53 protein-coding genes and 2 pseudogenes (1 of these 55 cut by a window edge) are annotated in these 55,669 nt (G+C 67.2%); 29 read left to right on the top strand and 26 right to left on the bottom strand.

Features of this window, described 5'->3' with window-relative positions:
- Positions 1-613, top strand: the end of a protein-coding gene (locus tag EO174_RS15025) for a formylglycine-generating enzyme family protein (protein ID WP_104582240.1). It extends 1,250 nt beyond the left edge of the window; the window shows 613 of its 1,863 coding nt (coding positions 1,251-1,863); its start codon lies beyond the left edge, outside the window; the stop codon is at positions 611-613.
- Positions 614-866: 253 nt separating this feature from the next.
- Positions 867-2,114: a virulence factor gene (locus EO174_RS15020; protein WP_119128860.1), complete on the top strand. Its 1,248-nt coding sequence runs from the start codon at positions 867-869 to the stop codon at positions 2,112-2,114.
- A gap of 234 nt (positions 2,115-2,348) precedes the next feature.
- On the opposite strand, the gene xseA is transcribed toward EO174_RS15020, so the two are convergent.
- Positions 2,349-3,689, bottom strand: a complete 1,341-nt coding sequence (gene xseA / locus EO174_RS15015; protein ID WP_126945463.1) for an exodeoxyribonuclease VII large subunit — start codon at positions 3,687-3,689, stop codon at positions 2,349-2,351.
- A 54-nt stretch (positions 3,690-3,743) separates the two neighbouring features.
- Positions 3,744-4,811, bottom strand: coding sequence for a tRNA epoxyqueuosine(34) reductase QueG (gene queG / locus EO174_RS15010; protein WP_104649052.1), 1,068 nt, complete (start codon positions 4,809-4,811; stop codon positions 3,744-3,746).
- A 24-nt stretch (positions 4,812-4,835) separates the two neighbouring features.
- Here queG and EO174_RS15005 point away from each other — a divergent pair, with 24 nt between their 5' ends.
- The 6 genes from EO174_RS15005 to EO174_RS14980 all read left to right on the top strand — a co-directional run bounded on the left by EO174_RS15005 (position 4,836) and on the right by EO174_RS14980 (position 12,510).
- Complete coding sequence (locus tag EO174_RS15005; protein WP_126945460.1) at positions 4,836-6,323, top strand: NAD(P)H-hydrate dehydratase; 1,488 nt, start codon at positions 4,836-4,838, stop codon at positions 6,321-6,323.
- Positions 6,320-6,820, top strand: coding sequence for a tRNA (adenosine(37)-N6)-threonylcarbamoyltransferase complex ATPase subunit type 1 TsaE (gene tsaE / locus EO174_RS15000; RefSeq protein ID WP_126945457.1), 501 nt, complete (start codon positions 6,320-6,322; stop codon positions 6,818-6,820). Before EO174_RS15005 ends, tsaE begins: the two co-directional genes overlap by 4 nt.
- Before the next feature lie 70 nt (positions 6,821-6,890).
- On the top strand, positions 6,891-8,588 hold the full coding sequence (locus EO174_RS14995; protein ID WP_126945454.1) for an N-acetylmuramoyl-L-alanine amidase: 1,698 nt from the start codon (positions 6,891-6,893) through the stop codon (positions 8,586-8,588).
- 137 nt (positions 8,589-8,725) lie between these two features.
- Positions 8,726-10,591, top strand: a complete 1,866-nt coding sequence (mutL, locus tag EO174_RS14990; protein ID WP_126945451.1) for a DNA mismatch repair endonuclease MutL — start codon at positions 8,726-8,728, stop codon at positions 10,589-10,591.
- Complete coding sequence (locus EO174_RS14985; RefSeq protein ID WP_164740221.1) at positions 10,591-11,529, top strand: DUF1684 domain-containing protein; 939 nt, start codon at positions 10,591-10,593, stop codon at positions 11,527-11,529. The genes mutL and EO174_RS14985 overlap by 1 nt, the downstream gene beginning before the upstream one ends.
- Before the next feature lie 30 nt (positions 11,530-11,559).
- Positions 11,560-12,510, top strand: a complete 951-nt coding sequence (locus EO174_RS14980; protein WP_115676879.1) for a TraB/GumN family protein — start codon at positions 11,560-11,562, stop codon at positions 12,508-12,510.
- Between the two features lie 46 nt (positions 12,511-12,556).
- Here EO174_RS14980 and phaR read toward each other — a convergent pair whose 3' ends face one another.
- From phaR to gluQRS, 3 genes are all read right to left on the bottom strand, one after another.
- Positions 12,557-13,126, bottom strand: a complete 570-nt coding sequence (gene phaR / locus EO174_RS14975) for a polyhydroxyalkanoate synthesis repressor PhaR (protein WP_104582180.1) — start codon at positions 13,124-13,126, stop codon at positions 12,557-12,559.
- A gap of 159 nt (positions 13,127-13,285) precedes the next feature.
- Positions 13,286-14,026 carry a beta-ketoacyl-ACP reductase gene (locus EO174_RS14970; RefSeq protein WP_104649044.1) on the bottom strand — a complete coding sequence of 247 codons (741 nt, stop codon included), beginning with the start codon at positions 14,024-14,026 and terminating at the stop codon, positions 13,286-13,288.
- 85 nt (positions 14,027-14,111) lie between these two features.
- The gene (gene gluQRS / locus EO174_RS14965) at positions 14,112-15,011 is read right to left on the bottom strand and encodes a tRNA glutamyl-Q(34) synthetase GluQRS (protein ID WP_126945448.1); all 900 of its coding nucleotides are present in this window, start codon (positions 15,009-15,011) and stop codon (positions 14,112-14,114) included.
- A 97-nt stretch (positions 15,012-15,108) separates the two neighbouring features.
- Between gluQRS and htpX the strand changes: the two genes are divergently transcribed.
- The gene (gene htpX, locus EO174_RS14960) at positions 15,109-15,987 is read left to right on the top strand and encodes a protease HtpX (RefSeq protein WP_119131434.1); all 879 of its coding nucleotides are present in this window, start codon (positions 15,109-15,111) and stop codon (positions 15,985-15,987) included.
- A 120-nt stretch (positions 15,988-16,107) separates the two neighbouring features.
- On the opposite strand, the gene EO174_RS14955 is transcribed toward htpX, so the two are convergent.
- The 4 genes from EO174_RS14955 to EO174_RS14940 form a co-directional block, all read right to left on the bottom strand.
- Positions 16,108-18,177 (bottom strand): EAL domain-containing protein, encoded by a 2,070-nt coding sequence (locus EO174_RS14955; RefSeq protein ID WP_126945445.1) that lies wholly within the window; start codon positions 18,175-18,177, stop codon positions 16,108-16,110.
- A gap of 117 nt (positions 18,178-18,294) precedes the next feature.
- Entirely contained in the window at positions 18,295-19,476 is a 1,182-nt protein-coding gene (locus tag EO174_RS14950; RefSeq protein ID WP_126945442.1) for an NAD(P)/FAD-dependent oxidoreductase, read from the bottom strand.
- Complete coding sequence (locus EO174_RS14945) at positions 19,473-20,021, bottom strand: YaeQ family protein (protein WP_126945440.1); 549 nt, start codon at positions 20,019-20,021, stop codon at positions 19,473-19,475. The genes EO174_RS14950 and EO174_RS14945 overlap by 4 nt, the downstream gene beginning before the upstream one ends.
- Before the next feature lie 62 nt (positions 20,022-20,083).
- Positions 20,084-20,563: a YaiI/YqxD family protein gene (locus EO174_RS14940; protein WP_126945437.1), complete on the bottom strand. Its 480-nt coding sequence runs from the start codon at positions 20,561-20,563 to the stop codon at positions 20,084-20,086.
- 267 nt (positions 20,564-20,830) lie between these two features.
- Between EO174_RS14940 and EO174_RS14935 the strand changes: the two genes are divergently transcribed.
- Positions 20,831-21,040, top strand: coding sequence for a cold-shock protein (locus tag EO174_RS14935; RefSeq protein ID WP_006451993.1), 210 nt, complete (start codon positions 20,831-20,833; stop codon positions 21,038-21,040).
- Between the two features lie 172 nt (positions 21,041-21,212).
- Positions 21,213-21,911, top strand: a complete 699-nt coding sequence (locus EO174_RS14930) for a glutathione S-transferase (RefSeq protein ID WP_126945434.1) — start codon at positions 21,213-21,215, stop codon at positions 21,909-21,911.
- A gap of 117 nt (positions 21,912-22,028) precedes the next feature.
- Here the strand turns inward: EO174_RS14930 and EO174_RS14925 are convergent, their stop codons facing one another.
- Positions 22,029-22,904, bottom strand: a complete 876-nt coding sequence (locus tag EO174_RS14925) for an alpha/beta hydrolase (protein WP_126945431.1) — start codon at positions 22,902-22,904, stop codon at positions 22,029-22,031.
- Between the two features lie 169 nt (positions 22,905-23,073).
- Between EO174_RS14925 and EO174_RS14920 the strand changes: the two genes are divergently transcribed.
- Both EO174_RS14920 and EO174_RS14915 read left to right on the top strand, forming a co-directional pair.
- Complete coding sequence (locus tag EO174_RS14920) at positions 23,074-24,630, top strand: YdiU family protein (protein ID WP_126945428.1); 1,557 nt, start codon at positions 23,074-23,076, stop codon at positions 24,628-24,630.
- 94 nt (positions 24,631-24,724) lie between these two features.
- Positions 24,725-25,285 carry an adenine phosphoribosyltransferase gene (locus tag EO174_RS14915; protein WP_104582190.1) on the top strand — a complete coding sequence of 187 codons (561 nt, stop codon included), beginning with the start codon at positions 24,725-24,727 and terminating at the stop codon, positions 25,283-25,285.
- A 189-nt stretch (positions 25,286-25,474) separates the two neighbouring features.
- Here EO174_RS14915 and dbpA read toward each other — a convergent pair whose 3' ends face one another.
- Complete coding sequence (gene dbpA, locus EO174_RS14910) at positions 25,475-26,851, bottom strand: ATP-dependent RNA helicase DbpA (RefSeq protein ID WP_104649036.1); 1,377 nt, start codon at positions 26,849-26,851, stop codon at positions 25,475-25,477.
- A 110-nt stretch (positions 26,852-26,961) separates the two neighbouring features.
- On the opposite strand from dbpA, the gene EO174_RS14905 reads away from it, so the two are divergent.
- Complete coding sequence (locus EO174_RS14905; protein ID WP_126945425.1) at positions 26,962-28,854, top strand: ATP-binding cassette domain-containing protein; 1,893 nt, start codon at positions 26,962-26,964, stop codon at positions 28,852-28,854.
- A 204-nt stretch (positions 28,855-29,058) separates the two neighbouring features.
- Here the strand turns inward: EO174_RS14905 and EO174_RS14900 are convergent, their stop codons facing one another.
- Both EO174_RS14900 and EO174_RS14895 read right to left on the bottom strand, forming a co-directional pair.
- Complete coding sequence (locus tag EO174_RS14900; RefSeq protein ID WP_126945422.1) at positions 29,059-29,484, bottom strand: barstar family protein; 426 nt, start codon at positions 29,482-29,484, stop codon at positions 29,059-29,061.
- Entirely contained in the window at positions 29,481-29,930 is a 450-nt protein-coding gene (locus tag EO174_RS14895; protein ID WP_104582194.1) for a ribonuclease, read from the bottom strand. The genes EO174_RS14900 and EO174_RS14895 overlap by 4 nt, the downstream gene beginning before the upstream one ends.
- A gap of 259 nt (positions 29,931-30,189) precedes the next feature.
- Between EO174_RS14895 and EO174_RS14890 the strand changes: the two genes are divergently transcribed.
- Positions 30,190-30,801 carry a superoxide dismutase gene (locus tag EO174_RS14890; RefSeq protein WP_104582195.1) on the top strand — a complete coding sequence of 204 codons (612 nt, stop codon included), beginning with the start codon at positions 30,190-30,192 and terminating at the stop codon, positions 30,799-30,801.
- A 514-nt stretch (positions 30,802-31,315) separates the two neighbouring features.
- Here the strand turns inward: EO174_RS14890 and EO174_RS14885 are convergent.
- On the bottom strand, positions 31,316-32,149 hold the full coding sequence (locus EO174_RS14885; RefSeq protein ID WP_016905058.1) for an inositol monophosphatase family protein: 834 nt from the start codon (positions 32,147-32,149) through the stop codon (positions 31,316-31,318).
- A 116-nt stretch (positions 32,150-32,265) separates the two neighbouring features.
- Between EO174_RS14885 and EO174_RS14880 the strand changes: the two genes are divergently transcribed.
- The 3 genes from EO174_RS14880 to EO174_RS14870 are packed head-to-tail and all read left to right on the top strand — an operon-like array spanning position 32,266 to position 36,134.
- Entirely contained in the window at positions 32,266-33,039 is a 774-nt protein-coding gene (locus tag EO174_RS14880; RefSeq protein ID WP_126945419.1) for an RNA methyltransferase, read from the top strand.
- Between the two features lie 51 nt (positions 33,040-33,090).
- Entirely contained in the window at positions 33,091-34,020 is a 930-nt protein-coding gene (locus EO174_RS14875) for a phosphate/phosphite/phosphonate ABC transporter substrate-binding protein (protein ID WP_164739863.1), read from the top strand.
- Positions 34,017-36,134: an EAL domain-containing protein gene (locus tag EO174_RS14870; RefSeq protein ID WP_115676889.1), complete on the top strand. Its 2,118-nt coding sequence runs from the start codon at positions 34,017-34,019 to the stop codon at positions 36,132-36,134. The genes EO174_RS14875 and EO174_RS14870 overlap by 4 nt, the downstream gene beginning before the upstream one ends.
- A 119-nt stretch (positions 36,135-36,253) precedes the next feature.
- Here the strand turns inward: EO174_RS14870 and epmB are convergent, their stop codons facing one another.
- Complete coding sequence (gene epmB, locus EO174_RS14865) at positions 36,254-37,282, bottom strand: EF-P beta-lysylation protein EpmB (protein ID WP_126945416.1); 1,029 nt, start codon at positions 37,280-37,282, stop codon at positions 36,254-36,256.
- Between the two features lie 103 nt (positions 37,283-37,385).
- On the opposite strand from epmB, the gene efp reads away from it, so the two are divergent.
- The 6 genes from efp (at position 37,386) to EO174_RS14835 (ending at position 42,409) form a co-directional block, all read left to right on the top strand.
- Positions 37,386-37,952: an elongation factor P gene (gene efp, locus EO174_RS14860; protein WP_007962665.1), complete on the top strand. Its 567-nt coding sequence runs from the start codon at positions 37,386-37,388 to the stop codon at positions 37,950-37,952.
- A gap of 4 nt (positions 37,953-37,956) precedes the next feature.
- A complete protein-coding gene (locus EO174_RS14855) occupies positions 37,957-38,805 on the top strand; it encodes a hypothetical protein (protein ID WP_126945413.1) in 849 nt (282 codons plus the stop codon).
- Positions 38,806-38,823: 18 nt separating this feature from the next.
- Positions 38,824-40,161: a TRZ/ATZ family hydrolase gene (locus EO174_RS14850; protein ID WP_164740220.1), complete on the top strand. Its 1,338-nt coding sequence runs from the start codon at positions 38,824-38,826 to the stop codon at positions 40,159-40,161.
- 29 nt (positions 40,162-40,190) lie between these two features.
- Entirely contained in the window at positions 40,191-40,910 is a 720-nt protein-coding gene (gene ubiG / locus EO174_RS14845; protein ID WP_104586175.1) for a bifunctional 2-polyprenyl-6-hydroxyphenol methylase/3-demethylubiquinol 3-O-methyltransferase UbiG, read from the top strand.
- 115 nt (positions 40,911-41,025) lie between these two features.
- The gene (locus EO174_RS14840) at positions 41,026-41,691 is read left to right on the top strand and encodes a phosphoglycolate phosphatase (RefSeq protein ID WP_104586176.1); all 666 of its coding nucleotides are present in this window, start codon (positions 41,026-41,028) and stop codon (positions 41,689-41,691) included.
- Positions 41,692-41,719: 28 nt separating this feature from the next.
- Positions 41,720-42,409, top strand: a complete 690-nt coding sequence (locus tag EO174_RS14835) for a phytoene/squalene synthase family protein (RefSeq protein ID WP_126945407.1) — start codon at positions 41,720-41,722, stop codon at positions 42,407-42,409.
- 176 nt (positions 42,410-42,585) lie between these two features.
- Here EO174_RS14835 and EO174_RS14830 read toward each other — a convergent pair.
- Positions 42,586-42,813, bottom strand: a pseudogene (locus EO174_RS14830) (acyl-CoA thioesterase); the annotation flags it as partial.
- Between the two features lie 23 nt (positions 42,814-42,836).
- Here EO174_RS14830 and EO174_RS14825 point away from each other — a divergent pair.
- A complete protein-coding gene (locus EO174_RS14825) occupies positions 42,837-43,226 on the top strand; it encodes a hypothetical protein (protein WP_206515075.1) in 390 nt (129 codons plus the stop codon).
- 64 nt (positions 43,227-43,290) lie between these two features.
- Here the strand turns inward: EO174_RS14825 and EO174_RS14820 are convergent, their stop codons facing one another.
- Together EO174_RS14820 and EO174_RS14815 are read right to left on the bottom strand one after the other, a co-directional pair.
- Complete coding sequence (locus EO174_RS14820; protein WP_126945401.1) at positions 43,291-43,518, bottom strand: hypothetical protein; 228 nt, start codon at positions 43,516-43,518, stop codon at positions 43,291-43,293.
- Between the two features lie 35 nt (positions 43,519-43,553).
- Positions 43,554-44,519, bottom strand: coding sequence for a tetratricopeptide repeat protein (locus tag EO174_RS14815; protein ID WP_126945398.1), 966 nt, complete (start codon positions 44,517-44,519; stop codon positions 43,554-43,556).
- Between the two features lie 20 nt (positions 44,520-44,539).
- Between EO174_RS14815 and EO174_RS14810 the strand changes: the two are divergent.
- The 3 genes and pseudogenes from EO174_RS14810 to EO174_RS14800 form a co-directional block, all read left to right on the top strand.
- Positions 44,540-44,897: pseudogene (locus EO174_RS14810) on the top strand (transposase); the annotation flags it as partial.
- 271 nt (positions 44,898-45,168) lie between these two features.
- Positions 45,169-45,657 (top strand): pyridoxamine 5'-phosphate oxidase family protein, encoded by a 489-nt coding sequence (locus tag EO174_RS14805; protein ID WP_024940409.1) that lies wholly within the window; start codon positions 45,169-45,171, stop codon positions 45,655-45,657.
- 182 nt (positions 45,658-45,839) lie between these two features.
- Positions 45,840-46,130 (top strand): hypothetical protein, encoded by a 291-nt coding sequence (locus EO174_RS14800; RefSeq protein WP_024940408.1) that lies wholly within the window; start codon positions 45,840-45,842, stop codon positions 46,128-46,130.
- A 5-nt stretch (positions 46,131-46,135) separates the two neighbouring features.
- Here the strand turns inward: EO174_RS14800 and eutC are convergent, their stop codons facing one another.
- The 6 genes from eutC to yidD all read right to left on the bottom strand — a co-directional run bounded on the left by eutC (position 46,136) and on the right by yidD (position 52,440).
- Entirely contained in the window at positions 46,136-46,987 is an 852-nt protein-coding gene (eutC, locus tag EO174_RS14795; RefSeq protein WP_126945395.1) for an ethanolamine ammonia-lyase subunit EutC, read from the bottom strand.
- Positions 46,984-48,393 (bottom strand): ethanolamine ammonia-lyase subunit EutB, encoded by a 1,410-nt coding sequence (locus EO174_RS14790; RefSeq protein ID WP_126945392.1) that lies wholly within the window; start codon positions 48,391-48,393, stop codon positions 46,984-46,986. The genes eutC and EO174_RS14790 overlap by 4 nt, the downstream gene beginning before the upstream one ends.
- Positions 48,390-49,754 (bottom strand): ethanolamine permease, encoded by a 1,365-nt coding sequence (eat, locus tag EO174_RS14785; protein WP_115676897.1) that lies wholly within the window; start codon positions 49,752-49,754, stop codon positions 48,390-48,392. Before eat ends, EO174_RS14790 begins: the two co-directional genes overlap by 4 nt.
- Before the next feature lie 207 nt (positions 49,755-49,961).
- Positions 49,962-50,801: a M23 family metallopeptidase gene (locus tag EO174_RS14780; RefSeq protein WP_164740219.1), complete on the bottom strand. Its 840-nt coding sequence runs from the start codon at positions 50,799-50,801 to the stop codon at positions 49,962-49,964.
- Positions 50,801-52,150, bottom strand: coding sequence for a dihydroorotase (locus EO174_RS14775; protein ID WP_115676899.1), 1,350 nt, complete (start codon positions 52,148-52,150; stop codon positions 50,801-50,803). Before EO174_RS14775 ends, EO174_RS14780 begins: the two co-directional genes overlap by 1 nt.
- Positions 52,147-52,440, bottom strand: coding sequence for a membrane protein insertion efficiency factor YidD (gene yidD / locus EO174_RS14770; protein ID WP_104586168.1), 294 nt, complete (start codon positions 52,438-52,440; stop codon positions 52,147-52,149). Before yidD ends, EO174_RS14775 begins: the two co-directional genes overlap by 4 nt.
- A 90-nt stretch (positions 52,441-52,530) precedes the next feature.
- On the opposite strand from yidD, the gene dksA reads away from it, so the two are divergent.
- Positions 52,531-53,574 carry an RNA polymerase-binding protein DksA gene (gene dksA, locus EO174_RS23415; RefSeq protein ID WP_126945386.1) on the top strand — a complete coding sequence of 348 codons (1,044 nt, stop codon included), beginning with the start codon at positions 52,531-52,533 and terminating at the stop codon, positions 53,572-53,574.
- 249 nt (positions 53,575-53,823) lie between these two features.
- Here dksA and EO174_RS14760 read toward each other — a convergent pair whose 3' ends face one another.
- On the bottom strand, positions 53,824-55,074 hold the full coding sequence (locus tag EO174_RS14760; RefSeq protein WP_104649019.1) for an MFS transporter: 1,251 nt from the start codon (positions 55,072-55,074) through the stop codon (positions 53,824-53,826).
- A complete protein-coding gene (locus EO174_RS14755; protein WP_016903219.1) occupies positions 55,071-55,508 on the bottom strand; it encodes a SufE family protein in 438 nt (145 codons plus the stop codon). The genes EO174_RS14760 and EO174_RS14755 overlap by 4 nt, the downstream gene beginning before the upstream one ends.
- Positions 55,509-55,669: the final 161 nt, after the last annotated feature.

Below are 55,669 nucleotides of genomic sequence, written 5' to 3'. Positions count from 1 at the left end.
CGAGCGCAGCGGCAACTTCATCCGCCGCAGCGGGGTGGATTGGCAGTCCGACTACAACGGCGCGCAGGCCGCCCCCAACAGCCCGGTGATGCACGTCAGCATCCGCGACGCCGAAGCCTATGCGAGCTGGCTGTCGGAACAGACCGGCCGCCACTACCACGTGCCCAGCGAGGCCGAATTCGAATACGCGGTGCGCGCCGGCACCACCGGGCGCTATCCCTGGGGCAATGCCGGCTCGCCGCCGCTGGATGCGGGCAACTTCACCGGCGGCAACGATGTCTCGCGCAGCGGCCGGCACTGGAACAACGGCTTTGTCGGCTACGGCGATGGCTTCTGGGGCCCGGCGCCGGTCGGCAGCTTTCGCGCCAACGCCTGGGGGCTGCACGACATGGGCGGCAACCTGAGCGAGTGGGTGGCCGACTGCTGGCATGCCAGCTACCGCCGCGCGCCGGCCGACGGTGCGGCGTGGTTCAACCCCGGCTGCCGGCAGCGCATGATCCGCGGCGGCAGCTGGGCCAATTCGCCGCAGCAGACGCGTGCGGCCTGGCGGCAGTCGCAGGATTCGGACAGCACCAGCGCGCGGATCGGCTTTCGCCTGGCGCGCGGCATCTAGGGCGCAGTTGCATTGCCGCTGCGCATGCGCGGTCTGCGCCCGCATGGCCAGTGATCGCCGATCGCCATGTTGTGTGCCATACCCGCGTCTCGGGGCACGACATCGACGACGACGTGCACGGTCTTCCGCGTCGCGGCGGCCACACACCGAGGTGAGCGCGCTGGCTTAACCGCAGCGAACACCGACCGTGATCGCGCTGGAACCGGTCACCCTGGCCGCGGTCCAAGCGCCAGCGCTTGCGAGGATTGCGGTGATGGGCTGGGGAATCAAACTGTTTCGTTGGGTCGTCGCACTACTGCTGATCGGCGGCAGCGGCTACGCCGTGGCGCGGCATCTGCAGGACGGAAATACCGCCGGGCATTACCGCTCGGTGGAGGTGCTGCGTCCGGAAGGCACGCCGAAGGCCATGGTGGTGCTGTTGCCCGACAGCGGCCATGCGCAGGACGGCCAGCGGCTTGCCGAGATGCTGAGCAACGATGGCGCGCTGGTCGCGGTGATCGACACCGCCAGCTATCGCGAACGCGTGCGCGCGCATCATGCGGCCTGCAGTTCCCTGGCCGACGATGCCGAACGCTTGGGCAAGAAGTTGCTGCGCGCCGAGCATGTCGACGCATTCCTGCCGCCGGTCCTGGTGGGGCAGGGCGATGGCGCGGTGCTAGCGCGGCAGGCGCTGGCCTCGGCCGCGCCCGACGTGCTGGGTGGCGCGGTTGTCGCCGATGGCGGCGCCAGCACTGGCGGCCTGGCCTGCGCACGCGACATGCCCGATGCCAACCAGGGCTTCCTCGACGATCTGGTCGACGCTGCCAGCCCCACGCAGATCGCTGCCGCCACCCGCGGCCATTTCCTCACGGCCCAGGCGCACGGTGTGGGCGATCTGCCGCTGGTCGAACTGCATGCGCCCGGCAGCGACCGCATGGTGGTGATGCTGTCCGGCGACGGCGGCTGGCGCGAACTGGACAAGGGCATCGCCGCGCAATTGCAGCAGCAGGGGGTGTCGGTGGTGGGCTGGAACAGCCTGCGCTACTTCTGGGCGAGCCGCACGCCGCAGCAGGTCGGGGCGGACCTGGATCGGGTGATCGCAAGCTATCGGCAGCGCTGGCATATCCAGCACGTTGCCTTGGTGGGCTACTCGTTCGGTGCCGATGTGCTGCCGTTTGCCTATCCCGAGCTGTCGCCGCAGCAACGTGCATCGGTGCAGTTTGTCAGCCTGCTGGGCCTGGCCCATCAAGCCGATTTCAAGGTGCGCGTCGGTGGCTGGCTGGGCTGGCACAACGATGCCGAGCGTGATGTGGAGCCGGCGATCCAGTCGCTGGACGCGCATCGCCTGCAATGCATCTACGGCGATCAGGAAAAGGACACGTTGTGCCCGGAGCTGCGCGCGCGTGGCGTGCAGGTGGTGGCGCGTCCGGGCGGGCATCATTTCGACCACGATCCGGTGGTGCTGGCCGGGCTGCTGCTGCAGGGCTGGCGGCAGGCGGCGCAGACGCCCAGTCACGGATAAAAAGCGTGCGAGGCCTGCCGGCGGGCATGCGGAGCGGTCGGTGGCGCGTTGAAGGGCCCGCCCCAGGTGTGGCCCGCCCGGGTAAAGCGGGTGACGCCGCATCGGCGCTCCCTCTGTCCCAATCCACGACGATGCGGGGGCGACCTCGGTAGGCGCATCGTCGCCGCGGCACTGCGATGCGTGTGTCCTTGGCGATTGCCCGCGGCAACCAGGCAGCACGCGTGGTTGCCGCCCTCAGTCCTCGTTGCCTGGCTCGACCCGCACTTCGATGCTGCCATCGGCCAGCTGCGCACGCAGGCGTTCGCCGGCGCTGACTTCGGCGGCGCTGCGCACCACGCTGCCATCGGCGGGGCGGGTCACGATGGCGTAGCCACGCGCGACGGTGGCGAGCGGGCTGACCGCTTCCAGCGAGCGTGCCAGGCTGCGTAGCCGCAGCTGGTCGTGCTGCAGGCGCCGCTGCATCGCTGCCTGCGGATGCAGTGCACGCAGCCGTTGTTGCAGCGTGGCCAGGTCGCGTTGCGGGTTGTGCGCCTGCAGGCGCGCCTGCGACCGTTGCACACGCGCCTGCAGGCGCTCCAGCACCTGGGTCAGGCGCGCGCGCAGCTGGCGTCCGGCATCCTGCTGGCGGCGTTGCAGCAGCTGCAGCCGCGCCTGCGGACTGTGTGCACGCAGGCGCAGGGCGAGCCGGTCGGCGCGCTGCATCGCAGTGGCCAGCGCATGCTGCTGCAGCTGGGCCATGCGCGCATGCGCGCGCCGCACGCGCGCAACCAGCTCGCGCTGATCGGGCACCAGCAGTTCGGCCGCGACCGACGGCGTGGGCGCACGCACATCGGCCACGAAATCGCTGAGGCTGAAGTCGGTCTCGTGCCCGACCGCCGACACCACCGGCGTGCGCGTGGCGGCAATCGTGCGGGCCAGGCGTTCGTCGTTGAAGGCCCACAGGTCTTCCAGCGAGCCGCCACCACGGGTGATCAGAATGACGTCGTAGCGCCCGGACGCATCGGCGCGCTGCAACAGCGAGGTGATCTGCGCAGCGGCGCTGTCGCCCTGCACCAGCGAGGGCAACAGGTCCACTTCCAGCAACGGAAAGCGGCGCGCCAGGACGCTGAGCACGTCGCGTACCGCCGCCCCGCTGGGCGAGGTGATCACCGCCAGCCGCCGCACATGCGCCGGCAACGGCTGCTTGCGCTCGGTATCGAACAGGCCTTCGGCGGCCAGGCGCGCACGCAGTTCGTCGAAGGCGCGCCGCAGGGCGCCTTCGCCGGCCTCTTCCATGTGGTCGAGCACCAACTGGTAGTCGCCGCGCGCTTCGTACAGCGTCAGGCGTCCGCGCGCGAGCACGCGCAGGCCCTCGCGCGGCTGGAACTTCAGCCAGGTGCTCTTGGGCTTGAACATCGCGCAACGGATCTGCGCGCGCGCGTCCTTGAGCGTGAAGTACAGATGGCCCGAGGACGGGCGCGTGACGCTGCTCAGCTCTGCTTCCACCCACACCAGCGGGAAGCTGCCTTCCAGCAGGTCGCGCGCGAGCGTGTTGAGCTGGCTGGGGGTGAGGATCTGTTCGTTGCGGTCGGCCATCGCCGCATTATCCCGCAGCGGCGATGCGCATGCGTGAGCGCATCGGGCGCAAACCTACAAACCGTGTTGCGCCAGCGCCCAGCCCACGTGTTCGCGTACCAGTTCCGAGTCGTCGTGGCGGCGCGCCTCCAGCGCCGCCAGCACCTCCGGCGTGCCGGGCGCATTGCCCAGGCCGACGGCGATGTTGCGCAACCACCGCTGATGGCCGCTGCGGCGGATCGGGCTGCCTTCGGTGCGGCGCAGGAATTCGTCTTCGTCCCAGGCGAACAGTTGCGGCAGCGTTGCCACATCCAGCTCGTTGCGGGCGCGGAAATCGGCTTCGTCGGTGCGCTGGGCGAACTTGTTCCACGGGCAGACCAGCTGGCAGTCGTCGCAGCCGAAGATGCGGTTGCCGATCGGCTTGCGCATCTGCTCGGGAATTGCGCCCTCGTGTTCGATGGTGAGATAGGCGATGCAGCGGCGCGCATCCAGCCGGTACGGGGCGATGATGGCCTGGGTCGGGCAGATGTCGATGCAGCGCGTGCAGGTGCCGCAATGCGCGGTGGCAGGGGTGTCGATGGGCAAGGGCAGATCGAGGTAGATCTCGCCCAGGAAGAACCACGACCCGCCCTTGCGATCGATCAGGCAGGTGTGTTTGCCGATCCAGCCCAGGCCCGCGTTGCGTGCCAGTGCCCGCTCCAGCACCGGCGCCGAATCGACGAACACCCGATAGCCGAATGCGCCGACTTCGCCCTGGATGCGCTCGGCCAGTTTCTGCAGCCGGTTGCGCATCAGCTTGTGATAGTCGCGCCCCAGCGCGTACCGCGCCACGTAGGCGCGGCGGCCGTCGTGCAGGGTGTTCCAGGCTTCGCTGTCGTCCTTGCGGCCGTAATCCATGCCCACCGACAACACGCGCAGGGTGCCGGGCACCAGCTCCTGCGGGCGCGAGCGCTTGTCGCCGTGCTGGGCCATCCAGTGCATGGTCCCGTACAGGCCTTCTTCCAGCCAGCTGCGCAGATGTCCCTCGTCTTCGCCCAGCTCGATGCCGGTAATGCCGCAGCGCTGGAAGCCCGCCTCGCGCGCAAGCGCACGGATGCGCGCGGCAGCGTCGGTGGGGTCGGGACGGGCGAGGACGGCAGACATGGTGACAAGTATAGAATTCCCGGCATGTACGCACCGCTCGATCTTTACGACACCGCCGCCGCGCGCAGGCTGGACACGCAGGCCACCACGCTGCTCGGCGGCGACGGCTATACCTTGATGCAACGCGCCGGGCAGGCCGCCTGGCAGGTCCTGCTGGAACGCTGGCCACGGGCACGCCGCATCGTGGTGGTCTGTGGCACCGGCAACAACGGGGGCGATGGCTATGTGCTGGCACGCCTGGCGCAGCGGGCCGGGCGCCAGGTGCAGGTGGTGCATCTGCCCGGGCACGGCCCGGCCGCGCCGCTGGCGCAGCGCGCCTGCACCGACTATCTGGGCGTGGGCGGTGCGATCGACCTGTTTCCATCTCCGCTGCCGCAGGCCGATGTGATCGTCGATGCGCTGTTCGGCATCGGCCTCAACCGCGCGCCCGACAGCGAGACCGGCGCGTTGATCGATGCCATCAACGCCGCCGGCGTGCCGGTGTTTGCGCTGGATGTGCCCAGCGGCATCGATGCCGATCACGGCGTGGCCTTCGGTGCTGCGGTGCGCGCGGACGCCACCTTGCAGTTCATCGTGCCGCACGTGGGGCTCTACACCGGCGATGCGCTGGAGCATGCCGGCACGCGCGCAGTCGCGTCGCTGGACGTGCCGGATGCGGCATTCGACGGGCTGACGCCGGCCGCGCACAGCTGGGAGATCGACGCCCTGGCCGCGCAGTTGCGCCCGCGCCGACGCAATACGCACAAGGGCGAATCCGGGCGCGTGCTGTGTGTCGGCGGCAACCTCGGCAGCGGCGGCGCGATCATGCTGACCGCCGAAGCTGCCTTGCGCAGCGGCGCCGGGCTGGTGCAGGTCGCCACCCGCGCCGAGCATGTCGCGCCATTGCTGGCGCGCTGCCCGGAAGCGATGGTGCGCGCGCTGCAGGCCGGCGACGACATCGACGCGCTGGCCGATGCGGCCGACGTGGTCGCACTGGGGCCAGGGCTGGGTCAGGACGCCTGGGCGCAGCCGTTGTGGCACGGCGTGTTGGCGTCTGACAGTGCCGTCGTCATCGATGCCGATGGCCTGAACCTGCTGGCCGCCAACCAGGTGCCGACACGCGGCCCGCGCGTGCTGACACCGCATCCGGGCGAAGCCGGCCGTCTGCTGGGGATGTCGACCGGGCAGGTTCAGCACGACCGGCTGGCTGCCGCAGACGCCTTGGCCAAACGTTTCGATGCCGTGGTGGTGCTCAAGGGCGCCGGCAGCGTGATCGCCGCGCCGCACGCAGTGCCGCGCATCATCGACGCCGGTAATCCGGGCATGGCGGTCGGCGGCATGGGCGACCTGCTGACCGGCGTGATCGCAGCCCTGCTGGCGCAGGGTTGGTCGCCGTTCGATGCGGCAAGCCTGGGTGCCTTGCTGCATGCCTGCGCCGGCGATGCGGCTGCGCGCGCGGGCGAGCGCGGCCTGCTGCCGACCGATCTGCTGCCCGAACTGCGCCGCCTCGCCAATGCCGGAGCCATTGCATGAGCCAGCTCAGCGCACACCTGGTCGATGCGCAGGCCACCGAAAGCCTGGGGCAGGCCCTGGCCGCGGTACGGCCCACCCGCGCGATGGTGCAACTGCACGGCGATCTCGGCGCAGGCAAGTCCACACTGGCGCGTGCGCTGCTGCGCGCACTCGGCGTCACCGGCCCGATTCGCAGCCCCACCTACACCCTGGTCGAACGTTATCCGCTCAGCACCGGCGACGAGGCCTGGCACCTGGATCTGTACCGCATCGGGCAGGCCGGAGAACTGGATTTTCTCGGGCTCGACGAGGGCAGCGCGAGCCTGTGGCTGGTCGAATGGCCCGAGCGCGGCGCGGGCGCGCTGCCGCCGGTGGACCTGGACGTGGAACTGGCGATCGATGGCGAGGGACGCAGCGTCACGCTGCTGGGCCGCAGCCAAACCGGGCGCGACTGGCTGACGCAGCTTTCAGGCTTGCCGCAGTTGCAGTCTCTTTTTGCCGGCTCACAACAACAATGAACGCCAGGTTGTGGATTATTAAGGGAAATCACCTTGCAATTCACACGCTCGGGTGTTTGAATCCAGCGCCATGACACCGGGGTTCCGCCAGTTCTGTGTTTCCGCCCTGACCGCCAGCCTCAGCCTGGCGGTTTTTGCTGCGTGGGCCGGCGAAATCAAGGGTGTCGGCATCAGCACCGGTGCCACCGGCACGCGTGCGGAGATCCAGCTGGCAGGCAGCGGCGGATTCAAGACGCTGTCGCTGGCCAATCCCAATCGCCTGGTGGTGGATTTTCCCGATTCCTCCGGTGTGCGTGGCCTCAAATTGCCGCCCGCGGCCGGCCTGGTGACGTCGGTGCGGACCGGCCAACCGGTGCCGGGCACCTTTCGGGTGGTCTTCGAGCTGGCAACGCCGGTCACGCCGTTGAAGCCGCAGATGCAGACGCTGGGCAGTGCGTCGACCCTGGTGATCGAGTGGCCGGGCGATTCGCCGGTCTCCGCCGGCACGGTGGCTGCCAACCCGACAACACCTGCGACGCCGCCGCCGCGCCCGGCCAATGCACAATCCGAGGCGGCCCGCGCGACCGCTGCGTTGGCGGCGTCTGCGCAGCGTGCGTCGGTGGTGCCGCCTGCGCCTGCACCGTATGTCCCTGCCTCGGCCATGCCCAGCGTGACCCCGGCGCCGGTACCGACGACGGTGGCCACCGGCGTGCCGACACCGCGTCCAGGCACGGCCGCGGCTGCGGTAACCACCAGCACGTCCGCGCCAGCCGGCACTGCCGGCAACTCCTCCAATCGCACCGTCGCCACCGCCGGTACGTCGCCAGCACCCGCGATGACAGGCAACCCCGCATCGCCGGCTGCCATCTTGAATGGCGGCAATGCGCCGATGGGCGCCGCGTCGGGTAATGCCGTGACTGCCACACCGAATACCGCCGGCGGCGTTGCCGCGGCGGACAGCGATGAGTTGCCGCCGCGTCCGGTGCTGCCCAGCGAGGCCTCGCGGATCAAGATGGCACCCGGCATGCGGCCGTTGATCGTCGCGATCGATCCGGGACATGGTGGCCAGGATCCGGGCGCCATGGGCCCGACCGGCAAGCGCGAAAAGGATGTCACCCTGGCCGTTGGTCGCGAACTGGCGCGCCAGATCAACGCCACGCCCGGCATGAAGGCCTACCTGACACGCGATACCGACGTGTTCATTCCGCTGCCGATGCGCGCGCAGAAGGCACGCGCCGCCAAGGCCGACATCTTCATCTCCATCCATGCCGACGCTGCCGAGAACCGCAGTGCGACCGGCTCGTCGGTCTATGTGCTGTCGACCAAGGGGGCTTCCTCGCAGCGCGCGCGCTGGCTGGCCGACAAGGAAAATGCCGCCGACCTGGTTGGCGGGGTGCGTCTGCAGCAGACCGAAAGCACGCTGGCCAATGTGCTGCTGGATCTGGCCCAGAGCGGCCACATGAAGGCCTCCGAGGATGCGGCAGGGCACGTGCTCGGCGGCCTCAAGCGGATCGGCAACAACCACAAGCCGCAGCTGGAACGCGCCAACTTCGCGGTGCTGCGCACCTCCGACATGCCGGCGATGCTGGTGGAGACCGCCTTCATTTCCAATCCGGACGAAGAGCGTCGCCTGATCGACCCGGCCTACCAGCGCAAGATCGCCGCGGCCGTGCTGGATGGCATCGATACCTTCTTCACCCGCCAGCCGCCGCCAGGCACCTTGTTTGCAGCGCGCGCGCAGGCCGAAGCCGATGCGGGCGTCGGCACCGTGGCCGGCGGCAGCCGCTGAGCAGCTCGGCTATCATTCCGCACTGATTCCTTGATGACGGCGCCCACGCGCCGCCGGATTGCCGTGCCGACGTCTGCCTTGCCTGTTACACCCTCGATGCGCGTGGACCTTTGCGTCCGGCACGAGCGCCTGCGCTGATGGCGATCCGTCAGCTCCCCGAGATCCTGATCAACCAGATTGCCGCCGGCGAAGTCGTCGAGCGGCCTGCGTCGGTGGTCAAGGAACTGGTCGAAAACGCACTCGATGCCGGCGCCACCCGCGTGGATATCGAGCTGGAAGAGGGCGGCGTGCGGCTGATCCGCATCCGCGACAACGGCGGCGGCATCACTCCCGACGAACTGCCGCTGGCGGTGTCGCGGCATGCCACCAGCAAGATTGCATCGCTGGACGATCTGGAGACCGTGGCCACGCTCGGCTTTCGTGGCGAAGCGTTGCCGTCGATCGCCTCGGTCAGCCGTTTCACCCTGATTTCGCGCCGCCACGATGCCGAACATGGCTCCGCGCTGGAGATCGACGGTGGCCGCCTGGGCGAGGTGATGCCACGTGCACACGCGCCCGGCACCACGGTCGAAGTGCGCGAGCTGTTCTTCAACGTACCGGCGCGGCGCAAGTTCCTGCGTGCCGAGCGCACCGAGCTGGGGCATATCGAAGAGTGGCTACGCTCACTGGCGTTGGCGCGGCCCGATGTGGAGTTGCGGGTTTCGCACAACGGCAAACCCTCGCGTCGCTACAAGCCGGGCGACCTGTATTCGGATGCGCGGTTGGGCGAGACCCTGGGCGAGGATTTCGCGCGGCAGGCCTTGCGCGTCGATCACAGTGGCGCCGGTCTGCGGCTGCACGGCTGGGTCGCCCAACCGCATTACTCGCGCGCCAGTACCGACCAGCAGTATCTCTACGTCAACGGCCGCTCGGTGCGCGATCGCAGCGTCGCGCACGCGGTCAAGATGGCCTATGGCGATGTGCTGTTCCATGGCCGCCAGCCGGCCTACGTGCTGTTCCTGGAGCTGGATCCGGCGCGCGTGGACGTCAACGTGCATCCGGCCAAGCACGAGGTGCGTTTCCGCGAGGCGCGGCTGATCCACGACTTCGTCTACCGCACCTTGCAGGACGCGCTGGCGCAGACGCGCGCCGGCGCGATGCCCAACAGCAGCGCTACGGAAGGCGCCGGCGATGTCGGCGCGGTGCCGGGGAGCATGCCCGATCGTTCAGGCTACGGAAGCGGAAGCAGTAGTGGCGGCGGTGGTGCCGGCTACGGCCAGTGGACGCCATCGCAGACCCCGCTGGGCCTGCGCGTGGATGAGGCGCGTGCGGCCTACAGCGCGCTGTATGCGCCGCCGCCCAGCGGCGCGCAGCAGCAGTCGGCACGCTTGCCCGAGGGCTCGGGAATGGGCCTGCCGGCGACTGCCGCAGACAGCGGCGTGCCGCCGCTGGGCTATGCCGTCGCGCAGTTGCACGGCATCTACATCCTGGCCGAGAACGCCGAAGGCCTGATCGTGGTGGACATGCATGCCGCGCACGAACGCATCGGCTACGAGCGGCTCAAGAACGCGCACGACAGCATCGGCCTGCACGCGCAACCGCTGTTGGTGCCGATGACGCTGGCGGTGGGCGAGCGCGAGGCCGACACCGCCGAGCGCGAAGCCGACACGCTGGCCAGCCTGGGCTTCGAGGTCACCCGCGCCGGCCCGCAATCGCTGCACGTGCGCAGCATTCCCGCATTGCTTGCCAATGCCGACCCCGAGGCGCTGTTGCGCGATGTGCTCGGCGACCTGCGCGAACATGGCCAGAGCCGGCGCATTGCCGGGGCGCGCGACGAGCTGCTCTCCACCATGGCGTGCCACGGCGCGGTGCGCGCGAACCGGCGCCTGACCGTGCCGGAAATGAACGCACTGCTGCGCGATATGGAAATCACCGAGCGCTCGGGCCAATGCAACCACGGTCGGCCGACCTGGGCACGGTTTACGCTGGGCGAAATCGATCGCTGGTTCCTGAGGGGGCGCTGATGGCTGCATTGCACAGGGGGAACCGCTGGCTGCTCGGCACGCTGGTGTGTGCGGCGCTGGCCGGCTGCGGCAAGGACGCACCGCCGCCGGCGGCACCGGCCGCACTCGACAAGGCCTTCCTGGCCGACAACGCGGCCTGGCGCGAAGCGCGCCTGACCGAGCTGCGCGCGCCCGATGGCTGGACCAGCCTGGTCGGCCTGCACTGGCTGTCGCTGAAGGCGCACTACATCGGCAGCAGTGCCGACAGCGGCATCAGGCTGGCGGTCGGGCCGCCCAAGCTGGGCATGGTCTCCACCGAGGCCGACACGGTCTGGTTCGTGCCCGAGCGCGGCGCGGAATTGAGCGTTGATGGCAAGCCGCTGACCGGCCGGATCCGCTTCCAGTCCGATCGCGACCCGCAGCCGACCTTCATCCATTTCGATGGCGGCAAGGGCGTGTTGAGCCTGATCCATCGCGGCGACCGCAACGCGCTGCGGGTCAAGCATGCCGACGCGCCGTCGCGCAGCCACTTCGCCGGGCTGGAGTACTGGCCGGCCGATCCGTCCTGGCGCATCAGCGCACGCTATGTGCCCAACGATGTCGGCAAGACCATTCCGATCGTGGACATCGTCGGCATCAGCAGCGAGCAGCCCAATGCCGGGGCCATCGCCTTCGAGCGCGATGGCAAGGCGTATCGGCTGCAGACCATCGGCGAACCGGGGCGGCCGATGTTCGTGGTGTTCGCCGACCGCACCAGCGGGCACGGCAGCTATCCGGCCGGGCGCTTCCTGGACCTGGACGTGCCCGATGCCTCCGGGCATGTGGTCGTGGATTTCAACCGTGCCTACAACCCGCCGTGCGCGTTCACTCCGTTTGCGACCTGTCCGCTGCCGCCGCCGGAAAACCGCATCGACCTGGCGGTATCGGCAGGCGAGAAAACCTACAAGGTGCCGCACTGACGTGGAGACAGCGACGTGGTAGAGGCAAGCATGCGCACCCGGCTGGCCGCCTGGTGCTGCGGCGCGGTGATCGCGCTGGGGCTGTGGAGCGGGGCAGCCGCACCGACCTGGGCACGTGCCGGCCACGACACGCCTGCCGGGCCGCCGGTGCCGTTGTTGTGGAGGGTCGATGGCAAGGGCGGCACGCTGTATCTGCTGGGCTCGTTCCATGTGCTCAAGCCCAGCGATTACCCCTTGTCGCCGGATGTGATGCAGGCATTCGCCAAGGCTGACAGGTTGGTGTTCGAATTGCCGCCGTCCGACGCGCAATCGCCCGAACTGGCCGGCCGCATGCTGCAGGCGGCGCGGCGCAGCGACGGGCGTCGCCTGCAGGACGTACTCGATCCAAAGACCTGGCAGGCGCTGACCAGCTACGCACGCAAGCGCGGGATGCAGGTGGACAGCTTGCAGCCACTGGAACCCTGGTTCGTGGCGTTGACGATCAGCCTGGCGGAGATGAGCCGGCAAGGCATGGATCCGGCTGCCGGCCTGGACCATTACCTGATGGCGCAGGCGCAAGCCCAGGGTAAACCGGCCGATGGGCTGGAGCGCGCCCAGGAGCAGATTGCCTTGCTCGACGGCATGTCGCCCACCGAGCAGCATCAGCTGCTGGAAGAGGCGCTGGACGACGCCGGCACCACCGATCAGCTGCGTCAGTTGCACGCGGCCTGGCGCAATGGCGATGTGCACACCCTGTCCACGCAGATGGCCGAGCAGATGCGGCAGCACTATCCGGCGCTGTACCAGGACATCAATGTCGAGCGCAATGCGCGCTGGGTGCCGCGGCTGGAACAGCGGCTGGGCAAAGGGAGCGGGACCACGCTGGTGGTGGTCGGTGCGCTGCATCTGCTGGGAAGCGACGGAGTGGTCGAGCGCCTGCGCGCGCGTGGGTACCACGTGGAGCGGATCTGCGCGGCCTGCGCGGAGCAGGCCGGCCGCTGACTGGCGGCGCCGTGGAGCGTCTCACGCTCCAGGCGCAGCGCTTGCGTCATCCGCGGTTGCGGGCCTTGCCGGTGGTGCCGGCGCTACCGGCGGCAGTGCCGTGGGTGCCGGTGCCCATCGGGCCGCTGCCCATGCCGCTCGCCCCCGGCGGCGGCGTACCAGGGCCGCCCGGACGCCCGAAACCGGCGCCGAAGTTGCGCTGGAACTCCTGCCACAACTCCAGGTTGCGCTCGGTCAGCTGGTTCATCATCGCCCACGGGGTCTGCCCGAGCAGGTTGCCCATCTGCTGGCGGAACTGCTGCTGCTGATCCAGGAACACCTGCATGCTGCGCTCCAGGTAGTTGCCCATGAAGCCCTGCAGAGAGTCGCCGTAGAAACGGATGATCTGGCTCAGCAGCTGGGTCGACAGCATCGGCTCGCCGTCCTGTTCACGGTCGGCAATGATCTGCAGCAAGACGGCGCGACTGAGGTCTTCACCGCTCTTGGCGTCGCGTACTTCGAATTCTTCGCCGTCGATGATGAGCTGGCGCACATCTTCGATGGTGATGTAGCTGGAGATTTCCGTGTCGTAGAGACGGCGATTGGGATACTTCTTGATGATGCGAAGTCCGGCCATGGAACGTTCACTCACAACGATAGTGCGCGCAGGATGGCGCACCGCAGCAGCCCTTGCAACCGCCGCAAGGCCTTATTTTCTTAAGAGGACACCAAAAAAATGCTGCGCAGCATGATTTTCAAGGGTTTTTCATGCTGCATCGCGAAGTTGCAGCAAACGTTACCAACCCATGTGGTGGCCGCCGTTGATATCCAGATTGGAGCCCGTGATCCAGGCGGCCTCTTCCGCCACCAGGAAGGCCACCGCATAGGCGATTTCCTCCGGGCGGCCCAGGCGGCCGGTGGGGATGTCGGCGACGATCTTGGCGCGCACCTCTTCCGGGACCGCCATCACCATGTCGGTGGCCACATAGCCCGGCGACACGGTATTGACGGTCACCCCGAACGCGGCATTTTCGCGTGCCAGCGAGATGGTGAAGCCGTGCATGCCGGCCTTGGCGGCCGCGTAGTTGGCCTGCCCGTACTGGCCCTTCAGGCCGTTGATCGAGCTGATCTGGATCACCCGTCCCCAGCCGCGCTGGCGCATGCCTTCGATCACCGGACGGGTGACGTTGAAGACCGAGTTGAGATTGGTGTTGATGACGTCATGCCATTGTTCGGCGGTCATGCGATGGAAGGTGGTGTCGCGGGTGATGCCGGCGTTGTTGACCAGAATTTCGATCGGCCCAAGCGCTGCCTGGACTTCTTCGACCAGGGCGCGCGCATGCTCGGAAGACGCCACGTCGCCGCGGAACAGGGCGATGTCGTAGCCCTGGCCCTGCATGCGCTGCTGCCAGGCCTGAGCTTTTTCGGCATTGCGGAAGTTGCTGGCCACCCGGTGGCCCTGGTCTGCCAGGCGCTTGCAGATGGCGGTGCCGATACCGCCGGTGCCGCCGGTGACCAATACGACGCGAGATGTCATGACGACTCCAATGGACAGAAGAAAGACTGCGGCGGTCAGGGCACAGGCGCGCTGCCTGGCCCGACGCCGGTGCTGGGGCGCAATTCTAGTCACGCCGGGGCGGTGATGCGCGTCCGTTGGCATCCAGATGCAGCTGCCGGGGCAACCGCTGCGGCAAAAAATGCTGCACCGCATGCTGCAGCACGGTGTCGAGCGCGGCACGGCGCGGCAATGCCGCCGGATCCTGTCCCAGGACCGCCCAGGCGGCGTGCAGCGCCGGTTGTGGGTCTGCATCGTCCAGCGCAGGCGCGGCGTGCGACTTGGACAGCTTGCGGCCGGCGTGGTCCAGGATCAGCGGCAGGTGCAGATAGCGTGGCTGCGGCAGGCCCAGCGCGCGCCGCAGCAGCAACTGACGTGGGGTGGAATCGAGCAGGTCGGCGCCGCGCACGACATCGGTGATGGCCTGCGCGGCATCGTCGACCACCACCGCCAGCTGGTACGCCCAGTAGCCGTCGGCGCGGCGCAGCACCACGTCGCCGACATCGGCATGCACGTCCTGCACCACGTGGCCCTGCAGCGCGTCGTCGAAGCCGACCGGTGGCTGTGGCGGCACCCGCAGGCGTACCGCACGGCGGGCGCCCAGCGGCGCCACGCAGGCATGGTGGATGCCGCCCATGCCGGCAAGATCGGCGCGGCTGCAACTGCATTCGAAGGCCAGTCCCGCCTCCAGCAAGCTGGTGACGGCGGCGTCGTAGTGTGCGTGGCGGTCGGATTGGTACAGCACCGGCAGGTCTGAGCGCAGGCCGAAGGCGGCCAGGGTGCGCAGCTGACGTTCGCAGGCGCCGGGCTCGGCGCGCGGTGGATCGATGTCTTCGACGCGCACGCACCACTGGCCACCGGCGTGCCGCGCGAGCAGCCAGCTGCCGAATGCTGCCAGCAGGGAGCCGAAGTGCAGCGGGCCGGTCGGGGAGGGCGCGAAGCGGCCGCGGTAGAGGAGGGCTGGCATGATCGGCTGAATCGTCGGTCAGGTGATCGCTTGATTTCAAGCGCTGACGACCGCAGATCCGCTGCAGGTCATCCTGCTTGCGTGGAGTCATCGCACCATGTTCAACCGCATTTTCCTGTTCCTGCTGACCAATTTTGCGGTGTTGATGCTGGCCGGCATCGTGATGTCGGTGCTGGGCGTCAATCCTGCGCAGATGAGCGGCCTGCTGGTGATGGCGGCCGTGTTCGGGTTCGGCGGCTCGTTCATCTCGTTGCTGCTGTCCAAGTTCATGGCCAAGCGCAGCACTGGCGCGCAGGTGATCACCGAGCCACGCACGCCGACCGAGCGCTGGTTGCTGGAGACGGTGCGCCGTCAGGCCCAGGCGGCCGGCATCGGCATGCCGGAAGTGGCGGTCTACGACGGCCCGGAAATCAATGCCTTCGCCACGGGCGCCAACCGCAACAACGCGCTGGTCGCGGTGTCCACCGGGCTGCTGCAGAACATGAGCCAGGACGAGGCCGAGGCGGTGCTGGGCCATGAAATCGCACATGTCGCCAATGGCGACATGGTCACCATGGCCTTGCTGCAAGGCGTGCTCAATACCTTCGTGATCGTGCTGGCACGCGTGGTCGGCGGCATCATCGACAGCGCCATGTCGGGCAACCGCGATGGTGGCCGCGGCTTTGCCTACTACATCATCGTGTTCGTGCTAGAGATGGTGTTCGGCCTGTTCGCGACGATGATCGCGATGTGGTTCTCGCGTCGCCGCGAATTCCGCGCCGATGCCGGTGGTGCGCAGCTGGCGGGTCGCGGCAAGATGATTGCCGCATTGGAGCGCCTGTCGCTGAACCACGGCCAGAGCACCTTGCCCTCGCAGGTGCAGGCCTTCGGCATCTCCGGCGGTGTGGGCGATGGGCTGCGCCGGCTGTTCCTGAGCCACCCGCCGCTGGCCGAGCGCATCGCCGCGTTGCGTGCCGCCAACGGTGCGGCGATGTAAGACGGCCTTGCCAGATGCCCGCGTGGCGCATTGGTTCACGCCAGCCAACAAAAAACCCGCAGCACGCGGGTTTTTTGTTGGCTGGCGCGAGGTGCCAGCGATGCGATGCGGCTGCAGGCCTCAGCCGAACTCGTAGTTCATCAACGGCCCGGTCGGTGCGACGAAATCGCCTTGCACATAGTCCACCCCCGCGCTGAAGAAGCTGCTCATCGACTGCGCGTCGGCCACGAACTCGGCCACGGTGAGGATGCCGGCCGGCTGCGCGCGCGAGGTGATCTCGCGGATCTTTTCCTGGCTTTCGCGGGCCGAGGCCACTTCGCCGGTGATGCCGCGATCGAGCTTGAGGAAGGCCGGCTGGAAATGCGCCAGCAGCTGGAACGAATCCAGGCCCGAGCCGAACTGTTCCAGCCCGACCTTGCAGCCCATGGCCGATACCGCCGCCAGGAACTGCTGGGCGTTGCGCAGGTGCGTGAACACCTTCGATTCCGGCGTCTGCAACCACAGCCGTTCGCCCGGCACGCCATACACGGCCAGCTGCTCGCGGATGATGTCGACCATCTGCGGATCGGAAAACGAGTTGGGCCCGATGCGTACCAGCAGGTGCGTGGCGTGTCCCGCACGCTGCCGCTCGCCAAGCTGGCGGATCGCGCGCGCCACCACCCAGCGGTCGATCTCGGTGATCAGATCGTGTTCTTCGGCGATCGCCATGAAGGCGTTCGGCGACATCATCTCGCCGTTGCGCTCCAGCCGCAGGAAGACCTGATACAGCTCCAGCGGCTCGCCCTGCAGGTTGAGCACCGGCTGGTAATGCAGCAGGAAGCCGTCGCCGGCCAGTGCCTCGCGCAGCTGTTGCACCCAGCGTTCGATGCGTTCTTCTTCGGCCCGGTCGGCCGCTGCCGGGTCGTAGATGCTGACTGCATTGCCGCCCAGCTCGGCGGTGGTGCGTACCGCCTCGGTACCGCGGTTGAGCACCTGCCCGATGCTGGCGATCTTCTCGCCGATCTGCACGCCGCCGATGCTCACCGTCACCGTGGCCGAGCGCGCGCCAATGCTGAAGACGTGCTGCGCGAACGCGTCGCGCACCAGTTCCGCCAATGCGTGCGTGCGCGCGTAATTGCCGTCCATCAGCAACGCGAAGCTGTGCTCGCCGAAACGCGCGGCGACCACGCTGTCATCGGTCACGCTGGCCACATGCGCGGCCAGGGCGGCGATCAGCGCGTCGGCCGAATCCAGGCCGATCTCGGGCAGCAGGCGCGCGTAATGGTCTGGCTCGATCAGCAGGAAGCCGGACTGGCCTTCGCTGCGGCCGGCGCGCGCCACCGCCTGTTCCAGCGCCACCATGAAGGCGGGGCGGTTGAGCAGGCCAGTGACCTGGTCGCGCTGACGCAGGTCCTCGACCTCGCGCGCCAGCTCCGGGTCGAATTCCTCGCGGCGGCGGAACACCACCTGGATGCACGGCTCGCCTTCATACGTGGCGGTGGCGAACTCCATCGTCGCCGGGAAGGTGTCGCCTTCCAGCCGGCGCGCGTCAACCTTGTACTGCGCCGGCGGCGGCTCGCCCTTGGACATCGCCTTGAGCAACTGCTTGAAATCGTCGACGTACTGCGCGGCGATCATGTCCAGCAGCGACACGCCCTCGACATCGTCGAACGACTCGAAGCCGAACATGTCCAGGTACGCCTCGTTGGCACGGATATGCATGCCTTCGTGCACATAGGCAATCGGGTCGCGCGAGGAGGCGATCAAGGCATCGCAGCGCCGTTCGGTTTCGCGCATCTGCGCCTCGATGCGGCGCAGCCCGCGGCGTGCCTGCAGGTCGGCCCATTCCGAGCGCACCAGCGCCAGCAGGTGTTCGGGGCGATGCCGCAGCACGATGGCGCGGATGCCATGCGCGGCGGCCTCGACCAGCGCGTCTTCCTCGATCCGCTCGGCCAGCAGGATGATCGGGATGTCCTTGCCGCTGCCGGCGATCTGCTGCTGCAACACAGTCATCGGGATCTGCAGCGCCTGCCCGTACAGTGCCAGGTCGATCTGCCCCGACAGCATGCTGGCGAGCTCTTCCGGGGTCTGCGGTCGCGATGGGCGCACCGCGATGCCGCCGTTGCGCAACGCGGTCACGATCGCCTCTGCGCCTTCGACGCTGTCGTCGACCATCATCAAGCGGAGGGTGAGATCTTTACCTTTTTGCATGCGCGTTTCCCTGGCGACGGGCTTTAATATACGAAGGAACTCGACTGCGTCCATGTCTGTGGACAAGGCCGCATCCGGGGTGAGACTCAGGCCACGTTTGCGCCTGTGGACGTCGCATCAGGCTACGCTCCCGGCGGCGTGACCGGACGCCCATGCCCATTGAAAGTTGTAGCCGCCCAGCCATCCGGTCACATCCAGCACCTCGCCGACGAAGTACAGGCCGGCCACCAGGCGCGACTCCATGCTCGCACTGGAGACCTGGTGGGTATCGACACCGCCCAGCGTTACTTCAGCGGTGCGATAGCCTTCGGTTCCACTGGCGATCAGCGGAAAGGCGGCCAGCAGGTCGGCGGCGGCCTGCAACTGCGGTGGGTCGAGCTGGCGGACCGGCTTGTCCGGCAACCACACCTCGCACAGGCGCTGGGCAAACCGCCGTGGCAGCACGTCGGCCAGCACGTTGCGCAGCTCGGTGGCGCCCCGCTGGCGTTTTTGTTCGCGCAGCCATGCCGCGGCGTCCTGGCCCGGCAGCAGGTCCAGGCGCAGCTCGTCGCCGGGTTGCCAGTACGAGGAGATCTGCAGGATGGCCGGGCCGCTGACGCCGCGATGGGTGATCAGCATGAAGTTGCGGAAGCTGGCGCCGTTGCACTGCGCCTGGACCGGTACCGCCAGCCCGGACAGATCCTGCAGCCGCTCCTGGTGCTTGCCGCTCAAGGTCAGCGGCACCAGCCCGGCGCGCGTCGGCAACAGCGTGTGGCCGAACTGCTGGGCCAGCGCGTAGCCCAAGCCGCTGGCGCCCATGCTCGGGATCGACAGCCCGCCGGTGGCCACGATCAGCGACTGCGCCTGCACGCGTCCCTGGCTGGTCTCCACGGTGAAGCCATCGCTGTCACGCTGCACCGAATGCACCTTGCAGTCGGTACGCACCTGCACGCCGGCCGCGTCGCATTCGTCCAGCAGCATGCGCACGATCTGCTTGGACGAGATGTCGCAGAACAGCTGGCCCAGCTCTTTCTCGTGATAGGCGATGCCGTGGCGCTCGACCATCTCCACGAAATCAAGCGGGCTGTAGCGGGCGAGGGCGGACTTGCAGAAGTGGCGGTTGGCCGAGAGGAAGTTGCCCGGGGTGGTGCCGGTATTGGTGAAGTTGCAGCGCCCGCCACCGGACATCAGGATCTTCTTGCCGACCTTGTTGGCATGGTCGATCACCAGCACCTGGCGGCCGCGTCGGCCGGCGGTGAAGGCGCTCATCAGTCCGGCCGCGCCGGCACCGACGACCAGCACGTCGCAACGCGTGCTCATTCGGCCGGAGCTTGCCGCACCATCGGGGTCAGGGTGACGCTGCCGTGGTCGGCCAGCATCTGCACCTCGCCGTCCTGGATGATCACATCGAAGCGCATGCCGCGCTGGATCAGCGCGCCCAGCGCCTCGGTGGCCTGCGACTCCAGTTCGAGCACCCGCAGGTTGCGGTGCCGGCCCAGCGCGTTGGCGTGCTTCGTCCACCAGGTTTCGGTGGCCTGGCCGCCGTAGCCGATCACCACCACCTCGCGCGAGCGGTTGCAGGCCTTGCGCACGCGGCTCTCGTCCGGCTGGCCGAGGTCGATCCACAGGTCCGGGTCGCCGGTGTAGTCGCGCCGCCACAGGTCGGGTTCGTCCTCGTTGCTGAGGCCGCGGCCGAATTCCAGGCGGTCGTCGGCAAACAGCGCGAACGCCAGCAGCCGCACCATCAGGCGTTCGTCGGTTTCGGAGGGGTGCTGGGCCAGGGTCAACGAATGGTTGGCGTAGTAGCCACGGTCCATGTCGCTGATCTGGAGTTCCGCCCTGCGGACGGTGGCGGTAAGGGCCATCAGGATGCCGGTTGCAAAGGGCGCCCATGATACGCCCCCGCTGCAACCCCGGCGTGCGGCGCTCAGCTGCGCGCCACCTCGGCCAGCCAGCGGTCCAGCTGGGCGGCAAATGCCTGACGGTCGCGCGGATGCAGGGCCGCAGGCCCGCCAGTGACGACGCCGGCGCCGCGCAGTTCTTCCAGAAAGCCGCGTACTGACAGGCGCTCGTTGATGCTGTCGCTGGTAAACGGCTCGCCACGCGGGCTGATGGCGGCCGCGCCGGCCTGCAGTACGCGGGCAGCCAGCGGGATGTCCTGGGTGACGACCAGGTCGCCCGCAGCCACGCGTTTGGCAATGAGGTCGTCGGCCGCGTCCGGCCCTCCGGGGACCTGCAGCGCACGCACATGCGCCAGGCGAGGGGTCTGCAGGAAATGATTGGCGACCAGTGTCACGGCCGCGCCGGTCCGTGCGGCAGCGCGGAAAAGAATGTCGCGAATGACTGCCGGGCAGGCGTCGGCATCGACCCAGATCTGCGGGCGGGACGGCAGGGGAGGCGTATTCATGTGCTGAAATCGGGAGGGAAAGGGCCTGACAGGTGGTCGGATCCGGCCTGACAGTAAAAAATTTGACGCAGGGTGTCGCTTTTTGCTGGGAACACGAGTACTGTGCACGCACTGTGTTTGCAAGGGTCACCGTGAATCGTGGCCTGATGCAGCCGGATCGTTACAGATCTCGCTTCATCGTTCCGCTTTACCAACGCCTGCAACTCAGTCTCAGCTCCGGCTTTTCGGACGCTGCGATTTATCCATCTATAGTTCAGGAGTTTGTAAATGTCAGATCGTCAGAGCGGTACCGTGAAGTGGTTCAACGATGCCAAGGGCTTCGGCTTCATCACCCCGGAAAGCGGCCCGGACCTGTTCGTGCACTTCCGTGCCATCCAGGGCACCGGCTTCAAGTCGCTGCAGGAAGGCCAGAAAGTGACCTTCGTCGCCGTGCAGGGCCAGAAGGGCATGCAGGCTGACCAGGTGCAGGCGGTCTAATCCGTCTGCAACCGTAAGGTTGCCAAAAACGCCGGTCGCGCAAGCGACCGGCGTTTTTTATTGGGCGCAATCTGATCGATGCGCCAGAGCCGGGCAGATCGACCCGCGCAGGTGAGCGCAGCGACGACACGCGGCTCGGTAGCATAGGTGCTTTCCGCGCGCAGTCCCTGCCATGATCACTGTCCACCATCTCAACAATTCCCGTTCCCAGCGCGTGCTGTGGCTGCTGGAAGAACTGGCGCTGCCGTACCAGATCGTCCGGCATGAGCGCGATCCCAAGACCATGCTGGCACCGGCGGCCTTGCGTGCCATTCATCCGCTCGGCAAGTCGCCCATCGTCGTGGACGGCGATCTGACCGTGGCCGAGTCCGGCGCGATCCTGGAGTACCTGACCGAACGCTACGACACCGAGTGCGCCTTGTCGCCGTCGCCGCGCCCGCCGGAGTCGCCGGAGCGCCTGCAATTCCGCTACTGGATGCATTACGCCGAAGGCTCGGCGATGCCGCCGTTGCTGATGACCCTGATCTTCGGGCGCATTCGCAGTGCGCCGATGCCGTTCTTCGCCAAGCCGATCGCACGCGCCATCGTGGACAAGGCGATGGCGGGCTTTGTCGGTCCGCAGCTCAAGTTGCACCTGGACTGGATGGAGCAGTCGCTACAGGCACGCGAGTGGTTTGCCGGCGAGCGTTTCACTGCGGCCGACATCCAGATGAGTTTCCCGGTGCAGGCGGCTGCTGCACGCGGCGGCGGGCTGGAGAGCTATCCACGCCTGCGTGCCTTTCTCGCGCGCATCGAAGCGCGCCCGGCATATCAGGCCGCGCTGAAGAAGGGCGGCCCGTTCGCGTTGATGGGGCGCAAGCCGGCCGGGTGACATTGCGGTCGCCGTGTCGACGGTGCGCCCACAGAAGCTGCAGGTCACCGTGCCTTGACGGTGTCCTGCCAGGGTTGGCGACTCCCGACCCCGGTTCCCCAATCCGTTACCGCCCCATCACGGCGCCCGACACTGCCGCAGGAACTGCAGCGTGTCGCGCAGCACCGGCGAGCGCTCGGGTGATTTGCGCAGTGCCAGCACCAGGCCGAGATGGCCCATGCCCGGGTAGATCTTCAACTCGGCCGTGCCCCCCGTGCGTTGCAGGGCCTGCTGCAGCGAGGTGCTGTTCTGCAGCTCGACCACGTGGTCGGCATCGCCGTGCAGCAACAGCATCGGCGGTTCGTCGCCGCCAACGAAGTGCACCGGCTGCGACTGCTGTTGCGTCTGCGGCGCCTTGCCGAAGATCTCCACCAGTTCCGGGTCGCTGGTGGGCAGGAAATCGTACGGCCCGGCCAGCCCCACCACCCCGCACAGCTGGCGGGGCTGCAGGCCCTGCGTCTGCAGCCAGCGCGCATCGGTACCCAGGAGCGCGGCCATATGCGCACCGGCGGAGTGGCCCATCACCGCCAGCCGCGTCGGGTCGCCGCCATAGGCGTGGGCATGCCGATAGCCCCAGCCGGTGGCAGCGGCGGCATCGGACATGAAGCCTTGCGGCCCCACCTGCGGATACTTGCGATAGTCGGCCACCATCGCCACCACGCCCTGGCGCGCGAGTGCACGCCCGACCCAGCGATAGTTGGCGCGCGTTCCGCGCTTCCAGGTGCCGCCATAGAAGAACACCACCACCGGTGCATCCACCGCGCCACGCGGCTGGTAGACGTCCAGTGCCAGATCATGCGCCGCATCGAACACCTGGTCGCGATGCTCGACGATGCCGTCTCGGCTGGATGCGGCGTTGATGCCACCGAAGAACACGCTGCTGCAGGCGGTCAGCGTCAGCGAACCGAGCAACAGGAGGGCGGGGCGAAACCAGCGATAAGCGCGCGAAGGCATGGGCGATGTCTGTCGAAGGGCAGGGAGGAATAACGCTGTGGTTGTCGCCAGCATGTGCAGGACGAGTCCGCTTGCTGGCGGCCAGCTGATCGAAGATACGGTACGTGCGCAAAGCCGGATGCGTGGTTGCCCATGCGAAGTTCATTGTCGTTGGCCTACGCTGGCAGCCATGACGACCCTGCAATTTGACAACCGCCTGCGCCAGCAGCTGCCTGGTGATCCGGAACAAGGTCCACGCCGCCGCGAAGTGCGCGCCGCATGGTCGGCGGTGGCACCGACACCGGTCGCCGCGCCGCGCCTGTTGGCGTATTCGGCAGATGTCGCGCAACGGTTGGGGCTGGACGCCGCGGAGATCGGCAGCGCGCGCTTTGCCGAGGTGTTTGCCGGCAATGCGGTGTATCCGGGCATGCAGCCATGGGCGGTCAATTATGGCGGCCACCAGTTCGGGCATTGGGCTGGCCAGCTGGGCGATGGCCGGGCGATTTCGCTGGGCGAGGCGATCGGGGTCGATGGCGGCCGCTACGAGCTGCAGCTCAAGGGCGCCGGCCCGACGCCCTACTCGCGCGGGGCCGATGGCCGGGCGGTGCTGCGCTCGTCGATTCGCGAATTCCTGTGCAGCGAAGCGATGCATCATCTGGGTGTGCCGACCACACGCGCGCTGAGTCTGGTCGCCACCGGCGATGCGGTGGTGCGCGACATGTTCTACGACGGCCGGCCGCAGCGCGAACCGGGCGCGATCGTGTGCCGGGTGGCGCCCTCGTTCATCCGCTTCGGCAATTTCGAGTTGCCCGGTGCGCGCGGCGATCTTGCGCTGCTGCGGCACTGGGTGGATTTCACCATCGCACGCGATTTCCCGCAGCTGGAAGGTGCCGGTGAGGCGTTGTACGCGGCATGGTTCGCGCAGGTCTGCGAGCGCACCGCGGTGATGGTGGCGCACTGGATGCGGGTGGGCTTCGTGCACGGGGTGATGAATACCGACAACATGTCGATCCTGGGATTGACCATCGATTACGGCCCCTATGGCTGGGTCGACGACTACGACCCGGACTGGACGCCAAACACCACCGACGCGCAGGGGCGTCGCTATCGCTTCGGCACCCAGCCTCAGGTCGCCTATTGGAACCTGGGGCGCCTGGCGCAGGCGCTGGCGCCGCTGTTTGCCGACCAGGCGCGGTTGCAGCAGGGCCTGGACCGCTTCCGCGATACCTACCTGGCCTGCGACCGCCACGACACCGCTGCCAAACTGGGCCTGGCCGACTGCCGCGACGAGGATCTGCAGTTGATCAATGCGCTGCGCGCGCTGATGCTCGAAGCCGAGATGGACATGACGCTGACATTCCGCGGCCTGATCGCGTTCGCGCAGGAAAATCTTGATCCGGATCTATTGCACGAGGCGTTCTACGACCAGGACAAGCGCCTCGCGCATGCCGTGCCATTGCAGGCATGGCTGCAGCGCTACGCGGCGCGGCTGCGCCAGGACACGCTGTCGCCGGAGCAGCGACGCGAACGCATGCGCCTGGCCAACCCGCGTTATGTGCTGCGCAACTACCTGGCGCAGCAGGCGATCGATCTGGCCGAGCAGGGCGATGCCTCGGGCGTGCAGGAATTGCTGGAGGTCATGCGCCGGCCCTACGACGACCAGCCGGGCCGCGACGCGTTTGCCGCGCGGCGGCCGGACTGGGCGCGCGACCGCGCCGGTTGCTCGATGCTGTCGTGCAGTTCCTGACGCGCTCAGATGCAGGTATGTCGTAAACCCAGCGTCGTCAGGCCGCGCAGCCTAGAATAGGGGCGTCCCCACCGGCCCTGATGCCACTGCCACCATGACTGACTGCACCCGCTGCGCCGGCACCCATTCTTCCGGACCCAATCAATGGTCCGAGCGAATCCGCGACATCGCCGATTTTCCCAAGCCGGGCATCGTCTTCAAGGACATCACGCCGCTGCTGTCCGACGGCCCGGATTTCGCTTCCGCGCTGGACGAAATGGCGCAGCCCTGGCGCACCACGCCGCTGGATGCGGTGCTGGGCATCGAAGCGCGCGGTTTCATCCTAGGGGCAGCCCTGGCGCGCGAACTGCGCACCGGCTTCGTGCCGGTGCGCAAGCCCGGCAAACTGCCCGGGCGGACGCTGATCCAGGAATATGCGCTGGAATACGGTACCGATCGCATCGAGATGCACGAGGACGCGTTGCCGCGCGGTGCCCGTGTCTTGATCGTCGACGACGTGCTGGCCACCGGCGGTACGCTGCGCGCAGCCTTGGGTCTGGCCGCACAGCTGGAACTGGAAGTGGTCGGCGCGGCGGTGCTGGTCGAGCTGCTGGCGCTGCAGGGCCGTGAGAAGTGGGCCAATGACGTGCCGCTGCTGGCAACGCTGAGCTATTGATCCAGGCCTCTTCCCGACTGCGCGTCTCGCTGCTCTGACGGCCTGCAAACCGGCGCAACGGTCCTGCCGCCGTGTGCAGATCGCCCATCTGCGCCAGCGTGCGCATCCCTGTGGATCCCGCGGCGGGTGCTGTCGCCGCTGCGCGATCGATTGGTCGGCAGGAGTTCTGCCGCACCTTGCTACAGCTTGCTACAGCTTGCTGACCCGGAACCGGCGGCCCTTGATCTTGCCCGCATGCAGATGCGCCAGCGCCTTGGCGACGTGCGCGCGGGCGATGGCGACATAGGAGCGCGTGGGGTAGATGGCGATCTTGCCGATCGCCGCGCCCGAGAGCCCGGCTTCGCCGGTCAGTGCGCCGAGGATGTCGCCGGCACGCAGCTTGTCGGTCTTGCCGCCATCGATGCGCAGCGTGGTCATGGCCGCCTGCGGCAACTGCGCGGGGCGGGCGGTGGCCAGCGGTGCGCGCGACCAGGTCAGCGGCTGGCCTTGTTCGGCTTCCAGCGCCTGCGCGCGGCCGGTCTCGCGCGAGGCCACCAGGCTGAGCGCCAACCCGCGCTTGCCGGCGCGTGCGGTACGGCCGATGCGGTGGCGGTAGGTCTCGGTATCGGTGGGCAGCTCGTAGTTGACCACGGCCGACAGGTCTTCCACGTCCAGCCCGCGTGCGGCCACGTCGCTGGCCACCAGCACGTTGCAGCTGCGGTTGACGAAGCGCACCAGCACTTCGTCACGGTCGCGCTGTTCCATGTCGCCATGCAGCGCGAGCGCGGAAAAGCCGAACTCCTGCAGCGAGCCGGCCACTTCGTCCACTTCCTTGCGGGTATTGCAGAACACCACGCTGGATTCGGGATTGAAGCGCAGCAGCAGGCCGGCGACGGCCTTCTGCCGGTAGGTCGGGTCGACCTCGAAGAACTGCTGGTCGATTTCCGGCGCGTTGTCGGCGCCTTCGACGGTGATTTCGATCGGGTCCTTCAGGATCTCGCGCGCCAGCGTGCGGATGATGTCCGGGAAGGTGGCCGAGAACAGCAGGCTCTGGCGGTGCTTGTCGCAGCGGCTGGCGATCTCGCGGATGGGTTCCTCGAAGCCCATGTCGAGCATGCGGTCGGCCTCGTCCAGCACCAGCGTGCGCACGCCGCCCAGATGCAGGGCGCGCTTGCGGGCCAGTTCCTGGATGCGGCCGGGCGTGCCGACCACCACTTGCGGGTCATGCGCTTCCAGCGAGGCCAGTTGCGGGCCCAGCGGCATGCCGCCGGTGAGCACCACCAGCTTCATGTTGGGGATGCCGGTGGCCAGCTTGCGCAGCTGCTTGCCGACCTGGTCGGCCAGTTCGCGGGTGGGACAGAGCACCAGCGCCTGCGCACGGGTCACTGCCGGATCGAGCTTTTGCAGCAGGCCCAGCCCGAAGGCGGCGGTCTTGCCGCTGCCGGTCGGCGCCTGGGCGATGACGTCCAGCCCCTGCAGGATCGGCGGCAGGCTCTGCGCCTGGATGGGAGTGAGGACGGTGTAGCCAAGGGCGTCGATGCCGGGGGCCAGGGCCGGCGACAGCGGCAGCGCGGAGAATTCGTTCATGGCGCATTTTAGCCCGGGATTGGGCATTGGGGATTCGGGATTCGTCACCGCGACAGCCCGCGCTCCTGCCAATCCCGAATCCCCAATCACCAATCCCGTACAATCAGCGCATGCCCTTAATCACTCTGCAAAGCGTCGACTACAGCGTCGGCGGCCCCTTGTTGCTGGAAAAAACCGACCTCACGATCGAGCCGGGCGAGCGTATCGCCCTGATCGGCCGTAACGGCGCCGGCAAATCGACCTTGATGAAACTGATTGCCGGCGAGCTCAAGCCCGACGACGGCGAAGTGCGCGTGCAACAGGGCGTGCGCATCGCGCGGCTGGAGCAGGAAGTGCCGCAGGGCACCGGCGGCAGCGTGTTCGACGTGGTGGCCGACGGCCTGGGCGAGCTGGGTCATTGGCTGGCCGAGTTCCATCAGCTCAGCCATGCCGAGGTGTTCGATGCCGATGCGTTCGGCAAGGTGCAGGCCAAGATCGATGCAGCCGAAGGCTGGGCGCTGGATCAGCGCGTCAGCGAAACGCTGACCAAGCTGGAACTGGACGGCGATGCGGAGTTTGCGCGGCTGTCCGGCGGCATGAAGCGGCGCGTGCTGCTGGCGCGCTCGCTGGTGTCCTCGCCGGATGTGCTGCTGCTGGACGAGCCGACCAACCATCTGGACATCGAAGCCATCGACTGGCTGGAGTCGTTCCTGAAGAACTGGAACGGCAGCGTGCTGTTCGTCACCCATGACCGGCGCTTCCTGCGTGCGCTGGCCACCCGCATCGTCGAGATCGATCGCGGTCAGGTCACCAGCTGGCCGGGCGACTGGGCCAATTACGAGCGCCGCCGCGAAGAGCGGCTCAATGCGCAGGCGCAGGAAAACGCGCGCTTCGACAAGATGCTGGCGCAGGAAGAGATCTGGATCCGCCAGGGCATCAAGGCGCGGCGTACCCGCGACGAAGGCCGCGTGCGGCGTCTGGAATCGATGCGCAACGAGCGTGTGCAACGTCGCGACCTGACCGGCAACGTGCGCATGGAAGTCTCGCAGGGCGAGTCCTCCGGCAAGAAGGTGATCGAGGCCAAGGAGGTCGGCTTCGCATTCGGTGCGCGCACGATGGTCAAGGATTTTTCGACCATCATCCAGCGTGGCGACCGTATCGGTCTGATCGGCCCCAACGGCAGCGGCAAGACCACCTTGCTCAAGCTGTTGCTGGGCGATCTGCAGGCGCAACAGGGCGAGATCCGCATCGGCACCAATCTGCAGATCGCCTACTTCGACCAATACCGTTCCACGCTGCGCGAGGACTGGAGCGCGATCGAGAACGTGGCCGAAGGCCGCGATTTCATCGAGATCAACGGCAAGCGCAAGCATGTACATGCGTATCTGCAGGACTTTTTGTTCACGCCCGAGCGCGCCCGTGCGCCGATCACCCGGCTGTCCGGTGGCGAGCGCAATCGGCTGCTGCTGGCACGCCTGTTCGCGCAGCCGTCCAACCTGCTGGTGATGGACGAACCGACCAACGATCTGGACGTGGAAACGCTGGAACTGCTGGAAGAGCTGCTCGGCGAGTACACCGGCACCTTGTTGCTGGTCAGCCATGACCGCGACTTCCTCGACAACGTGGTGACCTCCACCTTGGTGATGGAAGGCGAGGGCCTGATCGGCGATTACGTTGGCGGGTACAGCGATTCGTTGCGTCAGCGTCGCACCCCGGCACCCAACGCGATGGCGGTTGCCAAGGCATCGGCAACGGCGGTGGCGACCACGCCGGTGGCGGCTGTGGTGCCGGCCGATGCCGCGCCCAAGCGCAAGCTCAGCTACAAGGACGCGCGTGAGCTGGAGCAGTTGCCGGCGTTGATCGAAACCCTGGAGCAGCAGGTCACGGCACTGACCGAGGCCATGAACGACCCGGCCTTCTATCAGCGCGACAGTGCGGCGATGGCCGCACACACCGCCGCATTGGGCGCCGCGCAGGCGCAGCTGGATGCGGCGTTCGCGCGCTGGAGCGAACTGGATGGTTGATGATCGGGCCGGCGCGCGACTGCATGCCGGCCCTGTAGAGGTGCGGTGTCGATAGCTGGCACCACAGATCCATGACGCGGTGGCAGCCGTTGGGGCCGCGCGTCAGGTAAGCGCGGGATAGATACGCGCCGGCACTCACGGATAGCCCGCGCAGTGCCGGTCCTGGTCTGTTCCGTGATCGCAGGCTGGTCTTGCAGGCCGCGCCTAGTCGCAGGCATTGGCAGGTGCCACGAACGCCGCGAACGTGTGCCCGCGCGTGGCCCAGGCGGTAGCGGCCTGGTCGAGAATATCCAGCAAGGTGTCGCGGTCGTTCGGCGCAGTGCGCGCGAGTGCGTCGGCGCCGTCGATCAGCAGCGCATAGCCCTCCGCTGCCGGCAGCCACGCCAGGTCGCGCAAGGCATCGGAGAGCGCGTCCCAGTTGCGGCCGAAGCTGGCCGGGAAGTCCAGTTGGGTGGCCAGGCGCATCAGCAACCTGTGCTTGTCGCTGCAACCGGCCAGGTCCACGCGCAGGATGTGCAGGCCGGCATCGCGGGCGAGCGCGGCCATGGTGTCCAGATCGTCGGTGTCGGCTTGGTAGACGCCCGATTGCTGCGGGTCGGACAGATCCAGCGCGAAGTCGCCTGCGCTCATGGCGTGCGCTCCGGGGCCGGGCCCTGGAACGATTTGAAACTCTGGTAATGATCGTCGCTGTAATACCACGCCTGCGGCGGCGTGCCGCCGGTGACGATGCGCCGCGCGCCGCGATCGGGGCTGCCTGGCGTTTCCACGGTGTATTCGTGGTAGTAGCCGCGTGGGCGCGCGGGCAGGTGCTGCTCATGATTGCCGAAGACGCTGCCGTCTTGCGGATGCGGGAACGGGCCGCCGCGCTGGATCAGCACGATCGTGGCCATCGCTTCGGTCGGCAGGAACCCCGGCAACTCGTGCTGCCGGGATGGCCGTTCGGCCGGTACCGCCGCGGCGATCGGCGCGCTCAGCTGCGGCGCGAAGTGCGGCTTGGGCGTCTGCAGCGCACGCATGCCCCATAACCCGGCCACGAGCAGCACGATGGCGACGATCAGCAAAGCAGGCTTGCGCATGAAGACGTTCCGGAGGCGACGGTATGGACGGCAGGGCAAGTATGCCGTTGCCCGACTGTGTCGACTTTGAATGCATAGCTGCGCCGGTCCGGTTCACGCCCAAGTAACCGGGGCATGGTGCAAGGTGTGCAGCGAACACGACGCGGCATGCGATGGGATGAAGTTTCCCTGCCACCACCCTTGGTAAGCGCCGCCGCCGTCCTTACCATCTACCCCGCAACGCCCGGTCTTCGCCGGGCGGCACGTCCAGGAGACACCCATGGCTTACACCCTTCCGCAGTTGCCCTACGCCTACGACGCGCTGGAACCCAACATCGATGCGCAGACGATGGAAATCCATCACACCAAGCATCATCAGACCTATATCAACAACGTCAACGCGGCGCTGGAAGGGACTGAGTACGCCGATCTGCCGGTGGAAGAGCTGGTGTCCAAGCTGAAGAGCCTGCCGGAAAACCTGCAGGGCCCGGTGCGCAACAACGGTGGCGGCCACGCCAACCATTCGCTGTTCTGGACCGTGCTGTCGCCCAATGGCGGCGGTGAGCCCAAGGGCGAGGTCGCCAAGGCGATCGACAAGGACCTCGGTGGTTTCGAGAAGTTCAAGGAAGCCTTCACCAAGGCCGCCGTCAGCCGTTTCGGCTCGGGCTGGGCCTGGTTGAGCGTGACCCCGGACAAGAAGCTGGTGGTGGAGAGCACCGCCAACCAGGACAGCCCGCTGTTCGAAGGCAACACCCCGATCCTGGGTCTGGACGTGTGGGAACACGCGTACTACCTGAAGTACCAGAACCGCCGCCCGGAATACATCGGCGCGTTCTACAACGCGGTGAACTGGGAAGAAGTCGAGCGCCGCTACCACGCTGCGATCGCCTGACGTCCTGCTTGAGCGCTGAATCCTGTGTAGCGCTCTACCAGTGACATCCAACGCACAAGGCCGGGAGCGATCCCGGCCTTGTGCATTCTGCTGCACGCTGTTGTAGGAGCGACCCTGGTCGCGAGAGGCTTTACCGGGAAAGCCCGTCGCGCTCGGGCGCGCTCCTACGTCGTGCGGCGCCATTGGTTGGCGTGGAGCTGGAACGCACAAGGCCGGGAGCGATCCCGGCCTTGTGCATTCTGCTGCACGCTGTGATGTAGGAGCGACCCTGGTCGCGAGAGGCTTTACAGGGAAAAGCCCGTCGCGCTCGGGCGCGCTCCTACATCGTGCGGCGCCATTGGTTGGCGTGGAGCTGGAACGTACAAGGCCGGGAGCGATCCCGGCCTTATGCACTTTGCTCCAAGCTGTTGTAGGAGCGACCCTGGTCGCGAGAGGCTTTACCGGGAAAGCCCGTCGCGCTCGGGCGCGCTCCTACGTTGTCGGCGGCGATTGGAGCTCGGCTCTCCGGCGGCGATCAGAACTTGGCGTCGAACTCGCGGGCGTAGCCGGTGTTGACGATGACCTTCTGCAGGGCGTCGCTGATCTTGATGTTGCCGGCCACGATCTGCTGCGTTTCCGGACCCATGTTGTCCATCCGCGGCGGGGTGGCGCCCTTGTAGTCGCAGACGCGGCCACCGGCTTCGCGCACCAGCAGCACGCCGGCCGCGATGTCCCAGGCTTTGACGCCGGCTTCGAAATACGCATCGGCGCGGCCACAGGCCACATAGGCCAGGTCCAGTGCGGCAGAACCGGTACGACGCACGTCTTCGGCCTGCACCAGCAGCGCGTCGACGCACTTCAGCTGCGCACTGATGCGTGCGCGCTCGCGCGGCGGAAAGCCGGTGTGGACCATCGCGCCTTCCAGGTCCTTGCGTTCGGCAATGCGGATGCGACGGTCGTTGAGCACTGCGCCGGCGCCGCGGCTGGCGGTGAACAGCTCGTTGCGCAACGGGTCGAAGATCACCGCATCGGTCGGCTCGCCGTTTTCCACCAGCGCGATGGACACGCAGTAATGCGGGAAGCCGCGCAGGTAGTTGCTGGTGCCATCCAGCGGGTCGATGACCCATGTGTAGCGGCCACTCTTGCCGCCTTGCACGCCGCCTTCTTCGCCGAACACGGCGTACTCGGGGTAGCCGCGCTTGAGTTCCTTGATGATGACCTTCTCGGCATCGGCATCGACTTCGCTGGCGTAATCCATGCGGCCTTTCTGCACCACATTGAGCGCATCGAGCTTGTTGATGCCGCGCAACAGCACATTGCCGGCGAGGCGGGCGGCTTTGACCATGACGGTGACGGCGGGTTTCTGCATGGTTAAAGCTCCCGTGAAGGCAGAATCGAAAATGGCGAAGGTAAAAGAGCGGTCCGGCACCAAAGCCGGCCGCGCAGTTTACCATCTACGGCCGAATCGCTCCCCAATCTCCGTTCATGTCCGTCAGCCAGCGCATCCGTTTTGTTCTTGTCGGCACCCAGCACCCAGGCAACGTCGGCGCCGCCGCGCGTGCGATGAAGACGATGGGCGTGTCGCGCCTGGTGCTGGTGGCGCCGGAGCGTGCGCTCGACGAAGACGCGTATCGGCGTTCGGCCGGCGCCGAGGACGTGCTCGGCGAGGCGCCGATCTTCGCCACCCTGGCCGAGGCGGTGGCCGATTGCACCCTGGTGATCGGCTGCACCGCGCGTGCGCGCCGGGTCGCGCTGGAAGAGCTGCCACCAGACGCGGGCGCGCGCCGCGCCTGGTCCAAGGCCAGCGAACCGGCCGAGGTGGCGATCGTGTTCGGCCGCGAGCGTACCGGCCTGACCAACGACGAGCTGCAGCTCTGCCACGCGGCGCTGCATATCCCCTCCGACCCGGCGTTCAGCTCGCTCAACCTGGCGGCGGCGGTACAGGTGGTGGCGTACGAAGTCCGGCTGGCGCAGCTGGCGGCGGGCGAGGCAGAGCCGGCCCCGGCAGCGGCTGCAACGGGCGGCGCGCTGCGCGACGGCCCGGCCAGCCATGCGCAACTGGAGGGCATGTTCGGCCAGTTGGGCGACACCCTGGACGAGATCGACTTCCACAAGGGGCGCGCGCCGGAGTCGGCGATGCGCAAGCTGCGGCGGCTGCTGCTGCGCGCGGACATGAGCGAGCAGGAGGTGCGGTTGCTGCGCGGCATTCTGTCCGATGCGCAGCGCATGGCCATGCTGGCAAAGCGCGCCGGAAGCTGACGTCTGTCACATCTCGAAAGATTCGGCTAGGCTGTCGGCGGCTCTAGGGGAGTGTCCGTTTTGCGCGGTCTACGATGGTGTCTGATTGCCTGCGGGCTGTTGGCGGGGGCAGGCCTGGCCGCGACGGCGACGGCGGCGCCTTCCCCGGTCTTGGTGCTTGGACGGATCAGCGACGATCCCGCCACGCATTACGCGCAACTCAAGCCCTTGCTGGATTACGTGGTGCCGCGCATGCGCGAGGTGGGTATCCGCCGTGGCGAAATCCTGATGGCGCCGGATGCGCGGCAGATGTCCAGTTACCTGCGGCGTGGCCGGGTCGACTGGGTCAGCGAGACCACCGGCGCGGCGATGCTGCTGGAACAGCGCGGCAGTGCGCATCCGCTGGTGATGACCGAGCGCGATGGCCTGCGCGAGTTCCACACGGTGTTCTTCGTCCGGCGCGACAGCCCGATCCAGTCGCTCAAGCAATTGCGCGGCCACACCCTGGCATTGCAGAACGCCTCCTCCACCAGCGGCTATCTGCTGCCGATGCTGGAGCTGGTGCGCAACGGCATCGCCTGCGACGTGCTGCTGTCGCCGGACGACAGCCGGGTGCCGGGCTCGGTGGGTTACCTGATGGTCGGGTCGAAATTGAATATCGCCGCGTTCGTGCATCAGCACCTGATCGATGCGGGTGCTTTCAGCAATGCCGACTGGGACGACGAGCGCCACCTGCCACCGGTATTCAAGCGCGACTTCCGCATCGTGCATCGCAGTGCGCCGGTACCGCGCGCGGTGGAGATGGTGCGCACCGGCATGGACCCGGCGGTGGAGCGGCGGCTGCGCGTGGTGCTGCTGCAGGCGGCGTCCGATCCGAAGGCCGGGCCGGCCTTGAAGCGCTTTTTCGGCACCACCGCCTTCCACCCGCTGGATGAGGCCAGCCGCCGGCGCCTGGATGCGCTGAGCGCCGGGTTGCGACGTGTCAGGGATCACGTGGAATGACTCAGATGCGCTTCGGGCTGCAGGCACGCTTTCTCTTGGTGATGGCACTGACGCTGTTGCTGGTCGGTGCCATCCTGGCGTCGCTGCTGCAGCGCCAGAGCGCGATGCAGCGCGAGGTGCGCGGGCTCAGTGCGCAGATCCTGCACGAGCTGTTCGATCGCAGCCTGCGCACGCGCGGCGAGACCCTGGCCACCGAACTGGCGAACGGTCTGGCCAATCCGCTGTACTACTCGGACCTGGGCGCAGTGGGGGCCCTGGTGCGCAATGCCGCGCGGCAGCAGGTGGTGAGCTACGTGCTGGTGTTCGACCGACGCGGCCGGCTGGTGCACGACGGCTCGCCCAACCTGCAGCATTACGGTCAGGCCATGACCGACCCGCTCGCCTTCAAGGCGGTGACGGCGCGCGCCATGGTGTTGCAGTCCTCGCCGGAGGTGCTGGACGTGACCGTGCCGATCAAGATCGGCGACCAGCGTATCGGCGGCGTCCGGGTGGGCATGTCGCTCGAGCGGGTGCGCAGGATCGAATCGGGCGCCAACCTGACCCTGGTGCAGAACCTCAACGCGATCGGCAAGCGCGATCTGGGCTGGCTGCTGGTGCTGCTGGCCGCGTTGGTCGCGCTGGGTGTGCTGTTGGCCATCTATGTGCAGCGCACCCTGGTGGCGCCGGTGCGGTTGCTGGCCGCGGCCGCGCGCCAGATCGAGCGTGGCGACTATGCGGTGCAGTTGCCGCCGCATCCGCGCAACGACGAGATCGGCGAGCTGATCTCCGCCTTCGGCCGCATGAGCGAGAGCATCGCCCGGCACGATCGCGAGGTGCGCCACATGGCTTACACCGATGCGCTGACCGGCCTGACCAACCGGCTGGGATTTCGCGAAGGCCTGGATCATCTGCTCAACACCGCCCGCAGTACCGACAGCAAGCTGGCGCTGCTGTTTGCCGATATCGACGACTTCAAGCGCGTCAACGACACGCTGGGCCACGAGGCCGGCGACGAGGCCTTGCTGCAGTTCGCCAGCCGCATCAGCCGCGCGGTCGGCGCATTGGGCGGCGACGATGCGATCCTGGCGCGCTTCGGTGGCGATGAGTTCGTGATCCTGCTGCAGAACGGCGATGTCAGCCTGCTCGCCGCCCAGCTCGCCGACCGGCTGGTGCACGAGTTGAGCCGCCCCTTGAACGTGCAGGGCCGGGAGGTGTTCCTGGGTACCTCGATCGGCATCACGCTGTTCCCGGACGATGCCAGCAATGCCACTGCGTTGTTGAAGAACGGCGACATCGCGATGTATCAGGCCAAGGTCGCCGGCAAGAACTGCCATCGTTTCTACAGCCGCGCCGCCGACCATGCGGTGGAGCGGCGTGTGCACATGGAGCACGAGCTGCGCGGGGCCTGGGATCGCGATGAGTTGCGGCTGGTCTATCAGCCGATCTACCGCACCAGCGACCGTGTGCTGGTGGGGGTGGAAGTGCTGTTGCGCTGGCAGCACCCGGCGCTGGGCACGATTGCGCCGTCCACCTTCATCGATATCGCCGAGCAGAGCGGCCTGATCGAGGTGATCGGCCCCAAGGTGCTGCGCGCGGCCTGCCTGGAAGCGGCGCAATGGCCGGTGGTGGGCGATGGCCTGTTCATCTCGGTCAATGTCTCGCCGCGTCAGCTGCGCAGTGGCGACCTGATCGACACGGTGGCCGAGTGCCTGGCCGAGTCCGGCCTGCCGGCTGCGCGGCTGCATCTGGAGCTGACCGAAACGGCGGTGATCGGCGACGAAATGATGGCCGCCAGCCTGCTCGATCAGCTGCACCGCACCGGCGTGAAGGTCTGGCTGGACGACTTCGGTACCGGTTTCTCCGGCCTGAGCCACCTGCGCCAGGTGCCGGTGGACGGGGTCAAGATCGACAAGAGCTTCATCGCCGACCTGCAGCGCGACCCGGACGATCTGGCGCTGACCACGGCCATCATCGGCATGGCCCATTCGCTGGGCATCACGGTGGTGGCCGAGGGCATCGAGCAGGAAGCGCAGTTCAACCTGCTGCGCGAGCGCGGCTGCGACCTGGGCCAGGGCTACTGGTTCAGCCGCCCGCTGAGCCCGGCCGATATGGTCAAGCTGATCGCGGCCGGCTGATCGGCGTAGGAGCGCACCCGGGCGCGACGGCGGGGCTTTACCGGGCAGCCGAGGCTTTATCAGGAAGGCTTCGTCGCGCCCGGGTGCGCTCCTACGGGTCCCGTGTGTGGCGGCCTTGGTTACAGCGGCCGCTTGCCGGTATCGCCGGGGATTTCGCGCACCAGGCGCGGCACCAGATAGCCGGACAGGCGCGCGGCCAGCTCGGTGTGCAAGGCGCGCGCGCGGGCATCGTCCACTTCGAAATGCGCCACGCCAGCGACCCGGTCGAGCTGGTGCAGGTAATACGGCAGCACGCCGGCGGCAAAGCTGCGTTCGCTCAGTGCCGCCAACGCGTCCACGCTGTCGTTCACGCCGCGCAGCAGCACGGCCTGATTGAGCAGCTGCGCACCGGCCTCGCGCAGGGCGCGCATGGCGGCGTCCACCGCGCCGTCGAATTCGTTGGCATGGTTGGCATGGACCACGAAGGCCACCGGCCATGGCAGGCTGCGCAGCCAGGCCAGCAGCGGCGCATCGACGCGCTCGGGCAGCACGATCGGCAGCCGGCTGTGGATGCGCAGGCGTTTGACATGCCCGATGGCGGCCAGCGCGTCGGTGAGTTCGGCCAGCTTGCCGGTGGCCAGCGACAGCGGGTCGCCGCCGGACAGCAGCACTTCGTCGATGCCGGGGTCGGCCGCGATCGCGGCGACCGCGTCGCGCCATCCGTCGCGCGCGGCGGTTTCCTCGGCATACGGGAAGTGGCGGCGGAAGCAGTAGCGGCAGTGCACCGCGCAGCTGCCGGTGGCGATCAGCAGGGCGCGTCCGCGGTATTTCTGGATCACGCCGTCCGCGATCTTGGCGGCACCATCGCCGACCGCATCCAGGTCAAAGCCCGGCACCAGCCGCATTTCATCGTCCAGCGGCAGCACCTGGCGCAGCAGCGGGTCGTGCAGGTCGCCACGGCGCATGCGCGCCACGAATGCCTGCGGCACCCGCAGCGGGAACTGGGCGGCGGCTGCGTCGCTGATCCCGGCCGCCTGCGCGTCCAGGCCCAGCAGCGCCAGCAGCGCGCGCGGGTCGCGCACGGCGTCGCGCCACTGCTGCTGCCAGCGTGGCGGCTGCAGGGTGGGAGGCGGAGATGGCTGCAAGGCGAGGGGGGCTGCGGGTATCATATGCGGTCACAAAACCAATGCCCGCCGGTTGCGGCGGGCGCCCCATTCTAATCCGACCTGCCACGGCCTGTGGCAGGTCGTGGTCTTATCGAGGAGCTGCACCATGGCCACTGTTGGCATGAACGACGTCAAGAACGGCATGAAGATCCTGGTCAACAACGAGCCGGCGGTCATCACCGAAACCGAATACGTCAAGCCGGGCAAGGGCCAGGCCTTCACCCGCATGAAGTACCGCTTCATCAAGTCCGGGCGCGTGGTCGAAATGACCATGAAGGCGACCGACGACGTGGAAGTGGCCGACGTGGTCGATACCGACATGCGTTACCTGTACAGCGATGGCGAGTACTGGCACTTCATGGACCCGGAAACCTTCGAGCAGGTGCAGACCGACAAGGCCGGCATGGGCGGCGCCGACAAGTGGCTCAAGGGCGAGGAAGACTGCATCGTGACCTTGTGGAACGGCACCCCGATCTGGGTGCAGCCGCCGAACTTCGTCGAGCTCAAGATCACCGAGACCGACCCGGGCGTGCGCGGCGACACCTCCGGCGGCGGCGGCAAGCCGGCCACGCTGGAAACCGGCGCAGTGGTACGCGTGCCGTTGTTCGTCAACCAGGACGAGATCATCAAGGTCGACACTCGTTCGGGCGAATATTCGGCGCGCGTCAAGTAAGACGATGCGTCCGGGACACTGGCCTGAGCTAGCGGTACGCGGTGCCAGTGTCGGGTTGGGGCTGTGGGCTGCGCTGCTTGGGTGCCCGGCGTTGGCGCAATCGGCGGCCGCAACGTGCGACGCCGGTGACGTGGCTGCCGTTGCGGCCATTGCAACGTCCGGCGTCGTCGGCGGCGCTGCCGCCACGCTGCCGGTCGACCGTCTGGTGGCCCAGGCCTGCAAGCCGTGGCCGAACGACCCGGCGATCCGGCTGGCGGCACTCGCATTTGCTGGCGACGCGGAGGCCGTGCCTGGCGAGCGCGACCTTGAGTTGCGCGTGGCCATGCTCGATGCCGCCAGCGGCAAGGTGCTGGCGTTCTACGCGCAGGCAATGGGCGAGGACGCCGCCTTCGAACTCGCTGCCGACAGCCTGCGGCTGGATACCGCGCGTTACGACCTGGCCAAGGGCGTGCGCGCGATCGGCGTGGTGGTGCGGAGTGCTGCGCGCGGGCCCAGCTGCCCGGATTTTTACAGCAATCAGGCGTTGACCCTGCTGGTGCGCGAGGGGCGCAGCCTGCGCCCGGTGCTGCAGCGCGATCTCTATGCATGGCGACGTGTGAGAGGCGAGCCGTGCAGTCTGGGGAAGGGCGATGTGATCACCGACGTCGCCAATCTGAGCGTGAGCATGGCGCCGCAGGGACATGCCGGCTATGCGGACATCGTGCTGACAGCCAATGTGTCTACCGTGGAGAGCGCCGCTGGCAGCGACACCGATACCGAACGCACCCGTCGCGTGCGCCAGGTGCTGCACTACAACGGCCAGCGCTATGTGCCGGTGGCCAATGACGATTCCCGCTGGCCGTTCGATAACTAACCTTTTATGGATCCGCTCATGACCAATGCCCCTCCCGAAGTGTGCGACCTGTTGATCGAAGCCGGTTACGTGGTGCCGATCGAGCCGCATGCGGTGGTGCTCGACGATCACGCGGTGGCGGTGCACAACGGCGTCATCGTGGCGATCCTGCCGACCGCCGAGGCGCGCCTGCGATTTGCGCCGACCCGGACCGTCTCGCGTCCGGAGGCAGCCTTGATCCCGGGCCTGGTCAACGCGCATACCCACAACCCGATGACGCTGCTGCGCGGCGTGGCCGACGATCTGCCGCTGATGGTGTGGCTGCAGCAGCACATCTGGCCGGTGGAGGCGGCGGTGATCGGGCCGGAATTCGTGGCTGACGGCACCACGCTGGCGATCGCCGAAATGCTGCGTGGCGGGACCACCTGCGTCAACGAGAACTACTTCTTCGCCGATGTGCAGGCGGCCGTCTACAAGCAGCACGGCTTCCGCGCGCTGGTCGGCGCGGTGATCATCGATTTCCCCACCGCCTGGGCATCGTCGGACGACGAATACTTCGCACGGGCCGGCGAGCTGCACGACCAGTGGCGCGACGATCCGCTGATCAGCACCGCGTTCGCGCCGCATGCGCCGTACACGGTCAACGACGCCAACTTCGAACGCGTGCGCATGCTGGCCGACCAGCTGGATCTGCCGGTGCATCTGCATACGCACGAAACCGCGCAGGAAGTGGCCGATTCGATTGCGCAGTACGGGCAGCGGCCGCTGGCACGCCTGGACCGCCTGGGGCTGGTCAACGACCGCCTGATCGCTGTCCACATGACCCAGCTCACCGACGCGGAAATCCATCTGTGCGCCGAGCGCGGTGTCAGCGTGGTGCACTGTCCGGAGTCCAACCTCAAGCTTGCCTCGGGCTTTTGCCCGGCCTGCGCGCTGCAACGTGCCGGCGTGAATCTGGCCATCGGCACCGACGGCTGCGCCAGCAACAACGACCTGGACATGTTCAGCGAGAACCGTACCGCAGCGATCCTGGCCAAGGCAGTGGCCAACGATGCGACCGCATTGGATGCTGCCACCACGCTGCGCGCGGCCACGCTGGGCGGCGCGCGTGCATTGGGCTTCGGCGACAGGATCGGCTCGATCGAAATCGGCAAGCAGGCCGATCTGGTCTGCGTCGACTTGTCTGCACTGGAGACCCAGCCGCTGCATCATGTGCTGTCGCAACTGATCTACGCCGCCGGCCGTCACCAGGTCACCGATGTGTGGATCGCCGGCAAGCCCAAGCTGGTGCAGCGCGAGCTCATCGACATGGATGCCGCTGCCCTGGTCGCCAATGCGCGGCAGTGGCGCGAGCGCATCCGCACCGTCCGCGCCTGAGCGCGCGTCATCCCATCACGGAGCTCCGCATGAATCCGAATACCCAATCCACGTCCAGCAACTTCCATCAGAGCGAGCTGGACAAGTTCGCGGCATTGGCCAACCGCTGGTGGGATGCCGACGGCCCGCAGAAGCCGCTGCATGCGCTCAATCCGGTGCGCCTGGACTATGTGTCCGCACGGCTGGGCCTGGCCGGTGCGCGCGTGCTCGATGTCGGCTGCGGCGGCGGCCTGCTCAGCGAGTCGATGGCGCGCTTGGGCGCGCAGGTCACGGCGATCGATCTGGCGCCGGAGCTGGTCAAGGTGGCGCGCCTGCATAGCCTGGAATCGGGCGTGCAGGTGGATTACCGCGTGCAGTCGGTGGAAGACCTGGCCGCCGAACAGCCGGGCAGTTTCGATGCGGTGACCTGCATGGAGATGCTCGAGCACGTGCCGGACCCGACCGCGATCATCCGCGCCTGCGCCAGCCTGCTCAAGCCCGGCGGCAAGCTGTTCCTGTCCACGCTCAATCGCACCCCGGCCGCGTTCGCGCTGGCGGTGGTCGGCGCCGAGTACATCGCGCGGCTGCTGCCCAGGGGCACGCATCACTACAAGGATTTCATAAAGCCGGCAGAACTTGCGGCCTGGTTGCGCAGCGCCGAGCTGCAGCTGGCAGACGTCAGCGGCATGCTGTACGAGCCGTGGCGCAATCGCGCGCGCCTGTCGTCGCGCACCGAGGTCAATTACCTGGCCTATGCGGTGAAGCCGTGACGAGCGGGGATTGGGCAGTGGAGATTCGGGATTCGCAACGGCACGTGCGTGTTTGATGTCGGCCGAATCGCAAGCTACCGATGACGGCAGGCAAGCGCAGAGCGGCGGGGCGGCGATGAGGTTTCCGCGTGCGGTGTTGTTCGATCTGGATGGCACCTTGCTGGATAGTGCGCCGGACATGCTGGCGACCGTCAATGCGATGCTGGAGGAACGTGGGCGCGCGCCGATGGCGTTGGCGCAGTTGCGTCCGGTGGTGTCCAAGGGCGCGCGCGCGATGCTGGCAGCGGCGTTTCCCGAACGCGATGCGGTCGAGCGCGATGCGCTGGTACCGGAATTCCTGCGTCGTTACGAAGGCTTGATCGGCACGCAGTCGCAGCTGTTCGACGGTGTCGACGAACTGCTGCTGCGGCTGGAGCGCGCCGGTTGCATCTGGGGCGTGGTCACCAACAAGCCCGAATATCTGGCCCGGCTGATCCTGCCGCAGCTGGGGTGGGAGCGGCGCTGCGCGGTGCTGATCGGCGGCGATACGCTGGCCGAGCGCAAGCCGCACCCGTTGCCCTTGCTGGCAGCGGCCGAGCGCATCGGCGTTGCGCCGGCGCAGTGCGTCTACGTCGGCGACGACGAGCGCGACATTCTGGCCGCGCGCGCGGCGGCGATGCCGTCGGTGGCGGTGTTGTGGGGCTATCGGCTGCACGACGACGAGCCATCGCGCTGGCAGGCCGACGTGCTCGTGGCGCAGCCGCAGGCACTGTGGGACGCCGTGGCGTGGCCGCAGATCTGATCCTCTTTCGTTTTCTTCTGGACCCGCCATGAGCCAATCCAGCGCTCTCGACAGTTTTCTCGACAAGTGGCGCACCCGCTGGCCGGAGTGGTCGGTTGCCGAGCCATTCATTCCCGAGCCGCAGCGACGCCTCACGGCGGCCTGGTTTGCGCTGCTGCAGGAATGGGAAGACATCATGAACATCGCCGGCGACCCGTTGCCGGCCGACGCCAAGCTGGCATGGTGGCAGCAGGAGTTGCGCGATTGGTCGCAGCAGCGCTCGCGCCATCCGCTGGGGCGTGTGCTGGAGCCGGTGCCTGCGCCATGGGCGCAACTGGCCGATGCCTTGCCGGCCATGCAGGACGCGCGGGCGCAGCCGCAATCGCTGCAGCAGGCGTTGGCGAGATTGCGGGCCTTCGCCGAGGCCGTGGTCGCCGTGGAAGCCGCGCTATTTGCGCGCACCCATCCTGGCGATGCCGCTGCGGTGGCGCTGCAATGGCTGGACGCCCGCCAGCGGGTGGCCGGCGACAGCGCCGCGCCCGGTGACATGACGCTCGCCGCATGGCGCACGCAGTTGCTGCGCGCCTGGCCGCGCAAAGCGGCGTTGGCGCGCCCGCATCGGGTATGGTCGCGGCTGGCCCGCTTGCGCCTGCAGCGCGAGCTTGCCGGCAAGGCAGCGTATCCACCGCCGGTGCAGCAGCTGTGGCATAGCTGGCGTGCTGCCAGCGGCGCGGACTGAGCGCGCGGATCGGCGGTTCCGTCAGTGCACGATCAACGACGTGGCGAAGGTTCCGCAATCGCAGGAAAGACAACGCCTGTCGGCGTACCGCATCACACGGCTTGCCGACAGGCGAGGGTGGCAACGTCTACGCGCTGCGATCCGGCGACGCGGATGACCTGGTGTGGCAGCCGTCGGTCCGCGCTGCCGGCACCGCTATTGCCGTATCCGTAGCAACGGTTGGCTGAATTGACACGGGTGCTGCTGCAGTATGGGCGGCTGACGGTGGATGCATTGCATGGTGCGGTCTTGCGGATGTGGCTGCCCAGGCTGGAATTGCGCACCGTGACCTGGCCATTGGGCGAGCTACCGTTGACGTAGGCGGACAGGCTGCTGCCGACGCCCTCGTCCCAGGCGCGCCCTAGGTCGGTGCGATACATTTATTTATATGAAGGTGAAAATGCATTTTTTAACTGAAACACCATTTATCGTCGGCATTTTAATGACTGCCATTGGTTTGTTCGTGATGTTTTCAATCTTCAAGCCTGATAAAAACGAGTTGGTGGATATAAGAAACTGGAAGACCAAGGGGGAATGGCATGGTGAAATAATGACTACCGAGCCTAAAAGCTGGTCGCCAACAGACACCAAGCATGGTGATGAATTCTTCTATGATTTCAAGGTATCACTTAATATTGCTGGAAAACGGAATCTACATACTGCGAAAGGGTTGGTAAGGCCAAATGACATTCATAAATTAAAGAAAGGCATTAAAGTCATTGTTAAATATAGTGAGGATAAGCCGCCAAAAGTCGCTGTAATTGATATCTTGTATTAGTCCTTGCGGCAAGGAAAGGACATAAAAAAGGTCCTTGAGGCGCTATCCGCCGATCTGCGCTGTCCTACATCAGGCCGGCGGCGCGGACGCAGCCGCCCACATGCACGGCCAACTTCGGCGCCAGCTTGGTGCGCTGGGTGGCGATGCTGGCGTACGGGATACGGTGGCGCATCGCGTACTTCGCCGGATGTGTCGACAGATCGTGGGCCAGCGGGGCAATCCCGCTAATCTGCAGATCGGGCGGCAGGCCCAGATCACCCTGTATGGCTGCATTACCCAGCGCCTCTCTCAAGAGCCGTTGAGGATTCTCCGCAAGGTCATCGCGATTCAGATCAGCAAACGATCGATCAACGCCTGCTCGTAATCGTTGAGAGGCTGATTTTCGTAGAGCTTGTCGGAGGCGTCGACTAGCGCCCGGCCCTCGACTTCACGCCCACTTTCGCCATACACGTGGCCAAGGTTCTCCAGCGACTGCAGGTTGCCGTGCTTGGAGAAGGAAATCAGATACCAGCGCTCGGCCGCCTCGAGTTCGCCCAGGCGGTGGTAGGCCACCGCCAGATTGTGCTGGGCGTAGACGTGATCGGATTCCAGCGCCTGCAACAATGCCTGCCTGGCCTGCTGGTAGTCCTCGAGCTGCAGGTACAGCAGGCCGAGATTGTTGTAGCCGTCGACATTCCCCAGCTCGGCAGCGCGCCGATAGGCCTGCTCGGCCTGCGGGTAGCGCTTGGCGTGCAGATGGACGTCGCCAAGCAGGTTCAGCGCCTCCGCATGATCGTGGCGCACGGCGTTGTCGAGGTGCTCGACGGCGGCGTCGTGATCGCCGTCCTGATAGGCCATGCTGCCGAGGTAGAAGTGGCTGCGGGGGCAATCGTACGCGGCGGCTTTCCGGAAGTATTGGCGGGCGGCGTCGTGATCACCCTCCTGGAAGGCCATGCTGCCGAGGTTGTAGTGGCTGCCCGGATAATCGTGCTCGGCGGCCCTTTGGAAGTGGTGGCGGGCGGCGTCGTGATCACCGTCCTGATAGGCCAAGATGCCGAGGTTGTAGTGGCCGCCGGGATAATCGTGCTCGGCGGCCATCTGGAAGTGTCGATGAGCGTCGGCGTGATCTTCACGCGCCAGGCTCACCGCGCCAACGCCGTTCATCCAGCGCGGGTCGGCGGGGCACGCCTTGGCAAGGGTCTGGAAGGACTCCAGCGCGGTGTCCAGATCCTGCTCGCGAAACGCCGCCCACGCCTGCTCACTGAGCGCGGTCGCCTGCTCGTCACTGAGGTTTTTTTTATTCATGAACCACATGATGTTTCCTGCCTTGCGAGCAGGTCAAGGATGTGTGCCGTGAGCCGGGTATTTCCGATGCGACGTACTACGTCTGGAAGTCCAGGTACGGCGGCACGGAAGCCTCCGACGTGCAGCGGCTGCGTGATGTTGAAGCCGAGCACGCCAAGCGCAAGCGGATGTATGCCGAGTTGGGCAATGGAAAACCATGCGTTGAAGGATCTGATCGCAAAAAAGCTGTAGACCCGGCGCATAAGCGCCCGCTTCTTGCCTGGCTCATTGAGCAGCATGGCTGCAGCGAGCGCCGGGATGAAGCTCAATCAGCGTCGTGGCAGCAGGCGTCGGGTCCCTACGCGCTATCCCCAACCGTTGGCGTGCGGAGCAAGCCCCAATGCCGGGCGGCCTTGCAGGCGAGCTTACTGACATGGTTGCTACAGCTGCCCGGCGTCGAGGCGCAATGTTCGAGGGCTTTGCTGGCATCACGCTCTGCAAGGTGACAGCGTCGCAAACACGCAGCATGGGCGGTCGCCATTTATGCAGGTGCACCATTGCAGAGGGGCCGATCGCGTTGCCGCCGTGTGCAGGCGGGAGTGCGCATCGTCACATGCCGTGGGCAGGGAGACTTCCAGACTGAACCACCCGCGTAGATACGCGCATGTGAGACACCGAGATGGCAGATCCCAAAGAGCTGCAGGAAAAATTCTGGAAAGCCCTGAAGTCCGATCGCACCGTGATGCTGGGCCTGGATGGCGTGGAAGATGGGCATGCACGCCCGATGACGGCGCAGATCGAAGGCGATAGCGGTGGCCCGATCTGGTTCTTCACCTCCAAGGACAATGCGCTGATTGCCATGCTGGGGCAGGGCCGCCGCGTCATCGGTGCCTTCAGCAGCAAGGGGCACGACCTGTTCGCCAGCATCAGCGGCTCGTTGCGCGAGGATACCGACCCGGCCGTGGTCGAACGTCTGTGGAACCCGCATGTCGCGGCCTGGTATGAAGGCGGCAAGGACGATCCCAAGCTGGCGCTGCTGCGCCTGGATACCGATCACGCGCAGATCTGGCTCAACGGTTCCAGTCTGCTGGCCGGCATCAAGGTGCTGTTCGGCGTCGACCCGAAGAAGGATTACCAGGACAAGGTGGCGGACGTTCCGCTGCGCTAAGGCCTGAACGATGCAGGCGCGATCTTCGCGATGGCGCCTGCATCGTCTTCATTCACGTGCTGTCGCTTGCGCAGGTTCCGGCCCGGTTGTGAGGCTTGATCGGCACCAGCGGCTGACTGCATGCAGGAACGCCAAAGGCGCCACGCGTCCATGTGCCGTGCGCCTTCCACAGGAGAAGCGAGATGCAACAGATCGAAATCGGCCAGATGGTGTTTTTGCGCGACGGCGAAGTCGGCGTCGGTGCAATTCGCGAGATTCGCAAGGATGGCGCCGAGCTCGTCGTCAATATCGAAAACGGTGGCGACTTCGTGCTGCCGGCGACGGTGGTGCGCGATGTGCATTCCGGCAAGGTGATGCTGGATGTCGAGCAACTGCCGGAAGAGGTACGCAATGCCTTGCGTCACCCACACGACAATGAATTGCCGACCAGCACCTACGCGGCCAGCGATCCGCAGGATGGCGCACTCAAGTAGATCGGCTAACGTCGACTACGTTCGACATCCTGCGGCAAACCATCGGGAAGTAGAAACGTCCGTGGTGCGGCGTCGGGCAGGCCGGCCGACGGCAGCGCCGGTTGCTCGGCCTCGTCCTTGAGTTGCACGCCGGACAGCTTGCGTCGGAACGATTCGCGCAGCAGATACCCGAGCTTGTGGGTGGCATCGGCGTAGCTCAGCCCTTCGGTGCGGATGTTGGAGATGCAGTTGCGCGCCGCGTCGGTCAGGCCCACCCGCGGGGTGTAGGTCAGATACAGGCCCAGGCTGTCGGGCGAGCTCAGGCCTGGTCGTTCGCCGATCAACACGATCACCAGGCGGGCCTTGAGCAGTTCGCCGACCTCGTCGCCGATGGCGACGCGGCCTTGCGCGACCAACACCACCGGCGCCAGCGACCAGCCTTCGTGCGCGGCCAGGGCGTCGATATGCTCCACCATCTGCGCTGCATGCCGATGCACGGCCAGTGCAGAGAGTCCATCGGCGACCACGACAGCCACATCGTGTCCGCCGCCATGTACGGCGGTCAGGCCACGCAGATGCGCGGCCGCCTCCTCGCCCAGGCGCCGGCCCAGATCCGGACGTTGCAGGTAGGCATGCCGATCCACCGCCGCGCTGTGCAGCAGAATGCTGTCGCGCCCACGCTGTTTCAGCGCTGTCTGCAGTGGCTGTGGATCGAACGCCAGATGCACCGCATCGCGTGCCTGCGCATGCGCCAGCTGGAAATCCAGGTGCGCGGCGGTCGGCAGGCTGGTGCCGACGCGTCCCAGCGCGATGCGCGCCGGTGTGAGCCGGCGCAGGTGTGCCCAGGCATCGCGTGGTGGGGGGGGCGGGGCGCTCATTGCGCGCCGCCGGTGTGCAACTGCTCCAGCGCACGCCGGAACGGTGCGGGAAGTTCGCTGCCGAGTTCGAAGCGGCCATCGCGCAGCCGCAGGATGCCTTGCTGTTCCAGCCAGTGTTCGAACTCGGGCGCGGCGCGCAGGCCGAGCGTCTGGCGCGCATACAGCGCATCGTGGAACGAGGTGGTCTGGTAGTTGAGCATCACATCGTCCGAGCCGGGAATGCCCATGATGAAGTTGATGCCGGCGGTGCCGAGCAGGGTCAGCAGCACGTCCATGTCGTCCTGATCGGCTTCGGCATGATTGGTGTAGCAGATGTCGCAGCCCATCGGCACGCCGAGCAGCTTGCCGCAGAAGTGATCCTCCAGCCCGGCACGGATGATCTGCTTGCCGTCGTAGAGATACTCCGGGCCGATGAAGCCGACCACGGTGTTCACCAGCAGCGGCTTGAACTGCCGTGCCACCGCATAGGCGCGCACCTCGCAGGTCTGCTGATCGACGCCATGATGCGCGTTGGCCGACAACGCGCTGCCCTGGCCGGTCTCGAAATACATCACGTTGTCGCCGACGCTGCCGCGCCGCAACGCCACCCCGGCGTCATGGCCTTCCTGCAACAGCGCCAGATTGATGCCGAAGCTGGCATTGGCCGCCTCGGTGCCGGCGATGGACTGGAACACCAGGTCCACCGGCACGCCGCGGTTGATCGCCTCGATGGTGGTGGTGATATGCGCCAGCACGCAGGACTGGGTCGGGATCTGGTAACCGCTGATCACCGCATCGAGCATGCGCAGCAACGCGGTGGTGGCGGCCAGGCTGTCGCTGGCAGGATTGATGCCGATCACCGCATCGCCGTTGCCGTACAACAGGCCGTCGAGCACGCTGGCGGCGATGCCGGTGGCATCGTCGGTGGGGTGGTTGGGCTGCAGGCGCGTGGACAGCCGCCCGCGCAAGCCCAGCGTGTTGCGAAAGCGCGTGACCACGCGGGTCTTCTGGGCGACCAGGACCAGGTCCTGCACGCGCATCAACTTCGAGACCGCTGCCACCATCTCCGGCGTCAGCCCGGGTGCCAGTGCGGTCAGCGCCGCTTCGTCGACCTGCGCACTCAGCAGCCAATCGCGAAAGCCGCCGACGGTGAGGTGCGCCACCGCGGCAAACGCGGCCGCATCGTGCTGGTCGACGATCAGGCGGGTGACCTCGTCCGCTTCATACGGCACCACCGCTTCCTCGAGGAAATGCCGCAGCGGCAGGTCCGCCAGCGCCATCTGCGCCGCCACCCGCTGCAGCCCGGAGTCAGCGGCGAGCCCGGCCAGTTGGTCGCCCGAGCGCGGCGGCGTGGCCTTGGCCAGCAGGGTCTTGAGATCGGCAAACCGGAAGCGCTCGCCGCCTGCGCTGAACGCGAACCCGCTCATCTGGCACTGGCCGCCGGCGTGGCCTGGCCGCGCAGGCTCAGCACGCAGCACAGCCCGCCGAACAGCAGCAGGCCCACGAAGATCAGCGCCACGATCGGGTTGAACCAGACCATCGCCACCAGGCACACCAGCGCCAGCAGCAGCGCGATGGCCGGCACCACCGGATAGCCCGGCGCGCGAAAGCTGCGCTCCAGCCCGGGTTCGGCTCGGCGCAGCTTGAACAGGCTGAGCATGCTCATCACATACATCACGATCGCGCCGAACACCGACATGGTGATCATCGCCGCGGTCAGCGACATGCCCTGGATCTTGACCACGCTGTCGCTGCAGATCGCCGCGATGCCGATCGCGCCGCCGGCCAGGATCGCCCGATGCGGCGTGCGAAAGCGCGACAGCCTGGCCAGGCCGTGCGGCAGGAAACCGGCACGCGCCAACGCGAAGAACTGGCGCGAATAGCCCAGGATGATGCCGTGGAAGCTGGCCACCAGGCCGAACAGGCCGATCCACACCAGCATATGCAGCCAGGTCGAACTGTTGCCGACCACCGCCTTCATCGCCTGCGGCAACGGGTCATTGATGTTGGAGAGCTGACGCCAGTCGCCGACCCCGCCCGCGAACACCATCACGCCCAATGCCAGCACCACCAGGGTGAGGATGCCGGCGATGTAGGCACGCGGAATCGTACGCTTCGGCTCCTTCGCTTCTTCGGCCGCCATCGCCGCACCCTCGATCGCCAGAAAGAACCAGATCGCGAACGGGATCGCGGCGAAGATGCCGGAGATCGCCGCCGGGCCGAACGTGTTGCTGCCGGCCCAGCCGTTGGCGGCAAAGCGCGCAACGCTGAACCCCGGCGCCACCACGCCCATGAACACCAGCAGCTCGATCACCGCCAGCAAGGTCACGATCAGTTCGAAGGTGGCGGCGATCGCCACACCGACGATGTTCAAGCCCATGAAGATCGCATACGCACCGATCGCGGCGATGCGCGGGTCCAGGGTCGGGAATTGCACATTGAGATAGGCGCCGATGGCCATCGCAATGGCCGGCGGCGCGAACACGAACTCGATCAGCGTGGCCAGGCCCGCCAGCATGCCGCCATAGGTGCCGAACGCGCGCAGGCTGTAGGCGAACGGCCCGCCCGCATTGGGAATGGCGGTGGTCAGCTCGGTGAAGCTGAAGATGAAGCAGGTATACATCACCGCGACCAGCAGCGTGGTCACCAGAAAGCCCAGCGTGCCGGCAGTGCCCCAACCATAGCTCCAGCCGAAATATTCGCCGGAAATCACCAGGCCCACGGCGATCCCCCACAGTTGCCAGGTGCCCAGGGTGGGTTTGAGCTGCTCGTTGCGCATGTCGCACATCTCCTGCGGTCGGGGGAGGGGAGATGAAGCGGTCCGGCGCCTAAACGCGGGACCGACCGCCAGCGACCGCCCGCCCGCTGCTGCGGGACGACGATCCACGGTCGTTCCGGTTATACCCCAAAGGCCCGCGGCGAACACGAGCACGGCGGGTGGGGCGCAGCGACCATGCCGCCACGCGCCAGCCTTGTTCGGATCCCGACGCTCCGACTATTGATTGCGTTCCAGCACCAGCAACGGATCGATCCGCACGTCGAACCAGTTCATTCCCCAATGCAGGTGTGGCCCGGTGGCGCGCCCGGTGGCACCGACCGCGGCAATCACCTGGCCTTGCTCCACCCGGTCGCCCACCTTCACGTCGATGCGCGACAGGTGCAGGAAATTGGAGCTCACCCCGAAGCCATGGTCCAGCAGCACGGTGCCGCCGGTCAGGTACAGGTCCGGCGCGGCGAAGGTCACCACGCCGGCGGCCGGCGCCTTGACCGGCGTGCCAGTGGGCACGGCGATATCCATGCCCGAATGGCCGGCACCGGGCTGGCCGTTGTAGACGCGTGCATTGCCGAAGCGCCCGCTGATGCGGCCCTGCACCGGCCAGATGAAGGCTTGCGCGAAATCGGGGCGGGCATCGTCGCGATCGCGCGCGGCGGTGACCTGCGCCTGCTCGCGCTTGATCCGCTCGGCGATCGCCGCAGGCGGATTGACGGTCTTGGGCGGCACGCCGTTGACGCGTTCCACCGGCCAGTCGCGCGGCGTCACTGTAATGCTGGCGGTCTGCGTGCTGCCATCGGGCCGGGTGATCTGCACCTGCAACGGGCCGGTGGCATCGCGGCCGATGCCGAACACCACGCTGCCGTAGCCGCTGACGCGCAGCGTGCGGCCGGCGTACTGCACCTGGCTACCCGCCGGCACCTTGCCGATCACCAGCGCGCCCTGCGACGCGCTTTGCGGAAACACCACGTCCGCCGCCGCCGCGGACTGCGCAGCGGCGCTGCCGACGGCGAGCGACAGCGGCGCCAGCGCAAGCCAGGCGCCAAGCAGGGCTGCGCGCATCAGCGGTCGAAGGTCAGGCGCTGGCCGGCGGCACTGCCGAGCAACTGTTCGCCATCCCACACCTGCTGGCCGTTGACCCAGGTCGCGGCGATGCGCGAGCGGAACGTGGTGCCTTCGAACGGCGACCAACCGCACTTGGACAGCACCTGCTCGCGCTTCACGGTGAACGGGGTGTTGTCGATCATCACCAGGTCGGCGAAATAGCCTTCGCGCAGGAAGCCGCGTTCTTCCACATCGAACAACTGCGCCGGGGCATGCGCGAACTTCTGCACGATGCGGGTGATCGGCAGCTTGCCCTCGTGCACCAGTTCCAGCGCGGCGACCAGCGCGTACTGCACCAGCGGCAGGCCGGAGGGCGCCTGCGCGTAAGGCTTCTGCTTCTCTTCCCAGGTGTGCGGCGCATGGTCGGTGGCGAGCACGTCGATGACGTCCTCGGCCAGCGCCTCGATCAGCGCCACGCGGTCCTCGGCGTCCTTGATCGCGGGGTTGCACTTGATCAGGTTGCCCAGCCGCGCGTAATCGCTGCGGTCAAAGCGCAAGAAGTGGATGCAGGTCTCGGCGGTGATGCGCTTGCGCAGCTTGCCGTCGGCATCGACCAGCGGGCCGGCCTCGAACAGCGCCAGCTCGTCGGCAGTGGAGATATGCAGCACGTGCAGGCGGGTGTTGTGCCTGCGCGCCAGCGCCACCGCCAGCTGCGACGACTTCAGGCAGGCCTGCCGCGAACGGATGTCCGGATGCATCTCCGGGGTCAGCGCGTCGCCGTATTTCTCCTTGTACTGGGCCAGCGTCGCATCGATGGTCGGGGTGTCTTCGCAGTGGGTGATGATCGGCGTCGGTGCGTCGCGGAAGATCGCGTCCAGCGTCTCGGGGTTGTCGACCAGCATGTTGCCAGTGGAGGCGCCCATGAACACCTTGATGCCCGGCGCGGTCTTCGGGTCCAGGGTCTGGATCGCAGCCAGGTTGTCGTTGCTGGCGCCCATGTAGAAGCCGTAGTTGGCCCAGGCGCGCCCGGCTGCAGCGTCGTACTTGGCCTGCAGTGCGGCCGCGTCCAGGGTCGGCGGATTGGTGTTGGGCATGTCCATGAAGCTGGTCAGGCCACCGGCCACCGCGGCGCCGGATTCGGTCGCGATGTCGCCCTTGTGGGTCAGGCCCGGCTCGCGGAAGTGCACCTGGTCGTCGATCATGCCCGGCAGCACCCAACGTCCGGCGGCGTCCACCACGGTGTCGCCGGCGGCCGGGGGGATCTTGCTGGCAATCTTCGCGATGCGGCCGGCGTCGATCAGCAGATCGGCGTCGAATTCCTTGCCTTCATTGACCAGGCGGGCGTTGACGATGAGGGTTCGGCTCATGGATGAGGTCCTTTGCAACTGCAGGAAGGGGAGACGGGCGAGGCTGCAGACGCAGGCGCGTCGGGCACGGGATCGAACCCGCCCGGATGGAATGGATGGCAGCGGCCGAGCCGGCGCGTGGCCAGCCAGCAACCGCGCAGTGGGCCGAAGCGGCCGATCGCGGTCATCGCATACTCCGAGCAACTGGGCGCAAAACGGCAGCGCGGCCCCAGCAAGGGGCTGATGAACCGCTTGTAGAAGCGCAGCAGCGCGATGAGCAGGCGTGAGATCACTTGCCAATGATATGCCACTTGGATTAATACGTGGTTGCCGGGGGTCCGTGGGGTAAGCTATAAAGGCCCGCTTTCCCGGGCCCCGGGGGAACCAAGGATGAGCGTTTCGTGGCTGCTAAAAAACCTGCAAAAAAGGCCGTAGAGGCCGCCAAGAAGTCCGCCAGACCCGTTGCGAAGAAGGCAGCGGCGCCCGCCGCTGCAAAACCGGCCGCCAAGCAGGCGACACCGCCCGCCAAGCCGCCTGTCGCCAAGAAGGCAGCTGCGACGAAGACCACGGCCAAGCCGGCGCCGGTCTCCAAGAGCGCAGCGTCCAAACCCGCGGCCTCCAAACCTGTAAAATCTCCTGTCGCCAAGAGTGCTGCCAAGCCGGCGGCGAACAAGGCAGCTCCGGCTGCCGCCAAACCGGCCGCCAAGCCGGTGGCGCCCAAGTCCGCACCGAAGCCGGCTACCAAGTCGGCTCCGGCCAAGTCAGTCCCGGTCAAGGCTGAAAAGCCCGCGCCCGCACCGGCCTCCAAGGCCGTCCCTGCGAAGCCGGCAAAGCCTGCGACCCCGTCACCTAAGAATCCCGTGCCCGTTTCGAAATCTTCAGCAAAAACGCCAACCAAAACCGAAGCCCCCGCCAAGCCCGCCGCGACCCGTCCGGTCGGCAAGGTGGCCGTGGCCGTGACCTCCAAGCCGTCCAGCCCGACCCCCAAGACCAAGTACAAGGTGGTCGAGTACAAGACCGATGAAGCCACCGGTCGTCCGATCCTGCCGCAGGGCTACAAGCCTGCAGCCGATGAGGAGTACATGAGCAAGCTGCAGCAGGAGTACTTCCGTCAGCGGCTGCAGAGCTGGCGCAACGACCTGGTCGAAGAGTCCAAGCAGACCATCGAAAACCTGCGCGAAGAAGTGCGCGACATCGGCGACGAAGCCGAGCGTGCCACGCGCGAGACCGAGAACTCGCTGGAGCTGCGCACCCGCGACCGTCACCGCAAGCTGATCGGCAAGATCGACAGCACGCTCAAGCGCCTGGAAGACGGCGATTACGGCTATTGCGTGGACACCGGCGAAGAGATCGGCATCGACCGCCTGGAAGCGCGTCTGACCGCCGAGCGCACCATCGACGCCCAGGAGCGTTGGGAGCACCTGCAGAAGCAGCAGGGCGACTGATCGTTCGACAAGGTCCAGGCCTTGTCCGTCGACTGAAAAACCCCGCCATGTGCGGGGTTTTTTGTGCGCATCGCGCACACGCAATGGCGTTCGATGCATCGACATGCCCGACGCAGGGCAGGCGGCTTGGTGGGCGTCGCTTGCCTGATGTGGGCCCGATGTACGCGCGTGCCGTGCCCGGCCCGGCCCGGCATACGCAGCGAAACAGTGCCGGCTGCATTGGCAACCGGCACCGCATCGTTGCAGGGCTCACTGCAGGTCGCGCAGATCCAGCTTGCGCAGCTTGGGCGCCTTCCACGCGGTGGTGGCGACCACGCCCAGGGTCACGCAGCCGCCGATCACCACCGCCGGCACCAGGCCGACCAGGCGCGCCATCACCCCGTCGTAGAACGCGCCCAGCTCGTTGGACGAGCCGATGAAGATGCCGTTGATCGACGACACCCGGCCGCGCATCGCATCGGGCGTGGCCAGCTGCAGGATGGTCTGGCGCACCACCACCGACACGCCGTCGCACATGCCGTACACCAGCAGGATCGCCGCCGACAGCCAGAAGTGCCGCGACAGGCCGAATGCGATCGTGCACAGCCCGAAGCCGGCCACCGACAGCATCAGGATGCGCCCGGCATTGCGTTGCAGCGGGTGCCGGGCCAGCCACACCCCGACCACGATCGACCCCAGCGCCGGGGCACCGCGCAGGATGCCCAGGCCTTCCGGGCCGTAATGCAGGATGTCGTGGATGAAGGCCGGCAGCATCGACACCGCGCCGCCCAGCAGCACCGAGAACATGTCCAGCGCCATCGCGCCCAGCATGATCTGGTTGGACAGCACGAACTGCGCCCCTTCGGCGATGCTGCGGAAGATCGGCGCGCGCGGGCCTGTGTTGACCGGCTCGCTGACCCGCAACAGCGCCAGTGCCAGGATCGCCACCAACGCCACGCTGGCGGCCACGCCATAGGCCAGCCCCTTGCCGCCCCAGCCGACCAGCACGCCGCCCAGCGCCGGGCCGATCACCATGCCGGCCTGGAAGGTGACGCTGCCGATGCTGGCGCCACGGGCGAAGGCCTCGCGCGGCAGCGCACGTGCGAACAGCGCGTTATAGACCGGCGACAAGAACGAGCGTGCCGCACCGGTCAGCGCGATGGCTGCATAGATCGGCCACACGCCTTGCACCGGCAGCCAGCCATGGGTGATGGCCAGCAACAGCAGCGCGGTGGCGACCAGGCCCAGCACCGCGATCGTGCCCAGGCGGCGGCGCGGCAGGTGATCGACCAGATAGCCGGCAAACGGCGCGATGCAGAAGAACGGCAGGATCTCCGCCAGGCCGATCAAGCCGAGCGAGAGCGGATTGCGGGTGATCTCGTAGATATGCCAGCCGACCGTGACCGCGACGATCTGGTACGACAGCATCGCCGCCACGCGATACAGCAGCACCAGGCCGAAGCCGGGGTGGGCGAGCAGCGTACGCAGCGAGGCGGCGGGCGAGGGCGTCGGCGTACTCACTGCTGCGCGCGGGCGGTGTCGCGGATGAAGGCCAGCATGGCCGCCACGCCGTTACTGCGGGTCGGCGACAGATGCTTGGCCAGCCCGATTCCGGCGATGTAGTCCGGCTCTGTGGCCAGGATCTCCTGCGCGCTACGCCCGGAGTACACGCGCAAGGCCAGATAGATCAGCCCGGACACGATCGCCGAGTCGCTGACGGCGTGGAAGTCCAGCCGCTCGGCATTGCCCTCCGGCACGATCCACACCATCGACTGGCAGCCATGCAGGCGGTGTTCTTCGGTCTTCCACTGTTCGGGGAAGCTGGGCAGCTTGCGGCCCAGGTCGATCAGGTACTGGTAGCGCTCGGACCAGTCGCCGAAGAAGGAGAACTCCTCGGCGATGGCGGCCTGTGCGTCGACGGCGGTGGGTTCGAGCGGGAAGGGGGTGGTGGTCATCAAAAATCCAGAGTCGGTCGGTGATCGCGCTGCCCGGCGACACAGCAAGGGTGCCCCTCTCCCGCCGGGGCGAGAAGGCGCGGTTTGCGCGCCATGGGCGCGCGTGCCTTGGAGCGCCCGCGCCGCCAGCGCGGGCCGGGGCGCGGAGCGGGGGTTGGGGG

Source organism: Xanthomonas sp. BRIP62418, from assembly GCF_003993495.1.
Lineage (GTDB): Bacteria > Pseudomonadota > Gammaproteobacteria > Xanthomonadales > Xanthomonadaceae > Xanthomonas > Xanthomonas euroxanthea.
This window is presented reverse-complemented; position numbering and strand designations above follow the sequence as displayed.

What these genes read in the sequence shown, in the direction of transcription:
- EO174_RS15020 (WP_119128860.1), top strand. Translation starts at nt 867, where the DNA reads ATGGGCTGGGGAATCAAACTGTTTCGTTGGGTCGTCGCACTACTGCTG.
- xseA (WP_126945463.1), bottom strand. Translation starts at nt 3,689, where the DNA reads ATGGCCGACCGCAACGAACAGATCCTCACCCCCAGCCAGCTCAACACG.
- queG (WP_104649052.1), bottom strand. Translation starts at nt 4,811, where the DNA reads ATGTCTGCCGTCCTCGCCCGTCCCGACCCCACCGACGCTGCCGCGCGC.
- EO174_RS15005 (WP_126945460.1), top strand. Translation starts at nt 4,836, where the DNA reads ATGTACGCACCGCTCGATCTTTACGACACCGCCGCCGCGCGCAGGCTG.
- tsaE (WP_126945457.1), top strand. Translation starts at nt 6,320, where the DNA reads ATGAGCCAGCTCAGCGCACACCTGGTCGATGCGCAGGCCACCGAAAGC.
- EO174_RS14995 (WP_126945454.1), top strand. Translation starts at nt 6,891, where the DNA reads ATGACACCGGGGTTCCGCCAGTTCTGTGTTTCCGCCCTGACCGCCAGC.
- mutL (WP_126945451.1), top strand. Translation starts at nt 8,726, where the DNA reads ATGGCGATCCGTCAGCTCCCCGAGATCCTGATCAACCAGATTGCCGCC.
- EO174_RS14985 (WP_164740221.1), top strand. Translation starts at nt 10,591, where the DNA reads ATGGCTGCATTGCACAGGGGGAACCGCTGGCTGCTCGGCACGCTGGTG.
- EO174_RS14980 (WP_115676879.1), top strand. Translation starts at nt 11,560, where the DNA reads ATGCGCACCCGGCTGGCCGCCTGGTGCTGCGGCGCGGTGATCGCGCTG.
- phaR (WP_104582180.1), bottom strand. Translation starts at nt 13,126, where the DNA reads ATGGCCGGACTTCGCATCATCAAGAAGTATCCCAATCGCCGTCTCTAC.
- EO174_RS14970 (WP_104649044.1), bottom strand. Translation starts at nt 14,026, where the DNA reads ATGACATCTCGCGTCGTATTGGTCACCGGCGGCACCGGCGGTATCGGC.
- gluQRS (WP_126945448.1), bottom strand. Translation starts at nt 15,011, where the DNA reads ATGCCAGCCCTCCTCTACCGCGGCCGCTTCGCGCCCTCCCCGACCGGC.
- htpX (WP_119131434.1), top strand. Translation starts at nt 15,109, where the DNA reads ATGTTCAACCGCATTTTCCTGTTCCTGCTGACCAATTTTGCGGTGTTG.
- EO174_RS14955 (WP_126945445.1), bottom strand. Translation starts at nt 18,177, where the DNA reads ATGCAAAAAGGTAAAGATCTCACCCTCCGCTTGATGATGGTCGACGAC.
- EO174_RS14950 (WP_126945442.1), bottom strand. Translation starts at nt 19,476, where the DNA reads ATGAGCACGCGTTGCGACGTGCTGGTCGTCGGTGCCGGCGCGGCCGGA.
- EO174_RS14945 (WP_126945440.1), bottom strand. Translation starts at nt 20,021, where the DNA reads ATGGCCCTTACCGCCACCGTCCGCAGGGCGGAACTCCAGATCAGCGAC.
- EO174_RS14940 (WP_126945437.1), bottom strand. Translation starts at nt 20,563, where the DNA reads ATGAATACGCCTCCCCTGCCGTCCCGCCCGCAGATCTGGGTCGATGCC.
- EO174_RS14935 (WP_006451993.1), top strand. Translation starts at nt 20,831, where the DNA reads ATGTCAGATCGTCAGAGCGGTACCGTGAAGTGGTTCAACGATGCCAAG.
- EO174_RS14930 (WP_126945434.1), top strand. Translation starts at nt 21,213, where the DNA reads ATGATCACTGTCCACCATCTCAACAATTCCCGTTCCCAGCGCGTGCTG.
- EO174_RS14925 (WP_126945431.1), bottom strand. Translation starts at nt 22,904, where the DNA reads ATGCCTTCGCGCGCTTATCGCTGGTTTCGCCCCGCCCTCCTGTTGCTC.
- EO174_RS14920 (WP_126945428.1), top strand. Translation starts at nt 23,074, where the DNA reads ATGACGACCCTGCAATTTGACAACCGCCTGCGCCAGCAGCTGCCTGGT.
- EO174_RS14915 (WP_104582190.1), top strand. Translation starts at nt 24,725, where the DNA reads ATGACTGACTGCACCCGCTGCGCCGGCACCCATTCTTCCGGACCCAAT.
- dbpA (WP_104649036.1), bottom strand. Translation starts at nt 26,851, where the DNA reads ATGAACGAATTCTCCGCGCTGCCGCTGTCGCCGGCCCTGGCCCCCGGC.
- EO174_RS14905 (WP_126945425.1), top strand. Translation starts at nt 26,962, where the DNA reads ATGCCCTTAATCACTCTGCAAAGCGTCGACTACAGCGTCGGCGGCCCC.
- EO174_RS14900 (WP_126945422.1), bottom strand. Translation starts at nt 29,484, where the DNA reads ATGAGCGCAGGCGACTTCGCGCTGGATCTGTCCGACCCGCAGCAATCG.
- EO174_RS14895 (WP_104582194.1), bottom strand. Translation starts at nt 29,930, where the DNA reads ATGCGCAAGCCTGCTTTGCTGATCGTCGCCATCGTGCTGCTCGTGGCC.
- EO174_RS14890 (WP_104582195.1), top strand. Translation starts at nt 30,190, where the DNA reads ATGGCTTACACCCTTCCGCAGTTGCCCTACGCCTACGACGCGCTGGAA.
- EO174_RS14885 (WP_016905058.1), bottom strand. Translation starts at nt 32,149, where the DNA reads ATGCAGAAACCCGCCGTCACCGTCATGGTCAAAGCCGCCCGCCTCGCC.
- EO174_RS14880 (WP_126945419.1), top strand. Translation starts at nt 32,266, where the DNA reads ATGTCCGTCAGCCAGCGCATCCGTTTTGTTCTTGTCGGCACCCAGCAC.
- EO174_RS14870 (WP_115676889.1), top strand. Translation starts at nt 34,017, where the DNA reads ATGACTCAGATGCGCTTCGGGCTGCAGGCACGCTTTCTCTTGGTGATG.
- epmB (WP_126945416.1), bottom strand. Translation starts at nt 37,282, where the DNA reads ATGATACCCGCAGCCCCCCTCGCCTTGCAGCCATCTCCGCCTCCCACC.
- efp (WP_007962665.1), top strand. Translation starts at nt 37,386, where the DNA reads ATGGCCACTGTTGGCATGAACGACGTCAAGAACGGCATGAAGATCCTG.
- EO174_RS14855 (WP_126945413.1), top strand. Translation starts at nt 37,957, where the DNA reads ATGCGTCCGGGACACTGGCCTGAGCTAGCGGTACGCGGTGCCAGTGTC.
- EO174_RS14850 (WP_164740220.1), top strand. Translation starts at nt 38,824, where the DNA reads ATGACCAATGCCCCTCCCGAAGTGTGCGACCTGTTGATCGAAGCCGGT.
- ubiG (WP_104586175.1), top strand. Translation starts at nt 40,191, where the DNA reads ATGAATCCGAATACCCAATCCACGTCCAGCAACTTCCATCAGAGCGAG.
- EO174_RS14840 (WP_104586176.1), top strand. Translation starts at nt 41,026, where the DNA reads ATGAGGTTTCCGCGTGCGGTGTTGTTCGATCTGGATGGCACCTTGCTG.
- EO174_RS14835 (WP_126945407.1), top strand. Translation starts at nt 41,720, where the DNA reads ATGAGCCAATCCAGCGCTCTCGACAGTTTTCTCGACAAGTGGCGCACC.
- EO174_RS14825 (WP_206515075.1), top strand. Translation starts at nt 42,837, where the DNA reads ATGAAGGTGAAAATGCATTTTTTAACTGAAACACCATTTATCGTCGGC.
- EO174_RS14815 (WP_126945398.1), bottom strand. Translation starts at nt 44,519, where the DNA reads ATGTGGTTCATGAATAAAAAAAACCTCAGTGACGAGCAGGCGACCGCG.
- EO174_RS14805 (WP_024940409.1), top strand. Translation starts at nt 45,169, where the DNA reads ATGGCAGATCCCAAAGAGCTGCAGGAAAAATTCTGGAAAGCCCTGAAG.
- EO174_RS14800 (WP_024940408.1), top strand. Translation starts at nt 45,840, where the DNA reads ATGCAACAGATCGAAATCGGCCAGATGGTGTTTTTGCGCGACGGCGAA.
- eutC (WP_126945395.1), bottom strand. Translation starts at nt 46,987, where the DNA reads ATGAGCGCCCCGCCCCCCCCACCACGCGATGCCTGGGCACACCTGCGC.
- EO174_RS14790 (WP_126945392.1), bottom strand. Translation starts at nt 48,393, where the DNA reads ATGAGCGGGTTCGCGTTCAGCGCAGGCGGCGAGCGCTTCCGGTTTGCC.
- eat (WP_115676897.1), bottom strand. Translation starts at nt 49,754, where the DNA reads ATGTGCGACATGCGCAACGAGCAGCTCAAACCCACCCTGGGCACCTGG.
- EO174_RS14780 (WP_164740219.1), bottom strand. Translation starts at nt 50,801, where the DNA reads ATGCGCGCAGCCCTGCTTGGCGCCTGGCTTGCGCTGGCGCCGCTGTCG.
- EO174_RS14775 (WP_115676899.1), bottom strand. Translation starts at nt 52,150, where the DNA reads ATGAGCCGAACCCTCATCGTCAACGCCCGCCTGGTCAATGAAGGCAAG.
- EO174_RS14755 (WP_016903219.1), bottom strand. Translation starts at nt 55,508, where the DNA reads ATGACCACCACCCCCTTCCCGCTCGAACCCACCGCCGTCGACGCACAG.